At 65.8% G+C, this 54,680-nt stretch carries 58 protein-coding genes and 1 tRNA gene (2 of these 59 running past the window's edge); 28 read left to right on the top strand and 31 right to left on the bottom strand.

From position 1 onward, the window contains the following. The 4 genes from MXB90_RS03710 to MXB90_RS03725 all read left to right on the top strand — a co-directional run. Positions 1-170, top strand: partial view of an exodeoxyribonuclease III gene (locus MXB90_RS03710; RefSeq protein WP_250041231.1) — the final stretch only. The gene continues 619 nt to the left of window position 1, outside the view; 170 of the gene's 789 nt are visible here — the last part of the coding sequence; its start codon lies off the left edge, out of view; its stop codon occupies positions 168-170. Positions 171-233: 63 nt separating this feature from the next. Continuing rightward, positions 234-1,133 (top strand): thioredoxin, encoded by a 900-nt coding sequence (gene trxA, locus MXB90_RS03715; RefSeq protein ID WP_250041232.1) that lies wholly within the window; start codon positions 234-236, stop codon positions 1,131-1,133. 27 nt (positions 1,134-1,160) lie between these two features. Beyond that, entirely contained in the window at positions 1,161-1,799 is a 639-nt protein-coding gene (locus MXB90_RS03720; protein ID WP_250041234.1) for an LON peptidase substrate-binding domain-containing protein, read from the top strand. 29 nt (positions 1,800-1,828) lie between these two features. Further along, positions 1,829-1,981 (top strand): Trm112 family protein, encoded by a 153-nt coding sequence (locus MXB90_RS03725; protein WP_250041525.1) that lies wholly within the window; start codon positions 1,829-1,831, stop codon positions 1,979-1,981. Here MXB90_RS03725 and MXB90_RS03730 read toward each other — a convergent pair. Beyond that, entirely contained in the window at positions 1,978-3,240 is a 1,263-nt protein-coding gene (locus tag MXB90_RS03730) for a UbiH/UbiF/VisC/COQ6 family ubiquinone biosynthesis hydroxylase (protein WP_462982209.1), read from the bottom strand. The two genes, MXB90_RS03725 and MXB90_RS03730, sit on opposite strands and share 4 nt — an antisense overlap. A gap of 43 nt (positions 3,241-3,283) precedes the next feature. Here MXB90_RS03730 and MXB90_RS03735 point away from each other — a divergent pair, with 43 nt between their 5' ends. The 4 genes from MXB90_RS03735 to MXB90_RS03750 all read left to right on the top strand — a co-directional run bounded on the left by MXB90_RS03735 (position 3,284) and on the right by MXB90_RS03750 (position 9,755). Further along, positions 3,284-4,606, top strand: coding sequence for an amidase (locus MXB90_RS03735; RefSeq protein ID WP_250041241.1), 1,323 nt, complete (start codon positions 3,284-3,286; stop codon positions 4,604-4,606). Positions 4,607-4,725: 119 nt separating this feature from the next. After that, positions 4,726-5,904: an aminotransferase class I/II-fold pyridoxal phosphate-dependent enzyme gene (locus tag MXB90_RS03740; RefSeq protein ID WP_250041249.1), complete on the top strand. Its 1,179-nt coding sequence runs from the start codon at positions 4,726-4,728 to the stop codon at positions 5,902-5,904. Positions 5,905-5,916: 12 nt separating this feature from the next. Beyond that, positions 5,917-9,072, top strand: a complete 3,156-nt coding sequence (locus MXB90_RS03745) for a DNA translocase FtsK (RefSeq protein WP_250041250.1) — start codon at positions 5,917-5,919, stop codon at positions 9,070-9,072. A gap of 83 nt (positions 9,073-9,155) precedes the next feature. Further along, positions 9,156-9,755 (top strand): LolA family protein, encoded by a 600-nt coding sequence (locus MXB90_RS03750; protein ID WP_250041251.1) that lies wholly within the window; start codon positions 9,156-9,158, stop codon positions 9,753-9,755. 17 nt (positions 9,756-9,772) lie between these two features. Here the strand turns inward: MXB90_RS03750 and MXB90_RS03755 are convergent, their stop codons facing one another. Beyond that, positions 9,773-10,351, bottom strand: coding sequence for a transglycosylase SLT domain-containing protein (locus tag MXB90_RS03755; protein WP_250041253.1), 579 nt, complete (start codon positions 10,349-10,351; stop codon positions 9,773-9,775). Positions 10,352-10,519: 168 nt separating this feature from the next. Here MXB90_RS03755 and hspQ point away from each other — a divergent pair, with 168 nt between their 5' ends. Next, complete coding sequence (gene hspQ, locus MXB90_RS03760) at positions 10,520-10,846, top strand: heat shock protein HspQ (protein ID WP_250041256.1); 327 nt, start codon at positions 10,520-10,522, stop codon at positions 10,844-10,846. Between the two features lie 3 nt (positions 10,847-10,849). Here hspQ and ppsA read toward each other — a convergent pair whose 3' ends face one another. The 3 genes from ppsA to MXB90_RS03775 all read right to left on the bottom strand — a co-directional run bounded on the left by ppsA (position 10,850) and on the right by MXB90_RS03775 (position 14,156). Next, complete coding sequence (ppsA, locus tag MXB90_RS03765) at positions 10,850-13,234, bottom strand: phosphoenolpyruvate synthase (protein WP_250041258.1); 2,385 nt, start codon at positions 13,232-13,234, stop codon at positions 10,850-10,852. 78 nt (positions 13,235-13,312) lie between these two features. Then, positions 13,313-13,819 (bottom strand): ATP-binding protein, encoded by a 507-nt coding sequence (locus MXB90_RS03770; RefSeq protein WP_250041260.1) that lies wholly within the window; start codon positions 13,817-13,819, stop codon positions 13,313-13,315. Further along, the gene (locus MXB90_RS03775; RefSeq protein WP_250041262.1) at positions 13,809-14,156 is read right to left on the bottom strand and encodes an STAS domain-containing protein; all 348 of its coding nucleotides are present in this window, start codon (positions 14,154-14,156) and stop codon (positions 13,809-13,811) included. The genes MXB90_RS03770 and MXB90_RS03775 overlap by 11 nt, the downstream gene beginning before the upstream one ends. 93 nt (positions 14,157-14,249) lie before the next feature. Here MXB90_RS03775 and MXB90_RS03780 point away from each other — a divergent pair, with 93 nt between their 5' ends. The 4 genes from MXB90_RS03780 (at position 14,250) to MXB90_RS03795 (ending at position 17,341) form a co-directional block, all read left to right on the top strand. Then, positions 14,250-15,428 (top strand): thiolase family protein, encoded by a 1,179-nt coding sequence (locus tag MXB90_RS03780; protein WP_250041265.1) that lies wholly within the window; start codon positions 14,250-14,252, stop codon positions 15,426-15,428. An 80-nt stretch (positions 15,429-15,508) separates the two neighbouring features. Further along, positions 15,509-15,964: a GAF domain-containing protein gene (locus MXB90_RS03785; protein WP_250041267.1), complete on the top strand. Its 456-nt coding sequence runs from the start codon at positions 15,509-15,511 to the stop codon at positions 15,962-15,964. A 68-nt stretch (positions 15,965-16,032) separates the two neighbouring features. Next, a complete protein-coding gene (locus MXB90_RS03790) occupies positions 16,033-16,656 on the top strand; it encodes a LysE family translocator (protein WP_250041269.1) in 624 nt (207 codons plus the stop codon). Positions 16,657-16,687: 31 nt separating this feature from the next. Further along, on the top strand, positions 16,688-17,341 hold the full coding sequence (locus MXB90_RS03795; RefSeq protein WP_250041271.1) for a pseudouridine synthase: 654 nt from the start codon (positions 16,688-16,690) through the stop codon (positions 17,339-17,341). Between the two features lie 6 nt (positions 17,342-17,347). Here the strand turns inward: MXB90_RS03795 and MXB90_RS03800 are convergent, their stop codons facing one another. From MXB90_RS03800 to MXB90_RS03815, 4 genes are all read right to left on the bottom strand, one after another. Beyond that, complete coding sequence (locus MXB90_RS03800) at positions 17,348-18,487, bottom strand: saccharopine dehydrogenase C-terminal domain-containing protein (RefSeq protein WP_250041273.1); 1,140 nt, start codon at positions 18,485-18,487, stop codon at positions 17,348-17,350. Continuing rightward, on the bottom strand, positions 18,484-18,765 hold the full coding sequence (locus MXB90_RS03805; RefSeq protein WP_462982210.1) for a WGR domain-containing protein: 282 nt from the start codon (positions 18,763-18,765) through the stop codon (positions 18,484-18,486). Before MXB90_RS03805 ends, MXB90_RS03800 begins: the two co-directional genes overlap by 4 nt. An 89-nt stretch (positions 18,766-18,854) precedes the next feature. Further along, on the bottom strand, positions 18,855-19,565 hold the full coding sequence (locus MXB90_RS03810) for a response regulator transcription factor (protein WP_250041274.1): 711 nt from the start codon (positions 19,563-19,565) through the stop codon (positions 18,855-18,857). Continuing rightward, on the bottom strand, positions 19,562-21,475 hold the full coding sequence (locus MXB90_RS03815; RefSeq protein ID WP_250041275.1) for a PAS-domain containing protein: 1,914 nt from the start codon (positions 21,473-21,475) through the stop codon (positions 19,562-19,564). The genes MXB90_RS03810 and MXB90_RS03815 overlap by 4 nt, the downstream gene beginning before the upstream one ends. Before the next feature lie 191 nt (positions 21,476-21,666). On the opposite strand from MXB90_RS03815, the gene MXB90_RS03820 reads away from it, so the two are divergent. From MXB90_RS03820 to MXB90_RS03860, 9 genes are all read left to right on the top strand, one after another. Next, complete coding sequence (locus MXB90_RS03820) at positions 21,667-23,634, top strand: long-chain fatty acid--CoA ligase (protein ID WP_284040730.1); 1,968 nt, start codon at positions 21,667-21,669, stop codon at positions 23,632-23,634. Continuing rightward, the gene (locus MXB90_RS03825) at positions 23,631-24,449 is read left to right on the top strand and encodes an ABC transporter ATP-binding protein (RefSeq protein WP_250041276.1); all 819 of its coding nucleotides are present in this window, start codon (positions 23,631-23,633) and stop codon (positions 24,447-24,449) included. The genes MXB90_RS03820 and MXB90_RS03825 overlap by 4 nt, the downstream gene beginning before the upstream one ends. 7 nt (positions 24,450-24,456) lie before the next feature. Next, positions 24,457-25,446, top strand: a complete 990-nt coding sequence (locus tag MXB90_RS03830) for a branched-chain amino acid ABC transporter permease (protein ID WP_462982211.1) — start codon at positions 24,457-24,459, stop codon at positions 25,444-25,446. A 118-nt stretch (positions 25,447-25,564) separates the two neighbouring features. Beyond that, the gene (locus MXB90_RS03835; protein ID WP_250041278.1) at positions 25,565-25,744 is read left to right on the top strand and encodes a hypothetical protein; all 180 of its coding nucleotides are present in this window, start codon (positions 25,565-25,567) and stop codon (positions 25,742-25,744) included. 46 nt (positions 25,745-25,790) lie between these two features. Beyond that, positions 25,791-26,867: a branched-chain amino acid ABC transporter permease gene (locus tag MXB90_RS03840; protein WP_250041279.1), complete on the top strand. Its 1,077-nt coding sequence runs from the start codon at positions 25,791-25,793 to the stop codon at positions 26,865-26,867. Positions 26,868-26,944: 77 nt separating this feature from the next. Beyond that, positions 26,945-28,228, top strand: a complete 1,284-nt coding sequence (locus tag MXB90_RS03845; protein ID WP_250041281.1) for an ABC transporter substrate-binding protein — start codon at positions 26,945-26,947, stop codon at positions 28,226-28,228. Between the two features lie 59 nt (positions 28,229-28,287). After that, on the top strand, positions 28,288-29,112 hold the full coding sequence (locus MXB90_RS03850) for an ABC transporter ATP-binding protein (protein ID WP_250041284.1): 825 nt from the start codon (positions 28,288-28,290) through the stop codon (positions 29,110-29,112). A 77-nt stretch (positions 29,113-29,189) separates the two neighbouring features. Next, complete coding sequence (locus MXB90_RS03855) at positions 29,190-30,410, top strand: phenylacetate--CoA ligase family protein (RefSeq protein ID WP_250041287.1); 1,221 nt, start codon at positions 29,190-29,192, stop codon at positions 30,408-30,410. Positions 30,411-30,462: 52 nt separating this feature from the next. Further along, positions 30,463-32,127, top strand: a complete 1,665-nt coding sequence (locus MXB90_RS03860; protein WP_250041290.1) for a peptidoglycan-binding protein — start codon at positions 30,463-30,465, stop codon at positions 32,125-32,127. Between the two features lie 167 nt (positions 32,128-32,294). Here MXB90_RS03860 and ykgO read toward each other — a convergent pair whose 3' ends face one another. Together ykgO and MXB90_RS03870 are read right to left on the bottom strand one after the other, a co-directional pair. Further along, entirely contained in the window at positions 32,295-32,420 is a 126-nt protein-coding gene (ykgO, locus tag MXB90_RS03865) for a type B 50S ribosomal protein L36 (protein WP_035712875.1), read from the bottom strand. A gap of 71 nt (positions 32,421-32,491) precedes the next feature. Continuing rightward, positions 32,492-32,566, bottom strand: a tRNA-Val gene (locus MXB90_RS03870). 149 nt (positions 32,567-32,715) lie between these two features. On the opposite strand from MXB90_RS03870, the gene MXB90_RS03875 reads away from it, so the two are divergent. Then, positions 32,716-33,576, top strand: coding sequence for an N-formylglutamate amidohydrolase (locus MXB90_RS03875; protein WP_250041292.1), 861 nt, complete (start codon positions 32,716-32,718; stop codon positions 33,574-33,576). Between the two features lie 4 nt (positions 33,577-33,580). On the opposite strand, the gene MXB90_RS03880 is transcribed toward MXB90_RS03875, so the two are convergent. Then, positions 33,581-34,843 carry a DNA polymerase IV gene (locus tag MXB90_RS03880; protein WP_250041294.1) on the bottom strand — a complete coding sequence of 421 codons (1,263 nt, stop codon included), beginning with the start codon at positions 34,841-34,843 and terminating at the stop codon, positions 33,581-33,583. 192 nt (positions 34,844-35,035) lie between these two features. Next, positions 35,036-37,651: an ATP-dependent chaperone ClpB gene (gene clpB / locus MXB90_RS03885; RefSeq protein WP_250041297.1), complete on the bottom strand. Its 2,616-nt coding sequence runs from the start codon at positions 37,649-37,651 to the stop codon at positions 35,036-35,038. Between the two features lie 214 nt (positions 37,652-37,865). On the opposite strand from clpB, the gene MXB90_RS03890 reads away from it, so the two are divergent. Both MXB90_RS03890 and pyrF read left to right on the top strand, forming a co-directional pair. Next, a complete protein-coding gene (locus MXB90_RS03890) occupies positions 37,866-38,078 on the top strand; it encodes a hypothetical protein (protein ID WP_250041299.1) in 213 nt (70 codons plus the stop codon). A 72-nt stretch (positions 38,079-38,150) separates the two neighbouring features. Then, entirely contained in the window at positions 38,151-38,855 is a 705-nt protein-coding gene (gene pyrF / locus MXB90_RS03895) for an orotidine-5'-phosphate decarboxylase (protein ID WP_250041301.1), read from the top strand. Between the two features lie 16 nt (positions 38,856-38,871). Here the strand turns inward: pyrF and MXB90_RS03900 are convergent, their stop codons facing one another. From MXB90_RS03900 to def (MXB90_RS03935), 8 genes are all read right to left on the bottom strand, one after another. Continuing rightward, positions 38,872-39,138 (bottom strand): hypothetical protein, encoded by a 267-nt coding sequence (locus MXB90_RS03900; RefSeq protein WP_250041303.1) that lies wholly within the window; start codon positions 39,136-39,138, stop codon positions 38,872-38,874. Between the two features lie 73 nt (positions 39,139-39,211). Then, positions 39,212-39,484 carry an NfeD family protein gene (locus MXB90_RS03905; RefSeq protein WP_250041305.1) on the bottom strand — a complete coding sequence of 91 codons (273 nt, stop codon included), beginning with the start codon at positions 39,482-39,484 and terminating at the stop codon, positions 39,212-39,214. After that, positions 39,481-40,365, bottom strand: a complete 885-nt coding sequence (locus tag MXB90_RS03910; RefSeq protein ID WP_250041307.1) for an SPFH domain-containing protein — start codon at positions 40,363-40,365, stop codon at positions 39,481-39,483. The genes MXB90_RS03905 and MXB90_RS03910 overlap by 4 nt, the downstream gene beginning before the upstream one ends. Before the next feature lie 58 nt (positions 40,366-40,423). Next, entirely contained in the window at positions 40,424-40,585 is a 162-nt protein-coding gene (locus MXB90_RS03915; protein WP_250041308.1) for a hypothetical protein, read from the bottom strand. A gap of 1 nt (position 40,586) precedes the next feature. Further along, entirely contained in the window at positions 40,587-40,823 is a 237-nt protein-coding gene (locus tag MXB90_RS03920) for a GlsB/YeaQ/YmgE family stress response membrane protein (protein ID WP_250041309.1), read from the bottom strand. Positions 40,824-40,934: 111 nt separating this feature from the next. Further along, positions 40,935-41,831: a methionyl-tRNA formyltransferase gene (fmt, locus tag MXB90_RS03925; RefSeq protein WP_250041310.1), complete on the bottom strand. Its 897-nt coding sequence runs from the start codon at positions 41,829-41,831 to the stop codon at positions 40,935-40,937. Further along, positions 41,828-42,325 (bottom strand): peptide deformylase, encoded by a 498-nt coding sequence (gene def / locus MXB90_RS03930; RefSeq protein WP_250041311.1) that lies wholly within the window; start codon positions 42,323-42,325, stop codon positions 41,828-41,830. The genes fmt and def (MXB90_RS03930) overlap by 4 nt, the downstream gene beginning before the upstream one ends. 17 nt (positions 42,326-42,342) lie before the next feature. Continuing rightward, positions 42,343-42,873: a peptide deformylase gene (gene def / locus MXB90_RS03935; protein ID WP_250041312.1), complete on the bottom strand. Its 531-nt coding sequence runs from the start codon at positions 42,871-42,873 to the stop codon at positions 42,343-42,345. A gap of 184 nt (positions 42,874-43,057) precedes the next feature. Between def (MXB90_RS03935) and MXB90_RS03940 the strand changes: the two genes are divergently transcribed. Next, positions 43,058-44,242 (top strand): MalY/PatB family protein, encoded by a 1,185-nt coding sequence (locus MXB90_RS03940; RefSeq protein WP_250041314.1) that lies wholly within the window; start codon positions 43,058-43,060, stop codon positions 44,240-44,242. 15 nt (positions 44,243-44,257) lie between these two features. On the opposite strand, the gene MXB90_RS03945 is transcribed toward MXB90_RS03940, so the two are convergent. From MXB90_RS03945 to MXB90_RS03990, 10 genes are all read right to left on the bottom strand, one after another. After that, positions 44,258-44,605 carry a hypothetical protein gene (locus MXB90_RS03945; protein ID WP_250041317.1) on the bottom strand — a complete coding sequence of 116 codons (348 nt, stop codon included), beginning with the start codon at positions 44,603-44,605 and terminating at the stop codon, positions 44,258-44,260. 89 nt (positions 44,606-44,694) lie between these two features. Further along, positions 44,695-46,605, bottom strand: coding sequence for a 1-deoxy-D-xylulose-5-phosphate synthase (dxs, locus tag MXB90_RS03950; protein ID WP_250041319.1), 1,911 nt, complete (start codon positions 46,603-46,605; stop codon positions 44,695-44,697). A 17-nt stretch (positions 46,606-46,622) separates the two neighbouring features. Next, complete coding sequence (locus MXB90_RS03955; RefSeq protein ID WP_250041321.1) at positions 46,623-47,489, bottom strand: polyprenyl synthetase family protein; 867 nt, start codon at positions 47,487-47,489, stop codon at positions 46,623-46,625. Continuing rightward, positions 47,490-47,726 (bottom strand): exodeoxyribonuclease VII small subunit, encoded by a 237-nt coding sequence (locus MXB90_RS03960; RefSeq protein WP_250041323.1) that lies wholly within the window; start codon positions 47,724-47,726, stop codon positions 47,490-47,492. It lies immediately after the preceding gene. Between the two features lie 126 nt (positions 47,727-47,852). After that, positions 47,853-48,257, bottom strand: a complete 405-nt coding sequence (locus tag MXB90_RS03965; protein ID WP_250041325.1) for a c-type cytochrome — start codon at positions 48,255-48,257, stop codon at positions 47,853-47,855. A 329-nt stretch (positions 48,258-48,586) separates the two neighbouring features. Further along, entirely contained in the window at positions 48,587-49,207 is a 621-nt protein-coding gene (locus MXB90_RS03970) for a queuosine precursor transporter (RefSeq protein ID WP_250041328.1), read from the bottom strand. 85 nt (positions 49,208-49,292) lie between these two features. Next, positions 49,293-50,192 (bottom strand): esterase-like activity of phytase family protein, encoded by a 900-nt coding sequence (locus MXB90_RS03975; RefSeq protein ID WP_250041330.1) that lies wholly within the window; start codon positions 50,190-50,192, stop codon positions 49,293-49,295. Continuing rightward, positions 50,165-51,061, bottom strand: a complete 897-nt coding sequence (gene mepA / locus MXB90_RS03980; protein WP_250041332.1) for a penicillin-insensitive murein endopeptidase — start codon at positions 51,059-51,061, stop codon at positions 50,165-50,167. Before mepA ends, MXB90_RS03975 begins: the two co-directional genes overlap by 28 nt. After that, complete coding sequence (locus MXB90_RS03985; protein ID WP_250041334.1) at positions 51,048-52,406, bottom strand: MFS transporter; 1,359 nt, start codon at positions 52,404-52,406, stop codon at positions 51,048-51,050. The genes mepA and MXB90_RS03985 overlap by 14 nt, the downstream gene beginning before the upstream one ends. An 83-nt stretch (positions 52,407-52,489) precedes the next feature. Beyond that, positions 52,490-53,020, bottom strand: coding sequence for an acyl-CoA thioesterase (locus tag MXB90_RS03990; protein WP_250041336.1), 531 nt, complete (start codon positions 53,018-53,020; stop codon positions 52,490-52,492). 142 nt (positions 53,021-53,162) lie between these two features. On the opposite strand from MXB90_RS03990, the gene MXB90_RS03995 reads away from it, so the two are divergent. Further along, positions 53,163-53,456: a YggT family protein gene (locus MXB90_RS03995; protein WP_250041338.1), complete on the top strand. Its 294-nt coding sequence runs from the start codon at positions 53,163-53,165 to the stop codon at positions 53,454-53,456. 3 nt (positions 53,457-53,459) lie between these two features. Next, positions 53,460-54,680, top strand: the 5' portion of a protein-coding gene (gene recQ, locus MXB90_RS04000) for a DNA helicase RecQ (protein WP_250041339.1). It continues 831 nt past the right edge of the window; the window shows 1,221 of its 2,052 coding nt (coding positions 1-1,221); its start codon is at positions 53,460-53,462; the stop codon falls past the right edge of the window.

Genomic DNA, 54,680 nt, shown 5'->3' on the forward strand with positions numbered 1-54,680 from the left:
CCTATCGTTCCCCCGATTGGGACGCGGCTGACAAGGGCCGTCGGCTGGACCATATCTGGGCCACGGCCGACATTTCCAACGCGGCGCATGGCTCGCGCGTGTTGCGGGCGGCGCGGGGATGGGACCAGCCGTCCGATCACGCCCCGGTTTTCGCGACTTTTGATCTCTGACCCTTGGCGGCGGCGCGGCGCGCGCGCATATAGGGAACAACCGATTTCCAGAGGAGCCCGAAGATGTTTGGCACCCAAGCACAACCCGCCCATTCCGAACTCGTGAAAGACGTGACCGAAGCCAATTTCATGGCCGAGGTGATCGACAAATCCATGACCGTCCCGGTGATCGTGGATTTCTGGGCGCCGTGGTGCGGCCCCTGCCGCCAGCTTGGCCCCGCGCTTGAGGCGGCGGTGAACGACGCCAAGGGCAAGGTCGTGATGGCCAAGATCAACGTGGATGAAAACCAGATGATCGCGGGCCAGATGCGGGTGCAGTCGATCCCGACGGTCTATGCCTTCTGGCAGGGCCAGCCGGTGGACGGCTTTCAGGGCGCGCTGCCGGGGTCCGAGATCAAGAAGTTCGTGGACAAGTTGACGGCGCTGGCCGGTGACGGTGGTCTGGCCGAGGCCGTCGAGGCCGCCGAGACGATGCTGGCCGAGGGCGCGGCGGTCGATGCCGCCGAAACCTTCGCCGCGATTCTGGGCGAGGATCCGGAAAACGCCGATGCCTTTGGTGGGCTGGTCCGTTCGCATATCGCACTGGGCAATCTGGATCAGGCCGATGCCTTCCTGGCCGGTGTGCCCGCCAAGATCGCCACCGCCGCCCCGGTTGAGGCTGCGCGCGCGCAATTGGCACTGGCCCGTCAAGCCGCCGAGGCTGGTCCGCTGGGCGAGCTGGAGGCCGCGGTCAACGCCGATCCGTCCAACCATCAGGCGCGCTTTGATTATGCCCAGGCGTTGTTTGCCGCGGGGCAGGTCGAACAAGCGGTGGATCAGCTGCTTGACCTGTTCCGCCGCGACCGCGACTGGAACGAAGGGGCGGCCAAGACACAGCTGTTCACCATCTTCGATGCGCTGAAGCCCACCGATCCGATCGTGCAGAAGGGGCGCCGCCGCCTGTCTTCGATGATATTTGCCTAAGGTCGCGTGCGGCCTAGTATCATGGCGATGATAAAGCCCGGCGACCTGCCCGATACCATTGCGTTGTTTCCGCTGACCGGGGCGCTGCTATTGCCGCGCGCCCGGTTGCCCCTGCATATCTTCGAACCGCGCTATCTGCAGATGCTGGAAGATTGCATGAAAACCCCGACCCGGCTGATCGGCATGATCCAGCCGCGCAAGGGCCCGCAGGGCGAGGCGCGGCTGAACGCCATCGGTTGCGCGGGCCGGTTGACCGGGTTTTCGGAAACCGAGGACGGGCGCTACATGATCACCCTCTCGGGCATTTCGCGGTTTCGTCTGCTGCGTGAGGTGGCGGGCTTTACCCCCTATATCCGCGCCGAGGTCGGCTGGTCCGATTTCACCCGCGATCTGGGCCGGGCCGAAACCGACCCCGGCTTTGATCGCGACGGGTTTCTGGACCTGCTGGGTCGCTATTTCGCCGCGCAGGGCCTTGATACCGACTGGGAAGCGTTGCGCGAGGCCGAGGATGAGCTGTTGCTGAATTCGCTGTCGATGATGCTGCCGCTGGAACCGGAGGACAAGCAGGCCCTGCTGGAGGCGCCGACCCTGCAGAACCGGCGCGAAACATTGGTGACGTTGCTGGAATTCGCCCTGCATAGCGGCGGGGAAGAGCGGTTGCAGTGACCGATCCGCGCCAGCCCTATGACCGCCGCATGCTGGAGGCGCTGGTCTGCCCGGTCACCCAGACGACACTACTGTTCGATGCCGACCGGATGGAGCTTGTATCAAAGTCCGCAGGCTTGGCCTATCCGATCCGCGGCGGCATCCCGATCATGCTGGAGGATGAGGCCCGCCGCCTGGATTAAAGCGGCAGGCCCTGCAACAGGCGCGGCGGATCGCCCGACAGGCCCGCGGCCTGCCGCATGAAGCCCCGCCGCAGCGGCCCGATCGCCTGCACGACCCCCATGCCAAGATCGCGGCCCAGGCGCAGCACGGGGTTGTCGTTGGAAAACAGCCGGTTCACCGCATCCATGCCCAAGGCCAGGGTGGTCGCATCGAACCGCCGCCAGCCCTGATAGCGTTCCAGAACGTCGATCGCGCCGATATCCTCACCCCGCCGCATCGCCTCGACCAGAACTTCGGCAAGGGCTGCCACATCGCGCAGGCCCAGGTTCAGCCCCTGCCCGGCGATCGGGTGAACGCCATGCGCCGCATCGCCCACCAACGCCACACGCGGGGCGACATAGGCATTGGCCAGCGTCAGGTTCAACGGATAGCTGAAGCGCGGACCCGCCAGCCGGATCTGGCCCAGAAAATCACCAAAGCGGGGGCGCAGCACCGCCAGGAAATCGTCATCATCCAGCGCGGCAATGGTTGCGGCATTCTCGGCCGTCTCGCTCCAGACGATGGAACAGCGGTTGCCCGGCAGCGGCAGAATCGCCAGCGGTCCGGTGGGCATGAAGAACTGATGCGCGATGCCTTGGTGGGGTTTTTCATGTTCAATCGCCGCGACCAGCGCGACCTGACCGTAATCCCAGCCGCTGCGGGTGATCCCGGCACGTTCGGCCACCCCCGATTTCCGCCCATCCGCCCCCACCAGAATGCGCGCGGACAGGGCGCGCCCGTCCGACAGGGTGACGGTGATACCGCCGGGGGCCACCTCTTGCGCGGTGACGGCGGTGTCATGGATCAGGGTGATCGCGGGCGTTTCCTGCATCGCGGCAAGGAAGGCGCGATACAGGAAGCGGTCTTCCAGCATGTAGCCCACGGGGCCGCTGTCCAGTTCACGGCTGTCGAAATGCAGGAAAAACGGCGCGGGGCCTTCGCCGGCATGGCCGTCGCTGGCCTTCACATCGTTCAGCCGCTGCGCCTGATCGGCCACCGTTGGCCAGATGCCGATCGCGGCCAGAAGTTTCTGCGAGGCGATGGCCAGCGCATAGGCGCGGCCGTCGAATTCATCCCCGGCACGGCGGCGCGCGGGGGCGGCATCGACCACGGTTACCGAAAGCCCGGCCCGGGCCAGCGCCAGCGCCAAGGCCGGGCCGTTCAGCCCGCCGCCTGCAATGATCACGTCGGAATCATGTTTCATGCCCGCCAATATGGCGTGACGGGCGGGATTGTCCATGCGTGGCCTTGTCGCTAGCGTGTCGCAAAACGGAGGGCGCGGGATGGATTGGCACAGGCTGACAGCGGCGGAACAGGGGCGGGCGATTGCCGCGGGCAAGCTGGACCCGGTTGAACAGGTTGACGCCTATCTGGAGGCTGCGGGCCGGCCCGAGGGCGCGCGCATCTATGCCCGCCTGACCCCGGACCGCGCCCGGGCCGAGGCGCTGGCCGCGCGCGCCCGCGCCCGCCAGGGTGTGCGGCGCGGCCCGCTGGATGGCGTGGCGCTGTCGTGGAAGGATCTGTTCGATAGCGCAGGCGTGGCCACCGAGGCAGGCTCGCGCTTGCTGGCAGGGCGCATCCCGCAAACGGATGCGGCGGTGCTGGCCACGGCGACGTTGCAGGGCACGGTTTGCCTGGGCAAGACACATATGACCGAGCTGGCTTTTTCCGGTCTGGGTGTGAACCCGATGACCGCGACGCCCCCCAATGCCCACGATCCGCGGCTGGCGCCGGGGGGGTCATCGTCGGGGGCGGCGGTGTCGGTTGCGTTGGGCATGGCGGCGGCGGCGGTCGGGTCTGATACCGGGGGGTCGGTGCGCCTTCCGGCGGCATGGAACGACCTGGTGGGGCTGAAGACCACGCATGGGCGGCTGTCGCTGCAGGGCGCGGTGCCGCTGTGCGCGCGCTTTGACACGATAGGTCCCATCGCCCGCAGCGTCGAGGATTGCGCGCTGCTGCTGGCCGCGCTGGACGGGGCCCCGGCGCCCGATCTGCGCGGGGCGGATCTGAAATCGGCCCGGTTGCTGGTGCTGGAAGGCTTGCCCTTCGATGCCGCGCGCGAGGCGCCCGTGGCGGGGTTTGAGGCTGCGGTCGACCGTCTGGCCCGCGCTGGCGCCCGGATCGACCGGCGCGCCCTGCCGATGGTCGCCCCGGCGATGGACCTGTCGCCCATCCTGTTCGCGCCCGAAGCCTATGGCCTGTGGAAAGACGTGATCGAGGCCGCCCCCGACAAGATGTATCCGCCGATCCTGGAACGGTTCCGGGGCGGGGCCGGGGTGGCGGCCTGCGATTACGTCGCCGGCTGGGCCGCGCTTGATCGTCACCGCGCCGCCTATCTGGCCGCCACGGCGGGCTATGATGCCGTGCTTGTGCCCACCGCGCCGATCCTGCCCCCCGATGCCGAACGCCTGCTGCAGGACCCCGCCTATTTCGCGGCGGAAAACCTGCTGGCGCTGCGCAATACCCGGATCGGTAACATCCTGGGCCTGTGTGTGCTGACGCTGCCTACCGGGGTGCCCTGCACCGGCATCAGCCTGATGGCGGCCCCCGGTGCCGAACACCGCCTGTTGCGTCTTGGCATCGCCGCCGAGGCGGCACTTGGCTGAAAAGACACATATCCGCCGGACAAGGGGCGGGGTTTCATCGCTTTTTCTGGACGTCACGGCCCGGCTTGGCTAACCTGACCGCCAAACGGGGCGAAATGACCCCGAGGATGAGGCAAGTGATGGCATTTCCCGAGCGGTTTTCGAACCTGCCCGAATACGCATTTCCGCGTTTGCGGAAGCTTCTCGACGTGCATGCGCCGGGGGCGGATCCGATCGCCATGACGATCGGCGAACCGCGCCACCCGATGCCGGGGTTCGTGGCCGAGACGCTGGCCGCCCATGTGGCGGAATTCGCGGTCTACCCGCCCAACGACGGCTCGCCCGAGCTGTTGGCGGCGGTGTCCGGCTGGCTGAAGGGGCGTTATCGCGCCGATGTCGCGCCAGAGCGGATCATGGCGCTGAACGGCACGCGCGAAGGGCTGTTCAACGCCGCCATCGCGCTGTGCCCGGAAACCAAGAACGGCCAGCGCCCCGTGGTGCTGATCCCCAACCCATTCTATCAGGTCTATGCCGTTGCTGCCCTGACCGTCGGCGCCGAGCCGCTGTTCGTGCCCGCGACCGAGGACACCGGCTTTTTGCCCGATTACGCCAGCCTGCCCGCATCGGTGCTGGACCGGGTTGCAATCGCTTATCTGTGCTCGCCGGCCAATCCGCAGGGGGCGGTGGCTTCGCGCGCCTATCTGTCAACCTTGCTGAACCTGGCCGAGAAGCATGATTTCCGCATCTTTGCCGATGAATGCTATTCTGAAATCTGGCGCGACGCGCCCCCGCCTGGTGCCCTTGAGGTGGCTCATGACGAAGGCCATGACCCGGAACGTGTGGTGATCTTTCATTCGCTGTCCAAGCGGTCCAACCTGCCGGGCCTGCGGTCGGGGTTCTGCGCCGGTGGGCCGGAATCCATGCGCCGCATCCGTCAGTTGCGGTCCTATGCCGGGGCGCCGCTGCCGCTGCCGATCCAGCGTGTGTCGGAACGCGCCTGGGGGGATGAATCCCACGTGGTCGAAAACCGCGCGCTGTATAATGAGAAATTCGCCGATGCCGAACGCATCTTTGCGGGCATCAACGGCTATCGCACCCCCGAGGGGGGCTTTTTCCTGTGGCTGCCGGTCGAGGATGGCGAGGCGGCGGCCCTGAAGCTGTGGCGTGAAACGGGGGTGCGGGTTCTGCCCGGCGCCTATCTGTCGCGCGAGGTGGATGGTTTCAATCCCGGCAAGGGATATATCCGGGTGGCCCTGGTCGCCCCAAAAGAAGAAACGCAGCGCGGGCTGATCAAGCTGCGCGACTGCCTTTATGCGTGAGGACGGGCAGAGATGGCATCCTATCAGATAAGGCAGCGCGACCCCCTTCTGGACCAGAATACCCAGGCCGCCCTGGAACGGCGCGGCAAGGAACTGCTGGGCGGGGTTCTGGTGGTTCTTGGGTTGCTGGTCGGCCTGATGCTGGGAAGCTATTCGCCCGACGATCCAAGCTGGATGGCGGCGTCGGACGCGCCGGTGAACAATCTGCTGGGCCGGCTTGGGGCGGGTATCGCTTCGCCGCTTTACATCATCGTGGGTTATGCCTGCTGGCTGCTGCCGCTGGGGCTTGTCGCCTGGGGGCTGCGCTTTGTGCTGCACCGGGGCGAGGAACGCGCGATGGCCCGCGTCGTCTTTCTGCCGATCGCGGTGGTGCTGGCTTCGGCCTATTCCTCGATGCTGGTGCCGGGCGCAGAATGGGGGCAGGTGTTCGGCCTGGGCGGCCATTTCGGCGACATGATCGCGGGGCTGTTCGTGGAACTTTCACCGGTGTCGTCCAGCTTCGGGCTAAAGCTGATGTCGCTGATCTTCGCGCTGGGCATGGTGGCGATGGCCGTGTTCGTTCTGGGTTTCGACCGGGCTGAATTGCAGATGATCCTGCGGTTCCTGATCCTGGGCAGCATCACCAGCTATGCCCTGGTGATGCATGCGCTGGGGCGTGGGGCTGCGGCCTCGGTCCGGGCGGCGCAGATCGCGCAGGAACGTGCCCGCCAGCGCCGGGCCGAGGCGCGGGACCGGGCCGATGATCTGGCAGCCTGGCAGGCCCAGCAGGCCGCCTGGGATGCCAGCCAGACGGGCTTTGCCCCGCAGGTGCAGCCCGAACGCGCGGGCCTGATTTCGCGCATCCGCCGCGCGGTCGAGCCTGAACCCTATGCCAGCCCTGACGACCTTGAACCCGAGCTGATCGAGGTTCATCGTGACTGGCCGTCGACCCCGGCGATGGCCCCCTCGGAAGACCGCATCCGCGCGCGCATCGCACAGGCCGTGCGCACCCGCGCCACCACCCCGCCGCTGCGGGCCGAACCGCAGATGGCGGCGGTTGTCGCCGATCCGATGCAGGGCTTCGCGCCGGTTCAGCCGGCCCCGCGCCCCGCTGATCCGCGCCCGGACGTCGCGGCGATGGAAGCGGCGCCGCCGGTTGCCCCGGTCCCGGCCCCGGCAGCACCGGCGTCGGTTCTGGCCGCGGTGGCCTCACGCCTTGCACGGGCGGGCAAGCCCGCCGCGCCGGTTCTGCGCGCCGAGCCGCCGTTGAAGGCCACGCCCCGCTTCATGCCCGGCAGCGCGCCGCAGCCCGTGGTGCGGCCCGAACCGCGCCCCGAGCCGATGCTGACGGCGCAGCCGGCCCCGATGGCGCGTCTGGCCACCCCCGATCCGGTAGACGTGGCCCCCAACTGGGCACCCGAGCCGCAGGCGCCTTTGGCCGCTCCGCAGCAGGACGACTGGGCGGATGAGGCGGATTTTGACCGCAATGCCTTTGCTTCGCTGGATGACGAAGACGATTTCGCCGATCCGCCGCCACGGGTGGAACTGTCGCGCAAGGTGATCCCCGCAGCCCCTGAGGCGCGTCGCGTGGTGATGCCCGCGAAAAAGCCGCTCGCCCCGTCGCGTCAGGCCATTGCCGAGGCGCAGCCTGCGCTGAAATTCGATGCCGAACCGCAGCATGCCTATGAAGCGCCGCCGCTGTCGCTTTTGACCAACCCCGCCACGGTTCAGCGCCATTCGCTGTCCGATGAGGCGTTGGAAGAAAACGCGCGGATGCTGGAAAACGTGCTGGATGATTATGGCGTCAAGGGCGAGATCGTCAGCGTCCGTCCGGGCCCGGTGGTCACGATGTACGAACTGGAACCCGCGCCGGGCCTGAAGGCCAGCCGGGTGATCGGGCTGGCCGATGATATCGCGCGGTCGATGTCGGCGCTGTCGGCGCGCGTGTCCACCGTGCCCGGGCGTTCCGTGATCGGGATCGAACTGCCCAACGCGCACCGCGAAAAGGTGGTGCTGCGCGAAATCCTGTCGGCGCGCGATTTCGGCGACAGCAACATGCGGCTGCCGCTGGCGCTGGGCAAGGATATTGCGGGCGAACCCGTGGTGGCGAACTTGGCCAAGATGCCCCACCTGCTGATCGCGGGGACCACCGGCTCGGGTAAATCGGTCGCGATCAACACGATGATCCTGTCGCTGCTGTACAAGCTGTCGCCCGAGGAATGCCGGCTGATCATGATCGACCCCAAGATGCTGGAACTGTCGGTCTATGACGGCATCCCGCATCTTCTGTCGCCCGTCGTCACCGACCCGAAAAAGGCCGTCGTCGCGCTGAAATGGGTCGTGGGCGAGATGGAGGAACGCTATCGCAAGATGTCCAAGATGGGCGTTCGCAACATCGAGGGCTATAACGGCCGCGTCCGCGAGGCGCTGTCCAAGGGCGAAACCTTCAAGCGCACCGTGCAGACCGGCTTTGACGAGGAAACCGGCGAACCCGTGTTCGAGACGGATGAATTCCAGCCCCAGCCGATCCCCTACATCGTCGTCATCGTCGACGAGATGGCCGACCTGATGATGGTCGCGGGCAAAGAGATCGAGGCCTGCATCCAGCGTCTGGCGCAGATGGCGCGGGCGTCGGGCATCCACCTGATCATGGCGACGCAGCGGCCCTCGGTCGACGTCATCACCGGCACGATCAAGGCGAACTTCCCCACCCGGATTTCCTTCCAGGTCACGTCCAAGATCGACAGCCGCACGATCCTGGGCGAACAGGGGGCCGAACAGCTGCTGGGCATGGGCGACATGCTGTATATGGCCGGCGGCAGCCGCATCACCCGTATCCACGGCCCCTTCGTCAGCGACGAAGAGGTTGAGGAGATCGTGAACCACCTGAAATCCTTTGGCCCGCCGGAATACATGTCCGGCGTGGTGGAAGGCCCCGATGAGGAAAGTGCATCCGACATCGACGCGGTGCTGGGCCTGGGCGGCAACACCGATGGCGAAGATGCGCTGTATGATCAGGCGGTGGCGATCGTGATCAAGGATCGGAAATGTTCCACCTCGTATATCCAGCGCAAACTGGGCATCGGCTACAACAAGGCCGCGCGGCTGGTGGAACAAATGGAAGATCAGGGCGTTGTCACCGCAGCCAACCATGTGGGCAAACGCGAAATTCTTGTGCCCGAACAATAAGGGCGCGACATCGTGAACAAGGGCCCCGCCAGACGTGATCGGGCGGGGCTTTTCTATGGCCGCCAAGCGGCTAGATAGGGGATATGAAAATGCTTCGCTTCGCCCTTGCACCCGTTCTGTCGCTTGTCCTTGCGGTCCCGGCCTTCGCCGAGAAGATCCCGCTGGGGGAATTGTCGCGCTACCTGAACAGTCTCAAGACCGCCGAGGCGGACTTTACCCAGGTGAATGCCGACGGCACGATTTCGACCGGAAAGCTGTTCATCCAGCGCCCCGGTCGGGTGCGGTTCGAATATGCCGCGCCCGACAAGACGTTGGTGCTGGCCAGCGGCGGGCAGGTGGCAATCTTCGACGCCAAGTCGAACCAGCCGCCGGAACAATACCCGCTGTCGCGCACGCCGCTGAACCTGATCCTGGCGCAGAACGTCGATCTGGGACGGGCGCGGATGGTGGTGGGCCATACCGCCGATGACAAGACGACCTCGGTCATCGCCCAAGACCCCGAGCACCCGGAATACGGCACCATCCGCATGGTCTTTACCGCGGCGCCCACGGAACTGCGCCAATGGGTGATCACCGATAATACCGGCGGGCAGACGACGTTGATCCTGGGCGATCTGCAAAAAGGGCAAACCTATGCGCCCAGCCTGTTCAGCATCACCCTGGAGGCTGACCGGCGCGATTGACCGGCGCGCCTTGGCCCTTAGCGGCGGCAGGACGCAAGCTGTTGTTGATACAGGTTGGCGCGCGCCTGAACGCGGTCGGCCACCGCAACCAGCCAGCCCTTTGCGTTATAGCTGCCGCGGGCATAGCCTGAACGCCCTTCGTGATAGGCAAGGTACTGATTGCGCGCATCATATTTGGAAATGCCCAGCCGCGCCTGGCTTTCATGCATGTACCAGCCCATGAAATCGGTGGCATCCGCGATCCGGTCGCGCTTGGCGCTGCGCTTGCCGGTGGCGCGCTGGTATTCTTCCCAGGTGCCATCCAGCGCCTGGCTATAGCCATAGGCCGAGCTTTGCCGCCCCATCGGGATCACCCCCAGCGCAAACCGAAAGGGGGTGCGCGCATCGCCGATGAATTTGGATTCCTGATGGATCGTGGCCATCTGCACCGCAACCGGCACGCCCCAGCGCTGCTCAGTCCGTTTCATGGCGGTGTAATACTGTGGTCGTTCGCGCGCCAGCGCACAGGCATTGTCCAGATTGCGCGGGGCGGAATAGTTGCCACCGCCGCAGGATGCGACAAGAAGCACGATGGCTACCTTCAGGAACTTGTTCATGACTGCTCTGCCCGATCGGTTCTGTTTTCCCTTCTTTTAAAGGAAAACCCGCCGATGGGAAATCACGAAAGCGGCGGGGCGTTCACAGACTGTTTCCGTCATGCCCTGCCCGGGGCGGTGGACAAAGGGGCGGGCAAGGGATTAGTAACGTGAATCATGGGGTCAACGATGCTGACGACGCGGGCGAAATATCATCTGGGCCAGGTGGTCCGGCACCGGAAGCATCCCTTCCGGGGGGTGATTTTTGACGTCGATGCGATGTTTTCCAACACGCAGGAATGGTACGACGCGATCCCCGAAGACAGCCGCCCGGCCAAGGACCAGCCCTTCTATCACCTGCTGGCCGAGAATGATCACAGCTATTACGTTGCCTATGTGTCCGAACAGAATCTGGAGGCCGACGAATCCGGCGAGCCTGTCGATCACCCGGACCTGCAAGAGCTGTTCGGAGAGTTCGAGGACGGGTTCTACCCGCTGCAGTTTCAGCTGAACTGACGCTCAGCTTGCGTCTTCCGCCGCCGCCACGTTCTGCTTAACGGCCAGAAAACTGTCCGGCGTGACGGAAATGGAATCGATCCCGGCCGCCACCAGAAGCCGCGCGAAATCCGGGTCATTGCTGGGGGCCTGGCCGCACAGGCCGATCTTGCGCCCCGCTGCCCGGGCCCGGGCGATCACCGTTTCGATCATCCACATCACCGCCGGATCGCGTTCACGAAACAGCCCCGCAAGCCGGTCACTGTCGCGGTCGACCCCCAGAACCAGCTGTGTCAGATCGTTCGACCCGATCGAGAAGCCATCAAAACGGGCGGCAAACGCCTCGGCCAGGATTACGTTTGAAGGGATTTCACACATCACATAGACCTGAAGCCCGTTCCGGCCCCGTTCCAGCCCGTTTTCGCGCATCACCGCCAGGACGCGGTCGGCCTCCTCGGGGGATCGGCAGAAGGGGATCATCACGATGACATTGTCGAACCCCATCTGTTCGCGCAGATGCCGGATGGCGCGGCATTCCAGGGCGAAACCGTCGCGATAGGCATCGGAATAGTAGCGTGAGGCGCCGCGGAAGCCGATCATCGGGTTTTCCTCGGCGGGTTCGAACTGGCGACCGCCCAGCAGTTCAGCATATTCGTTCGTCTTGAAATCGCTCATCCGCACGATGACCGGGCGCGGATACCAGGTCGCCGCGATGCGCGATAGGCCGCGGGCAAGTGTTTCGACGAAATAGTCGCACCGATCGGCAAATCCACGGGTCAGGCGGGCGATTTCCTGGCGCGCGGCGCTGTCCTGCAACTGGTCGAACCGGGTCAGCGCCAGCGGATGCACCCGCACCGTGTTCGAGATCACGAATTCCATCCGCGCAAGGCCGACCCCGTCCACCGGCAGCCGCCACCAGCGGGCCGCCGCCGCCGGGTTGGCGATGTTCAGCATCACCTGCGTGCGGGTGGGCGGCACCGCATCAAGGCGCAGATTCTCAACCTCGAATTCCGCCACGCCGTCATATACGAAACCTTCCTCGCCCTCGGCGCAAGAGACGGTGACCGATTGCCCGTCATGCAGGACACGCGTCGCATCGCCGGTGCCGACGATGGCGGGCAGGCCCAGTTCACGGCTGACGATCGCGGCATGGGATGTGCGCCCGCCGTGGTCGGTGATGATGGCGGCGGCGCGCTTCATCACCGGCACCCAGTCGGGGTCGGTGGTGCTTGTCACCAACACCGCGCCATCGACGAAACGGTCGATATCTGCCGCGCTTTCGATCAGGCAGACCTCGCCCGTCGCAACCGCATCGCCCACGCTGAGCCCGCAGAGCAGTCTTCGCCCCTTCGCGGTGATCCGATAGGACCGCAGGGCGCCAATATCCGCACGCGACTGCACCGTTTCGGGCCGGGCCTGGACGATGTAGATCACGCCGGTTTCCCCGTCGCGCGCCCATTCCATATCCATCGGCTGGCCGTAATGCGCCTCGATCACGCAGGCCTGACGGGCCAGATCCAGGATTTCGGTATCCGACAGCACAAAACTTTCCCGTTCCGCCCGCGATGTCGGCAGATTGCGCGTGGCCAGCCCTTCACGCGCATAAACCATCTTGCGTTCCTTGGTGCCGCACCGCTTTTCCAGAATCGGGGTCAGGTCGGGGCGATCGAGGAAGGGCTTGAACACCTGATATTCATCGGGGTTCACGGCGCCTTGCACCACGTTTTCCCCCAGCCCCCAGGCCGCGTTGATCAACACCACGCGGTCAAAGCCCGTTTCCGTGTCGATCGAGAACATGACACCCGCCCCGCCCAGATCGGCGCGCACCATCATCTGCACGCCGATCGACAGGGCGACCTTTTCATGCGCGAAACCTTTCATCGTCCGGTAGCTGATCGCCCGGTCGGTGAACAGCGAGGCAAAACAGCGCCGGCAGGCCTCCAGCAAGGCCGCCTCGCCACGAATGTTCAGAAAGGTTTCCTGCTGGCCCGCGAAACTGGCATCGGGCAGATCCTCGGCCGTGGCGGACGATCGGACCGCAACCGCCGGCTCTGCCTGGCCAACCCGGGTGCCAAGCCTACGATAGGCGCCCAAGATTTCGGTGCGCATCGCCTCGGGCCACTCACCGGCCAGAATCGCCGCGCGGATCGCCTGGCCGCAGGCCTGCAAGGTTCTGCGCCCGGCCTTCAACTCGGCCAGCTCTGCCCGGATTGTCGTTTCCAGATTGTTGGCAGCCAGAAAGCGCCGATAGGCCCCGGCCGTGGTCGCAAACCCATCCGGAATCCGAATGCCCTTGGGCGTCAGCGCCCGCACCATTTCCCCCAAAGAGGCATTCTTGCCGCCAACGATGGCCACATCCGTCCGCGAAACATCTTCGAACCACAGAAGTGTCGCCCCATTGCCAGCCATGTCGTCCCCCGAATCCCCCACTTTGGGGCGATTGTCGGGCCTTGACCCGTTGCGTGGCAAGACCTGCGTTCGCGGGCGCTACGGGGCAGCTGTCGGCAGCGGCGCCACAAGCGGGATGCGGAACGCCAACAAATTGTGGTTGCCTTCGCGATGATAGCCCAGATCCTCGGCCAGATCGCGGATCAGGCACCAGCCAAATCCACCCTCGGGCAGGCTTGCCGGGTCGGGGCGGCTTTGCGCCGGATCGGCAGGGTTCAGCAACGCCGACGCCGGAAGCACCACGCCATCATCGCTGACCGAACAGCTTAGCCCGCGCCGATCGCGCACGATCGACAGGGTGATGGTGCCGGGCAGGCCATCGCCATAGCCATGTTCGACGATATTGTTCAGCACCTCTGCCAGGATCAGTTCCAGAGTTCCGGCCTCATCCTCGCTCAACTGGCGCAGGAACCGGGCCAGCGCGGCGCGCAGTGCCTGGCGCACCGACATGGGATCGGCGACGAAGCTGTGGTGAAAGATCTGTGGGTCATGGCGCGGCCCGGTCCGGCGAAACGCCTCTTTTTCGGCAACGCGGTTAGCCAGCATCGCGCATCCCCACCGCCAGCGCGTCCGACACGGACGCGTGAATGCGAAAGACCGTGTCCATCCGGGTCAGGTGAAAGACCTTCTGCACATTGGGCGTCAGCCCCGCCAGATCCAGTTGCCGTTCGGGTGCCAGCATCTTCATGACGGAAACCACCGCGCCCAGGCCCGAACTGTCCAGAAACCCGATCACGGACATGTCCAGAATGACCCGTTGCGCAGGTTGGGCAATGATGTCGCGCATCTGATCCTTGAAGCGAATCGCATTTGCCGCATCAAGCCGTGCCTCATCCACCTGCACCACAAGGGCGCCGTTTCGGGCTTCGGCGAAAAGGTTCATCTTGGGCCTCCAGCACAGCTTTTCCGCGATCAGGCTAGACGCGAATGCTTACTTTTCGGTATCCGGGTTCAAGGTTTCTTGTGGGAGGCGCGGATGGACAAGGTGGTGATCGTGGGCGCGGCCCGCACGCCGATGGGGGGACTTCAGGGCAGCTTCGCGGATGTTCCCGCGGCAACGCTTGGCGGGGCGGCGATTGCGGCGGCGCTGACGCGCGCCAGCGTGGCGCCCGACCGGGTCGAGGAATTGGTGATGGGCTGCGTCTTGCCGGCGGGGCAGGGGCAGGCCCCGGCCCGGCAGGCGGGCTTTGCCGCTGGCCTGCCGCAGGGCGTGCCGGCGACAACGCTCAACAAGATGTGCGGATCGGGGATGAAGGCGGCGATGGTAGCCTTCGACCAGATCGCCACGGGCGGCACCGGTTTGATGGTCGCGGGCGGTATGGAAAGCATGACCAACGCCCCCTATCTTTTGCCCAGGCTGCGCGGGGGCGCGCGGCTGGGCCATACACAGGCGCTCGATCACATGTTTCTGGATGGCCTGGAAGACGCCTATGACAAGGGCCGCCTGATGGGCACCTTTGCCGAAGATTGCGCCGAGGCTTTCGGCTTCACCCGCGCCGCCCAGGATGATTATGCGCTGGCCTCGCTGACCCGCGCCAGGGCCGCGCAGGCCAGTGGCGGCTTTGCCGCGGAAATCACCCCCGTCACGGTGACCGGGCGCAAAGGCGAACGCACCGTTGCCGAGGATGAACAGCCCGGCCTTGCGCGGCCGGAAAAGATCCCGGCGCTGAAACCCGCATTTCGCGCTGGTGGCACGGTGACGGCGGCGAATTCCTCGTCAATCTCGGATGGGGCGGCGGCCCTGGTGCTGGCCTCGGAACGGATCGCTCAGGCCGAAGGGCTGGCAATCCGCGCCCGCATCCTGGGCCATGCCAGCCACGCCCAGGCCCCCGGCGACTTCCCCACGGCGCCCGTGCCCGCCGCGGAAAAGCTGATGGCGCGCCTGGGCTGGACCCCTGCGGACGTCGATCTGTGGGAGGTGAACGAGGCCTTCGCTGTCGTCCCCATGGCCTTCATGGCGCGCCTTGGCATCGCGCATGAGGTGGTGAACGTGAACGGCGGCGCCTGTGCCCTTGGGCACCCGATCGGCGCCTCGGGCGCACGTATCATCGTCACGCTGTTGCATGCGCTGGAAGCGCGCGGCCTGAAACGTGGCATCGCCGCGATCTGCATCGGCGGCGGCGAGGGCACGGCCATCGCCATCGAACGGCCCTGATCTTCGGATTTGTCCAAATATCCTTGGGGGGGGCGGGGGGCAGACAGCCCCCCGTTCCCGCCCCAAGCCAAAGGCGCCCCATGCGTGCAGATTACCCCAGCCTCGCCCGACAGATCGCGGCCCTGATCCAGGGTGAAACCGACGAAATCGCCCTGATGGCCACCGTCGTGGCCGAGCTTCATCACGCCGATGACCGCTTTGACTGGACCGGCTTCTACCGCGTCACCGAACCCGGCGTTCTGAAGATCGGCCCCTATCAGGGTGGCCATGGCTGCCTTGTGATCCCCTTCAGCCGCGGGGTCTGTGGCGCGGCGGCGCGTACCGGCGCGGTGCAGCTCGTCCCGGATGTCGAGGCGTTTCCCGGTCACATCGCCTGTTCATCCTCGACCCGGTCTGAACTTGTCCTGCCGGTCTTTGGCCGCGGCGGGCGGCTGATCGGCGTTCTGGACATCGACAGCGACCTGCCCGCGGCCTTTGACGAAATCGATGCCGCGGCCCTCGCCGATATCCTGTGCGACGTGTTTGCCCTGATCTGAGGCATATTCCCAAACCGGTCACTTGCGGCTAAATCCGGGGGAAGCGGGGCACATCAGGGGCGGCGATCATGTGGGATGTGTTGATGGCTTTTCCGGCCGAAAGCCTGATCGCCTTCACGATCGGCGGGCTGATCCTGAACGTGGCGCCGGGGCAGGATGTGTTCTTCGCCACGGCCTGCGGGGTTCAGGGCGGCCCACGGGCGGGCGCGATGGCTGGTCTGGGCGTGGGCCTGGGGGTGGTCTGGCATGTCACGCTGGCGGCGCTGGGGTTGTCGGCGCTGATCGCGGCGCATCCCGGCGCGCTGATCGCGATCAAATGGATCGGGGCGGGCTATCTGGTCTGGCTGGCGTGGAAATCCTGGCGCGCGGGCAATGGCGGCGCGGGCGCGCGCGGTATCCATAATCCGCTGCGCGCGATTGCGCGGGGGTTCCTGTCCAACGCGCTGAACCCGAAACCGGTGCTGTTCATCCTGGCCTTCCTGCCACAGTTCACCCGGCCCGACTATGGCCCCATCTGGCAGCAGGTGGTGATCCTTGGCGGCATCTTCGCCGTCACCGGAACGCTGGTCACGATGGGCTATGGCCTTGTGGCGGGCTGGCTGGGCCGGTCGCTTTCCACGCGCCTGGGGATCATGAACAAGATCGCCGCGGTCATGTTCGGCGGTCTTGCGGCACGGCTTGTGATCGCTTGACGCGGGCGCAGCGGCAAGGCAAGCCCCGCCCATGACCGAGTTTCGCTATTCCCCCCCGGCCGACCCGCCGCGCATCCTGCATGCCGATCACGAAATTCTTGTGGTGGACAAGCCCGCGGGGCTGTTGTCGGTGCCCGGCCGGGGCGAAGACCGGGCCGATTGCCTGATCGCGCGCCTGCGTGTCCTGTTCCCCGAGGTATTGCTGGTGCATCGGCTGGATCTGGACACATCGGGCGTGATGGTCTTTGCCTTGACCCCCCATGCGCAACGCGTTCTTGGCCGCCAGTTCGAGGAACGGCAGACGAAAAAGGTCTATCTCGCGCGGTTGTGGGGGCATCTGGAACCCAAGGCAGGCCGGGTCGATCTGCCGCTGATCGTGGATTGGCCGAACCGCCCGCGCCAGCATGTGAACCATGAAATCGGCCGCCCCGCGCAGACCGACTGGCGCGTTATCCGACATGATCTGGATGGCACCACGCGGGTGCGCCTGATGCCGCTGACCGGGCGCAGCCATCAGCTGCGCGTGCACATGATGGAGCTGGGCCATCCGATCCTGGGCGATCCGCTTTATGCCAGCGGTCCCGCGCGGAACTTTCCGCGCCTGATGTTGCATGCCGAATCGCTGCGCCTGCGTCACCCCGACAGCGGCAAGCACATGACCTTCACCGCCCCCTGCCCGTTCTGAGCGGGCTCAGCGCAGGCGATCGGTCTTGGCCAGATGATCGGCCTGCGTTTCCATCGCCTGCAGCCAGCGCCGCACCAGCCGTTCGTCATGGGGCGCGGAATGGACCCCGGCAGGGATTTCGCGCGCCAGGATCGCCTCGACCGCCAGGGCCACCGGCCCCGACACCAGCCGCGCCATCGCCGACCCGCGCGCATCGCCGCGCGCATCCAGCGTCCAGGTCTTGTGCCAGACGGGCCGCCCATCACGCCTGACCGCCATGTCCACGATCAGCACGACGCGGTCCGGCTCATCAGGGTCATAGGCGTTTTCACGGCCCAGCCGGTCGGCCAGGTGGGCCAGTTCGGCCTCGGCCTCGGGGCCGTCGCGGTCCAGTGCGTCAAAGACCGGGCGCCAGGCATCGGCCCAGCCCAGCAAGCGCAGCGTGCTGCGGGCGAAATCCTCGATCCGCCAGGCGGGGTCCAAGCGGTATTCCGCGATGAAGGGGATCGAATCGCGGTTGGGATAGGCCTCGAAGGTTTCGGGCCGGGGCAGGGGGGCGTCATAGCGGCGGATCGCATCCCAGGGCCGGGCGACCGACAGCGTGGTGAAATGCCGGATTGATCGCGACGGCGATCGCAGCGCCTTCAGCACACCCAGGGGCGACCAGCTGAACTTGTAGCGAAAGGCATTGGGCCGGGCGGGAAAGCCGCCGCAGCTTGACTGAAACGAAATCGTGTTGCCCGCTGCCACCATCCCGCTGGCGCGGTAATCGGCCACAAGATCATGCGCCATCAGGTGATCGATGCCGGGATCAAGCCCCACCTCGCCCACCAGCGCCACGCCCGCGCCGCGCGCCGCCCCATCCATGCCGCGCAGGTCCGCCGTCAGGTAGGATGAGGCGACGAAATGCGCCCCCCGACGCAGCGCGATGCGGGCGATCGCCCCATGCATGTCGGCGGGCAGCATCGACACGATCACATCGCCCGGCGCTGCGGCCTGTTCCAGGGCGCTTTGCGAAAACCATTGCAGCGGCGCTTCACGCCCGGCCAGAAGGGCGCGGGCCGCGGCCTCGTCAATGTGCCAGACCGTCACCGGGTGACCGGCATCCAGCAACCGGCGCAGCCCCGGCCCCGATGACAGCCCCGTGCCGCACCAATGGATCGTCATGCCGCGTCCCGCTGGCCGGCAAGGGCGCGTTCGGTCAGGTGATATCCACGTGATCGGGCCCGGCGTTGCCAGCGGTCGGCCGCGGTGACCGCTTCGCGCAGGTTGGAAAACCAGTTCACGACCTGGCGCCCATTGCGCCCGGCAGGCCCCCATTCGCGCAAGACGGTGTATTCGCCGAACAGATTGTCGGCGACCTCGACCCGGTAGAAGGATTCCGGCGGGTTCATTGCACAGGGGCGCACACCGGGGCGGGCGCGGTGCAGGATCAGGGTCAGCATGGCAGTGCCTTCCGGTCTGGTTTCGACCACAGAATCAGATCGCGGCCTTCGGTGCCAGTGGAAAATGCGCCCCGACCGTGGGGGCGGGGTCAGGCCCAGGTGACCTCGCCCAAAAAGATGTAGCCCGCGCCATAGATCGTCTTGATCAGACGGGGGTTCTTCGGGTCCTCGCCCAGCTTGGTGCGCAACCGTGAAATGCGCACATCCATCGCCCGGTCAAAGCTGTCGCCCGCGGTGCCGCCCAAAGATTCCTGCATCTGCGCCCGGGTGATCAGCCGGTTCGGGCTTTCCAGGAACAGCCGCAGCACCTCGCCCTCGGCATGGGAAAAGGGCACTTCGCGACCGGTGCCGTCGATCAGGACATAGCGGTCGAAATGAACGCTCCAGCCGGCGAAGCGGGCGGTTTGCGCGGTGGGCGCGGCGTCGGCCCGGCCCTTGCGCAGCCGCGCGCGGATGCGGGCGACGACCTCGGCGGGATCGAAGGGCTTGATGATGTAGTCATCTGCGCCCAGTTCCAGCCCCGTGACCCGGTCCTGCACCTGCGCCCGCCCTGAGATGATGATGATCGCCGCCCCCGATTCCAGCGCCAGCCTGTGCACAAGCGCCAGCCCGTCGCGATCGGGCAGGCCCAGATCGACCAGGCAGACATCGGGTGAGGACCGCTTCAGCCCCGCTTCGAATTCCGTCGCCCGGGCGTAGCAGGTGGTGCGAAAGCCCGCCTCTTCCAGCGCGTCGGCCAGCATCCGGCGGATTTCGGGTTCATCATCCAGGATCGCGACATGGGCGGGTGCGGTGGTCATGGGCGGGCTCCGGCTGCGGCAAGGAAGGTGGCAAGGTCGGTTTCGGTGAAGGGTTTTTGCAGCACCGGGCAGGGCGCGCGGGCGCGCAACCCGTCGCCGGGCGGCAAAGATGTCATCAGCCCCATCGCAGGCACCCGCCCGGCCAGGGCCCTGGCCAGATCGACGCCGCTGGTGGCCCCTGTCAGGTTGATGTCGGACAGCACCATGCCGATGCCGGGCAAGGTGGCCAGGCTTTCGGCCTCGGCGGCGCTGCTGGTTTCGATCACGTTGTGGCCAAGGGCGCGCAGCATCTCGCGCACCTCGGTGCGGATATCGTCATTATCCTCGACCAGAAGCACCAGCATCGGGCTGGCGGCCTGGCGCGCGGCGCGCAGCGGCAGGCGCAGGGTGACGCGCGCGCCGGTCCGGGTGTTTTCCAGCCGCACCGTGCCCCCGGCCAGCTTGGCCTGATCATAGACCATCGACAGGCCCAGCCCCGACCCTTCGCCCCCCTTGGTGGTGAAGAACGGGTCCAACCCGCGCTGCAGGGCCTCGGGGGAAAAGCCGGGGCCGGTGTCGCAGACCGAGATTTCGGCCCAGGTGTCGCGCACTGCCCGGGCCGCAAGCCGGATGCGACCGCCCTGCGGGGCCATCGCGTCGCGCGCATTCAGGATCAGGTTCAGCAGACTGTCCTGCAGCGGGCCGGGGTCCAGCAGGATCGGCCTGTCCAGCCCGGCGACGGATATGTCCAGCGTTACCGCCGCGCCCAGGGTCGGGCGGGCCATCGCCGCCAGATCGTGCAGGAAGGTGCGCAGGTCTACAGGCTGGGGGCGCAATTCGCGCGGCCCCGAAATCGCGGCGATCCGGTCCAGCAGCGTGCCGCCGCGCCGCGCCGCGGCCAGGGTCGCGCGCACCAGATCGCCCGCCTCGGGCGGCAGGTCGGCCATCCGTTCCAGCCGGCCTTGAAGGCCCAGGATGATCGTCAGCAGGTTGGCGAAATCATGCGCCAGCCCCGATGACAGCTGCGCCGCCAGTTCCCGTTTCGCGGTCTGCGCCAGCGCGGCCCGGGCCTGGGTTTCGCGGGTCACATCGGTGGACAGCACATAGACCCCGTTCACCGCACCATCCGCCCCGCGGTCGGGTGTCAGCGCGATCCGGATGCGCCGACCCGACGGGTCATGGGTGATTTCCAGAACCCGCGGCTCGCCGTCCAGCGCGCGGCGAAAGGCGGGTTCGATTTTGTCGAATGTGTCCTTGCCCAGCGCGTCATAGACATGGCGCCCGACGATATCGGTCTTGGCGCCCGGCATCACCGAAGGCAGCCGCCGGTTCGAGAAGGTATAGGTCAGGTCACGGTCCATATGGGCGATATGGGCGGGCATCATCTCGGTCACCTGCCGGGTGCGCGCCTCGATCGCGGTCAGTTCGCGCTTGGCCTCTTCCAGCGCGGCATTGGTGGCGGCCAGCGAACGGTTCGCCGTCGCCAGCCGTTCGGCATGGTCCAGCACCTGGCCCGAAAGTTCCTCGGACCGGGCGCGCAACAGCGCCTCCTGGCGCTTGATCTCGGTGATGTCGGTATAGACGGTGACCCAGCCCCCCTGCGGCAGCGGCGAGCCTTCGACCGAGATGGTCCGCCCGTTCGTGCGCGTGCGTTCCATGTAATGTGGCACGAAGGCGCGGGCCTGATCGACGCGCAGCTGCACCGCGGCCTCGGGGTCGTCCTGCGGGCCATATTCGCCGCGCTGCACCAGAAAGCGGATCGTATCCTCGAACGAAGTGCCGGGCCGGATCAGCGCATCGGGCAGGTCGAACATGATCTGATACTGCCGGTTGCACACCGCCAGCCGCAGGTTGCTGTCAAAGATCGACAGGGCCTGCTGGATCAGGTTCAGCCCCGCCTGGGTCAGCCTTTCGCGTGAATCCTCGGTCATCGGTCCCCCCTGAACCATCGCTAACACCGCCGGGGCGGGGGGCGAAAGGGGGAAGGTGGGGCAGAAAGAATTCGTAACATTCCCGAAAAAGTCAGGAAAAGTTTGACCACCAACCTTTCCATGTGACGCAATGGGCGCAGTGGAGGCACCCACGGCTGACAGACGCCGGAAAACGGCGCGGGGAGGAAAATTTGGCTGACGCACAAGCGGCAGGGGAAACTGCACAGTCGATTCCGGCGCTATTGGCGCGCAATGTGGCGCGCTACGGCGCCATGCCGGCCTATCGGGAAAAGGAATTCGGGATCTGGCAAAGCTGGACCTGGGCTCAGGCCGCGGAAGAAATCCGCGCAATGGCGCTGGGCTTTCTAAGCCTGGGTGTTGCGCGGGGCGATCACGTCGCCATTATCGGGCGCAACCGCCCGGCGCATTACTGGGCGATGGTGGCGGCGCAGATGTGCGGCGCGGTTCCGGTGCCGCTTTATCAGGACGCGGTCGCCGAAGAGATGGCCTATGTGCTGGAACATTGCGGCGCGCGCTTTGTCGTCTGCGGCGATCAGGAACAGGTCGACAAGGTTGTTGAAATCGGCGACCGGGTGCAGAACCTGCAGCACGTGATCTACACCGACAAGCGCGGGATGCGCAAATACGACCACGCGCGCATGAACGCGCTGGCCGATGTCCAGGCCGAGGGTCGCGCGGGGCATTTCCGCTATGAGGAAGAGCTGAACCAGCGTATCGCCGAGCTGACCTATGACAGCACCTGCGTGATGCTGTATACATCGGGGACGACGGGCAAGCCCAAGGGCGTGGTGCTGTCGAACCGCAACATCATCGAAACCGCTCGGAATTCCGCCGAATTCGACAAGCTGCGCCACACCGATGAGGTGCTGGCCTATCTGCCGATGGCCTGGGTGGGGGATTTCATCTTCTCGATCGGGCAGGCCTACTGGGCCGGCTTTACCGTGAACTGCCCCGAAAGCCCGGCCACCATGATGACCGACCTGCGCGAAATCGGGCCTACCTATTTCTTTGCCCCGCCGCGGGTCTTTGAAGGGCAGCTGACCAATGTGATGATCCGCATGGAAGATGCGGGGCGGTTCAAGAAATGGGTGTTCGATCATTACATGAAGGTCGCCCGCAAGGTCGGCCCCGCGATCCTGGATGGCAAGCCGGTCAGCGCCGCGGATCGGCTGGCCTATGGCCTTGGCAACCTGTTCGTCTATGGCCCGCTGAAAAACACGCTTGGGTTCAGCCGCATTCGCGTCGGCTATACCGCGGGCGAGGCGATCGGGCCCGAGATTTTCGATTTCTATCGCAGTCTGGGCATCAACCTGAAGCAGCTTTATGGCCAGACCGAGGCCAGCGTATTCATCACCCAACAGCCCGACGGTCAGGTGCGGTCCGACACGGTCGGCGTGCCCAGCCCGGGGGTCGAGCTGAAGATCGCCGAGAATGGCGAGGTCTTTTATCGCGGTCCCGGCACCTTCGTGGAATATTACAAAAACCCGGAAAGCACCGCCTCGACCAAGGATGCGGAAGGCTGGGTCGCGACGGGCGATGCGGGCTTTTTCGAACCCGGATCGGGGCATTTGCGCATCATCGACCGCGCCAAGGATGTGGGCAAGATGGCCGATGGCCGCTTGTTCGCGCCGAAATACGTGGAAAACAAGCTGAAATTCTACCCCAACATCCTGGAGGCCGTTGTCTTCGGCAATGGTCGCGACCGCTGCACTGCCTTCATCAACATTGATCTGAACGCGGTGGGCAACTGGGCGGAACGCAACAACATCGCCTATGCGTCCTATCAGGAACTGGCCGGCCATCCGAAGGTCTATGACATGATCGCCGCCCACGTCGCCGAGGTGAACGCCAGCGTCGCCCAGGATCCGATGTTGTCGGGCTGTCAGATCCACCGCTTCCTTATCCTGCACAAGGAACTGGATGCCGACGATGGTGAAATGACCCGCACCCGCAAGGTGCGCCGCAATGTCGTCGAAAGCAAATATGCCGATCTGATCGAGGCGCTCTATGACGGGCGCGACAGCATCTACACCGAAACCGAGGTGACCTATGAAGACGGTCGCAAGGGTGTGATCCGGGCAACGCTGCGCATCGCCGATGCCATTGTCGCCCCCGAACACAGGATGGCCGCCGAATGAACGCCCCCAGCGAAGGTTACATCACCCCCGATGGCCGCAAGATCGGCGGCGTGCTGATGGAAATGAAGAATATCACCCTGCGCTTTGGCGGTGTGGTGGCGATCAAGGACATTTCCTTCGACATCCGTGAAGGCGAGATCCGCGCGATCATCGGCCCGAACGGCGCGGGCAAATCCTCGATGCTGAACGTGATCTCGGGGTTTTACATCCCGACCGAGGGCGAGGTCTGGTTCAAGGGGCGCAAGCGCGGCCCGATGAAACCCTATGAGGTCGCCCGCCTGGGGATCGCCCGCACCTTCCAGAACATCGCGCTGTTCGATGGCATGAGCGTGCTGGACAACATCCTGACCGGGCGCCTGACGCTGATGAAATCGGGTCTGCTAAGCCAGGCCTTCTGGTATGGCGCCGCCGCGAAGGAAGAGGATGAGCACCGCGAGAAGGTCGAAAAGATCATCGACTTCCTGGAAATCCAGAACATCCGCAAGACGCCGGTGGGCCGCCTGCCCTATGGCCTGAAGAAGCGGGTCGAACTGGCCCGCGCGCTTGCGGCCGAACCGCGCATCCTGCTGCTGGATGAACCGATGGCCGGCATGAACGTCGAGGAAAAAGAGGACATGTGCCGCTTTATCCTGGATGTGAACGACGAATTCGGCACCACCATCGCGCTGATCGAACATGACATGGGCGTGGTGATGGACCTGTCCGACCGCGTCGTGGTGATGGATTACGGCCGCAAGATCGGTGACGGCACCCCCGATGAGGTGCGCAACAATCAGGATGTGATCGACGCCTATCTGGGCGTGGCGCACGGTTGAGGGGAAAATGATGCCGGATCAACTGCTTTACGCCCTGGAAGTTACGCTGAACGGTCTGATGGCCGGGGTGATGTATTCGCTGGTGGCCCTGGGCTTCGTGCTGATCTTCAAGGCCAGCGGCATCTTCAATTATGCGCAAGGGGTGCTGGCGCTGTTCGCGGCGCTGACGCTGGTGGGGCTGCAGAACGGGCAGATCCCCTTCGCGCATCTGATCAACGCGGCGCTGGGCACCAATCTGCACCATTTCGGCTGGAAACTGCCCGCGCTGGTGGCCATCGCCCTGACCGCGCTGGTGATGGTGGGACTGGCGATCCTGATCGAGAAGCTGGTGCTGAAGCATCTGGTGAACCAGGCGCCGATCATCCTGTTCATGGCGACGATCGGGCTGGCCTATTTCCTGGAAGGTCTGGGCGATGTGATGTGGGGCGCCGACATCAAGAAGCTGGATGTGGGCCTGCCGCAGGGCATTTCGGAAACCGTCGAAAGCGTGACCGACGCCTGGCTTGGCTATGGCTTCTTCATTGACCGGCTGGACATCGTGGCGACCTTCGTGGCGATCCTGCTGGTAACCGCGCTGACGCTGTTTTCCCAGTATTCCAAGCAAGGCCGGGCATTGCGCGCCGTGGCCGACGACCATCAGGCCGCGCTGTCGGTGGGCATTTCGCTGCGCTTCATCTGGGTTCTGGTCTGGTCGATCGCGGGCTTTGTCGCGCTGGTGGCGGGCATCATGTGGGGGGCGAAATCGGGGGTGCAGTTCTCGTTGTCGCTGATCGCGCTCAAGGCGCTGCCGGTGCTGATGCTGGGTGGCTTCACCTCAATCCCGGGGGCAATCGTCGGCGGGCTGATCATCGGGGTCGGCGAAAAGCTGTTCGAATTCTTCGCAGGTCCGATGATCGGCGGGGCGACGGAAAACTGGTTCGCCTATGTGCTGGCGCTTTTGTTCCTGGTCTTCAGGCCGCAGGGCCTGTTCGGCGAAAAAATCATTGAACGGGTGTAAGCCATGCGTCAATCTGTCACAGATCTGATCGCGAACGGGTTGGGAGGCCCGGGTCAGGGAAAAGGGACGCATGCGCGGCCCGTCATGGCCGCGCTGGAATCAGGGAGAGATTCTGGCCATGAAAACCTGTGCCATGATGTTCACGGTCGGCTGGGCCGCCGCGCTGGCCTTTGGCTGGCTGGCGCTGGCTGCGCCGCAGGGCGAACCCGTCAGCCTGCAGATGACCAACATTCTACTGGCCGCCACCGGCGCGGCAGCCGGGCTTTGGTCCTGGCTGCGGATCCGGCGCGGCTGCTAAGGGGGACGATCAGCCTTCCCCCGACCAACAACGGGGGAAGGGACTGATGTTCTACCGCGAAGCAGGTGATTTCAAGACGTCCTACCGCGAGGACAGTCAGACATTCCCCATCAAGTTCGATCGCTACCGCTATTACGCGGTGCTGGCGGTGGCCTTCGGGATCATCCCGTTCGTCATCAATGACTATTGGGCCAATGCGGTCTTCGTGCCCTTCCTGATCTATTCGATCGCGGCGATCGGGCTGAACATCCTGACGGGCTATGCCGGCCAGGTCAGCCTGGGCACCGGCGGTTTCATGGCGGTGGGCGCCTATGCCTGCTACAAGCTGATGACCGCCTTCCCCGACATCAGCATCTTCATCCATGTGATCCTGGCAGGCGGCATCACCGCGGGGGTGGGCGTTCTGTTCGGCCTGCCCAGCCTGCGGATCAAAGGCTTCTACCTTGCGGTGGCGACGCTGGCGGCACAGTTCTTTCTGGTCTGGCTGTTCAACAAGGTGCCGTGGTTCTACAACTATTCGGCCTCGGGGCAGATCACGGCACCGGACCGCACGGTGCTGGGCTATTTCGTCACCGGCGCCCAGACCACCGCCACGGCGAAATACCTGTTCTGCCTGGTGATGCTGACGCTTGTGGCGGTCGTTGCGCGCAACTTGACGCGCGGCACGGTGGGGCGCAAGTGGATGGCGATCCGCGACATGGACATCGCGGCGGAAATCATCGGGGTCAACCCGCTGACCACCAAGCTGACCGCCTTCATGGTCAGCTCCTTCTTCATCGGCATCGCGGGCGCGCTGTTCTTTGCGGTCTATCTGGGCGCGGCCGAGGTGGGCGAGGCCTTCGGTATCCAGAAGTCCTTCCTGATCCTGTTCATGGTCATCATCGGCGGGCTGGGGTCCATCTTCGGCAGCTTTGCGGGCGCGGCCTTCCTGGTGCTGTTGCCGGTGTTTCTGAAGAACCTGCTGGTGGGTCAGCTGGGTTGGCCCACGGACCTGGCCGCGCATATCGAGCTGATGATCGTGGGCGGGCTGATCGTGGTCTTCCTGATCGCCGAACCGCATGGGCTGGCCCAGCTTTGGCGCCTGGCCAAGGAAAAACTGCGCCTTTGGCCCTTCCCGCATTGATGCGGCGCGGGCCTGACAATCCCAAGAACCGGAAAACCGGCAAGAAACCTGAATACGCTCTGGGAGGAGATCAACGTATGAAGAAGACATTCACCGCAATCGTGGCCGCGGCAATGACCGCCGCCGCCCCGGCGATGGCCGATCTGGTCATCCCCAACCTCAGCTATCGCACGGGGCCCTTTGCCGCGGGCGGGATTCCCTATGCGGACGGGTTTAACGATTACTTCACCCTGCTGAACGAACGCGACGGCGGCATCGGCGGGGAAAAGGTTCAGGTGCCGGAATGCGAAACTGCCTATAACACCGAAAAAGGCGTGGAATGCTATGAGGCGACCAAGGGCAACGGCGCGCTGGTCTATAACCCGCTGTCCACCGGCATCACCTATCAGTTGATCCCCAAGGTCTCGGCCGATGGCATTTCGCTGTATACGCCCGGCTATGGCCGGACCTCGGCGGCGAATGGCAAGGTGTTCGAATGGGTCTTCAACTATCCGGCGAACTACTGGGACGGCGCCAGCGTTGCGATCAAGCATCTGCTGGACCTGAACGGCGGCAGCCTTGAGGGGAAAAAGATCGCCCTGCTGTATCACAACTCGGCCTATGGCAAGGAACCGATCCGCACGTTGCAGGAACTGTCGAAGAAGCACGGCTATGCCCTGACCGAGATCCCCGTTGACAGCCCCGGCCAGGAACAGAAATCGCAGTGGCTGCAGATCCGCCGCGACAAGCCTGATTACGTCCTGTTCTGGGGCTGGGGCGTGATGAACCAGGTCGCCGTGCAAGAGGCCGCCAACATCCGCTTCCCGATGGAGAATTTCATCGGCATCTGGTGGTCGGGTTCGGAAAACGACGTGCTGCCCGCGGGTGATGGCGCGAACGGTTACAAGTCGCTGGCGATGCATGGCACCGGGATGGACTATCCGGTCTATGAGGATCTGAAGAAATACGTGATCGACGCGGGCAAGGCCGCGGGCGCGGGCGATCAAGTCGGATCGGTGCTGTATTCGCGCGGCATGTATGCCGCGATGGTCATCGCCGAGGCCGCGCGCAAGGCGCAGGAACTGGCCGGCACCAGCGCCATCAACGCCGCCCAGATGCGCGACGGCTTTGAAGCGCTGGAAATCACCGAAGAGCGGATGGCCGAACTGGGCCTGCCGAACTTTGGCCAGCCCTTCGCCGCCAGCTGCGAAGATCACGGTGGCCCGGGTGCCGCGCTGATCCAGCAATGGGATGCCAGCGCGAAGAAGTGGAACCTGATCACCGGCTTCATCGCGCCCGATGATGAGGTGCTGACCCCGCTGATCCTGGAAGATTCGCAGGCCTATGCGAAGGAAGCCGGGATTTCCGAGCGCTGCAACTGACGCCATCGCCCCCGGCCTTGCCGGGCCGGGGGCATTCACCGAATTCAGGGGGTCCACCCATGCTTGACGCCGCCCAGACAGATCAGACCCTGCTGGAGGTCAACAATATCGAGGTGATCTACAACCACGTGATCCTCGTGCTGAAAGGGGTCAGCCTTTCGGTGCCCAAGGGCGGGGTGACCGCGCTTCTGGGGGGCAACGGGGCGGGCAAGACCACCACGCTCAAGGCGATCTCGAACCTGCTGAAATCCGAACGCGGCGAGGTGACCAAGGGCACGATCCAGTATCGCGGCGAACGTGTGCAGGACATGTCGCCCGCCGATCTGGTGCGCAAGGGCGTCATCCAGGTGATGGAGGGGCGGCATTGCTTTGAACACCTGACGGTTGAGGAAAACCTGCTGACCGGCGCCTATACCCGCACGGATGGCCGCGCCGAAATCGCCCGCGATCTGGAAATGGTCTACACTTATTTCCCGCGGTTGAAGGAACGGCGCAAAAGCCAGGCGGGCTATACCTCGGGCGGGGAACAGCAGATGGTGGCGATGGGCCGCGCCCTGATGAGCCGGCCCGAAACCATCCTGCTGGACGAACCGTCCATGGGCCTTGCGCCGCAGCTGGTCGAACAGATCTTTGAAATCGTCAAGGCCGTGAACGAGGGCGAAGGCGTGACCTTCCTGCTGGCCGAACAGAACACCAATGTGGCGCTGCGCTATGCCCATTACGGCTATATTCTGGAAAGCGGGCGCGTGGTGATGGATGGCCCCGCGCAGGCCTTGCGGGAAAACCCGGACGTCAAGGAATTCTACCTGGGCATGTCGGATGAAGGGCGCCGATCCTTCCGCGATGTGCGCAGCTATCGCCGCCGCAAACGCTGGCTGGCGTAAGGACAGGCACCGAAACCGGATGAACATCGCCCTGCCCCCGCAGGGCGGCAGGGAGCGGGCACCCCCCGTATATTACGATGACCCAGTATTTTGACGCTTTGGAAACCCGATCTGCCGATGAGCGCGCGGCCGCCCTGGCGCGCGATCTGCCCGCCGCAATCGCCCGCGCGATGACCGCGCCCGGGATGGCCGCGCATCTGCAGGGGGTCGATCCGGCCGGGGTGACGGACCGCGCCGCGCTGGCGCGCCTGCCGGTGCTGCGCAAATCCGAACTGGGTGCGGCGCAAAAGGCCAACGCCCCCTTTGGCGCCATGACCACCCGCCCCGCGCATGGCTTTGCCCACATCTTCCAGTCGCCCGGCCCGATCTATGAACCCGGCGGGCTGGACCATGACTGGTGGCGCATGGGCCGGTTTCTGCATGCCTGCGGTGTGGGCCCGGGCGACATCGTGCAGAACTGCTTTGGCTATCACCTGACCCCCGCAGGCATGATCTTTGAATCGGGCGCGCGGGCCGTTGGCGCCGCCGTGCTGCCCGCCGGCACCGGCCAGACCGAGCTTCAGGTCCGCGCGGCGGTCGATGTGGGGACCACCGTCTACAGCGGCACGCCCGATTTTCTGAAGGTCATCCTGGATAAGGCCGAAGACATGGGCGAACGGCTGGCCATCACCCGCGCCGCAGTGGGGGGCGGGGCGCTTTTCCCCAGCCTGCGCCAGGAATATGCCGACCGCGGCATCGCCACGCTGCAATGCTATGCCACCGCCGATCTGGGCAATATCGCCTACGAATCCCCCGCGATGGAGGGGATGATCGTCGATGAAGGCGTGATCGTGGAAATCGTGCGCCCCGGCACCGGCGATCCCGTCCCCGAGGGCGAGGTCGGCGAGGTCGTCGTGACCACGCTGAACCCCGATTATCCGCTGGTGCGTTTTGCCACCGGCGATCTGTCGGCGGTTCTGGCCGGGCCCTCGCCCTGCGGGCGGACCAATCTGCGCATCAAGGGCTGGATGGGCCGAGCCGACCAGACCACCAAGATCAAGGGCATGTTCGTGCGCCCCGAACAGGTGGCAAGCTTTGTCGCCGCCCACCCCGAGGTGGTGCGTGCCCGTGTCGTGGCCACCCGCACGGGCGAGATGGACGTGATGACCGTGCGGATCGAAACCCCGGCGGATCATGCGGATCGCTATCAGGCGGGCATCGTCTCGGCGTTGAAGATGAAGGGCGTGATCGAACTTGTCCCCGTTGGAAGCCTGCCCAATGACGGCAAGGTGATCGAGGATCTGCGCAAATACGATTAGGGGAACCAGGCAGCCGGGTCTAACGTTTCGTCAGCGGATGACGGAGGAGACCATGCGGAAAGTCCTGATGACAAGCGCGGCGCTGGCCGCCCTGGCCCTGCCTGCCGGTGCCGCCGATCTGGCTATGGTGCTGGCGAATGGTGATTATGAAACCCTGTCCGATCTGCGCGGCGGCACCGCGCCGGCCCAGGCGCGCGCGGCGCTGGAACGCGCGGGCTTTACCGTTCTGGCCGAGGATGACGCCGATGCGGGCGAAATCCGCGCGCGTCTGGCCCGGCTCATCGCCGACGCGCCAAAGGCGGATCGGATCGTCGTGGCGCTGTCGGGCCATTTCCGCCATTCGGACCGGGAAACCTGGTTCCTGCCCGTGGATGCCGAGACCGGCGATTTCAACGAAGCCGTCACCCGTGGCCTGCCGCTTTCGGCGGTGCTGACGGTTCTTGCGCGCCATCCGGGGCAGGCGGTGCTGCTTCTGGGCGCCGATGCGGTGCGCGATGCGCCGCGCGCGGCGGGCGGCTATCTGTTCGAAGGGGTGGGGTCGATTGATATCCCGCAGGGGGTGACGGTTCTGACCGGCGCCCCGGCCGCCGTGGGGGATTATCTTGGCGGTGATCTGCTGCGCCCGGGCACCGCGATCGATACGGCGGCCGCCCGGGCCGATCTGCGCGCGGCGGGTTTTCTGCCTAAGGGCCATGTGCTGATTGCCGCTGGCCCCGCCACCGACACCACATCAGCCGCGCCGCAGGCCCGCCCGGCGGATGATGACCGCGCCTATTGGGATCTGGCGCAGCGTGAAAATACCGTTGCGGCCTATCAGCTATATCTTGAGCGGTTCCCGCGCGGCGAACAGGCCCGCACCGCGCGCGAGCGAATCGCCGCGATCGAGGCGGAACCTGCCCGCGCCGCGAAGGCCGCGGAAGATGGACTTAACCTGACCCGCGACCAGCGCCGGGAAGTGCAGCAGAACCTGACCATCCTTGGCTATGATCCGAAAGGTGTGGACGGCCTCTTCGGCCCCGCCTCTCGCGCGGCCATCGGGCGCTGGCAGGCGGCCGAAGGATTCGACCCATCGGGGTTCCTGTCGCGTGAACAGCTGACCCGCCTGGCCGCGCAGGGCGCGCGCCGCGCCGCCGAACTGGAAGCCGAGGCCGCAGAACGCCGGGCCGAACAAGAGCGGCAGGACCGGATGTATTGGGACGAAACCGGCGCGGCCGGGGATGAGGCGGGGCTGCGCGCCTATCTGAAGAAATATCCCGATGGTCTGTTCGCCGAACTGGCAACCGAACGCCTGGGCGTGTTCGAGTCCCAGCGACGGGATGCGGCCGCAGCCGAAGATCGTGCCGCCTGGGACCGCGCGGCGCGCGCCGATACGGTGGCAGCCTACCGCGACTATCTGGCCGGCCGTGCGGACCCGGCCTTCCGCGAAGAGGCCGAGACCCGAATCGCCGCGCTTCAAAACGAAGCCGATGGCGCGGCCGATCTGGAACGCGCCCGCGCGGCCGAAGATGCCCTGAACCTGCCGGGCCTGATGCGCACGCTGGTCGAAACCCGGCTGGCGCAGCTGGACCTGAAGCCGGGCCGGGCGGATGGTGTCTTTGATGACGATACGCGCCGCGCGATCCGACGCTATCAGCAGGCGAGGAACCTGCCGGTCACAGGCTATCTGGATCAGGCGACGGTTGCGCAGCTTCTGGCCGGGGGCATTGGCCTGCGGTGAGTCAGGAAAGACCAAGGGGGCAGGGGGGCGCTGCCCCCCTCGCGCGTGCCGCGCTCACCCCCCGGGATATTTGGGCAAAGCCGAAAGACAGGCGAAGCCGAGAGGAAACGAAAAAGGCCGCGGCGGAAACCCGACGCGGCCTTTTTCTTGGTGCCTGCTTTACGCTATCAGCCCTGACGGGCCTTGTAGCGACGCTGCGTCTTGTTGATCACGTAGACGCGGCCCTTGCGGCGCACGATCTGGCAATCGCGGTGACGCTGCTTGAGCGAGCGGAGCGAGTTACGGACCTTCATCGGTCTTCTCCTATTCGCGGCGCGCGTGCGCCTTGAAACCTGAATGCCCCCGGAACGGGAAGCGGCGAAAATGGTGGGCGGTACTGGGATCGAACCAGTGACCACTACGATGTCAACGTAGTGCTCTACCGCTGAGCTAACCGCCCACACCCGTCTGGCCCGCCGCATCCAAAAGAAAGAACGCGGGCGGAACCGCGTCGGTCTGGGGGTCTATAAAAGGAGTCGCGGGACCTTTCAAGGGGGTTTTGGCGGGAAATCAATCCAGTGTAGATTGAACCCCAGCCGAGGAGTTGCCATGGCCCAAAATGCCGCGTCGCCATTCCGTCTTTACCCGCCCGACCGGATCACGTCGGCGGTGGTCTTTGCGTCGCCGCACAGCGGGCGCGATTACCCGGCCGAACTGTTGCGGCGCACGGTTTTGGATGAGCGCAGGCTTCGGTCCTCGGAAGATGCCTTTGTCGACCGGCTGCTTGAAGCTGCCCCCGATCATGGTGCGACGGTGCTTGCCGCACAGGCCCCGCGGGCCTGGGTTGATCTGAACCGTGCAGCCGATGAACTGGACCCCGCCCTGATCGACGGGCTGCGTCCTGCCCCGCGCAGCCCCCGTGTCATGGCCGGTCTGGGGGTGATTCCACGCGTGGTGGCGGGGGGGCGGCAGATCTATTCCGGCAAGATCACCCTGGCCGAGGCGCAGGCGCGGCTGGATACGGTCTGGACCCCTTATCACCGACACCTGTCAACGCTTCTGGATGGGGTCGCCGCGCGGTTCGGTCAGGCGATTCTGATCGACGTGCATTCCATGCCCGGCGAAGCGCTGGACGGGTTTGGTGCCGCGCGCCCGCATATCGTGCTGGGCGACCGATTCGGTGCGGCGGCGGCGGCCTGGGTCATGGATGGGGTCGAAGCCGCCTTTCGGGCTGAGGGCTTTCGGGTGCGGCGCAATTCGCCCTTCGCCGGGGCCTATATCACGCAGGCCTATGGGCGCCCTGCCCGCAACCGCCACGTGATTCAGGTCGAAATCGACCGCGCGCTTTATATGGATGAGGCGCAGATCCGCCCTGCCCCCACATTCGCGGCCTTTGCGCGGGGGTTTGAACGCGTCATCGGCCGAATCGCGCGCCTTGCCGGCGGGCAGAGCCGGTTGGCGGCCGAATGACCGTTCAGTCACCCGCATCCCATCCGCGCCCTTTGGCGATGGAATCGCGGCCAAAGCGCGCCCGGATCCGGTCGATGGCGCGCTCGGCCCCGGCGCGGGCACGGGCGCCGGGGTCCAGCAAGTCGCCCACCGGGTCACTGTCGGCCGCTGAGCAAAGGTCGGAATAGCCGATTCCGATCAGCCGGCAGGGGCCGGGATCAAGGGCCGCCAGAAGGGCCGACCCCGTGGTGAACAAGGTGTCGGCCAGTTGCGCGGGTTCGGTCAACGCGCGCTGCCGGGTCTGGGCGGAAAAATCCTTGCGCCGCAGCTTCAGCGTGACCACGCGCCCCGCAAAGCCCTTGGCCTTCATCCGCGCCGATACCTTTTCGCACAGATGCCACAGCTGATCGCGCAGGGCCTCGGGGTCGGCAATGTCGGTCGCAAAAGTGGTTTCTGCCGACACCGATTTCATCGGCGCATCGGGGGAAACGCGGCGCTCATCCTGCCCATGTGCCAGGCGCCAGATCCGGTCGCCCTGCGTCCCGAACCGGCGCGCCATCGCGGCGCGGTCCTGACGGCGGATGTCGGCAAGGCTGCGGATACCGGCCTGCGCCAGCGCCGCCTGCGTCGCGGCCCCCACCCCCCACAGCAGGCTGGTTGGCTTGTCGCGCAGGAAATCCTGGGTATCGCCCCGCCCGATCACGGCAAAGCCGCGCGGCTTGTCCAGATCCGAGGCGATCTTGGCAAGAAACTTGTTGTGCGACAGGCCGATCGAAACGCTGACCCCGATTTCGGCTTCGATCTGCTGCGCCAGCCGGGCAAGGCTTAGCGCAGGTGGGGCGTGATGCAGCCGCGCGGTGCCGGTCAGGTCCAGAAACGCCTCATCCAGCGACAGGGGCTCGATCAGCGGGGTCAGCGCCGCCATCCGCGCGCGGATCTGGCGGGACACATCGGCATAATGCGCCATCCGGGGGCGGATCACCACGGCATCGGGGCAAATCTGACGGGCCTTGAACATCGGCATCGCCGAGCGAACCCCGGATATGCGCGCGACATAGCAGCAGGTGGACACCACCCCCCGCGTGCCGCCCCCGACGATTACGGGCCGCGCCGCCAGCGACGGATCATCGCGCTTCTCGATCGAGGCGTAGAAGGCATCACAATCCAGATGCGCGATCGACAGATCGAACAATTCGGGATGCGAAACGATGCGCGGCCCCCGGCACTGCGGGCAGCGCGGAGGAGGGGTTTCGTAAACAGCAAGGCAGTCGCGGCACAGGGCGGGCATGACGGTCACCGGGTTCGCGCTATAGATTATCCCCCCGCCCGCCGCATGACGAGTCGGCAAGTGCCTTTTGCCGTGCCCCTTCGGCTTTGCGGAAATATCCCGGGGGAAGGCCGCAGGCCGTGGGGGCAGCGCCCCCACCCTCGACCGCAAAGTTGAAGACCGGGAAGGGCGCCCCCCTCCCGGCCCGTGTCATCAATGCAGCGCGGCGCCGTAGGGGGCGTCTTGCGGCGCAACTGCAAGATGGTCCCCGACAATCAGCCCGTCAGGCCCCGCCGTCACCGTCACGCTGTCGCCATCGCGCACCTTGCCGGCAAGGATCATCTCGGCCAGCGGGTCTTGCAGATACCGCTGGATCACCCGCTTCAGCGGGCGGGCACCGAAGACCGGGTCATAGCCCTGATCCGCCAGCCATTTGCGCGCCGCATCGTCCAGATCCAGCGCGATCTTGCGCGCCGCCAGCCGTTTCTCCAGCCGCCGCAACTGGATCGTCACGATGCCGTCCATGTTGTCGCGCGTCAGACGGTCGAAGATGATCGTCTCATCCAGTCGGTTCAGGAATTCGGGGCGGAAATGCGCTCGCACCGCCTCCATCACCTGCGCCCGGGCAGCACCGCTGTCACTGCCCTCGGGCAGCTGGCTCAGCGCCTGCGACCCAAGGTTTGAGGTCAGCACGATCAGCGTCTGCTTGAAATCGACCGTGCGGCCCTGACCATCGGTCAGCACGCCATCGTCCAGCACCTGCAACAGCACGTTGAACACGTCGGGATGGGCCTTTTCCACCTCATCGAACAGCACGACCTGATAGGGCCGGCGCCGCACGGCTTCGGTCAGCACGCCACCCTCATCATAACCGACATAGCCCGGAGGCGCGCCGATCAGCCGGGCAACGGCGTGTTTTTCCATGAATTCCGACATGTCGATGCGGACCATCGCGGTGTCGTCGTCGAACAGATATTCGGCGACCGCCTTGGTCAGTTCGGTCTTGCCCACGCCCGTCGGCCCCAAGAACAGGAACGACCCCAGCGGACGGTTTTCATCGTTCAGCCCGGCGCGCGCGCGGCGCACGGCGTTTGACACGGCGACCACGGCCTGACGCTGGCCGATGACCCGCTTGCCAAGCTCTTCCTCCATCTTCAGCAGCTTTTCGAGCTCGCCCTCCAGCATTTTTGAGGTCGGGATGCCGGTCCAGCGTTCCACCACCTCGGCGATCTGTTCGGGGCGCACGGCTTCTTCGACCATCAGCGCGTCTTCCTGCGCCTCGGCCGCCGCCAGTTGCTTTTCCAGCCCCGGGATCACGCCATAGGACAGCTCGCCCGCGCGGGCCAGATTGCCTTCGCGCTTGGCCTGGTCCAGCTCGGCCCGGGCGCGGTCCAGCTGTTCTTTCAGGCCGCGGGCCGATTCCAGCTTGTCGCGCTCGGCCTGCCACTTCGCCGTCATCTCGGCGCTGCGTTGCTGCAGGTCGGACAGCTCCTTTTCCAGCTTCTCCAGCCGGTCCTTCGAGGCCGCGTCATCCTCTTTCTTCAGCGCCTCGGCTTCGATCTGCAACTGCAGGATCTGGCGGTCCAGCTGGTCCAGTTCCTCGGGCTTGCTGTCGACCTCCATCCGCAGGCGGCTTGCGGCCTCATCCACAAGGTCGATCGCCTTGTCGGGCAGGAAGCGGTCGGTGATGTAGCGATGGCTCAGCGTCGCCGCCGCCACCAGCGCGCTGTCAGAGATTCGCACGCCGTGGTGCAGTTCGTATTTCTCCTTGATGCCGCGCAGGATGGAAATCGTATCCTCGACCGTCGGTTCCTCGACCATCACCGGCTGGAACCGCCGGGCCAGGGCCGCGTCCTTTTCGACGTATTTGCGGTATTCATCCAGCGTGGTCGCGCCGACGCAGTGCAATTCGCCGCGCGCCAGCGCGGGCTTGATCAGGTTGGCCGCATCCATCGCGCCATCGGTTTTGCCTGCGCCCACAAGGGTGTGCATTTCATCAATGAACAGGATGATTTCACCGGCCGCGGCCTCGATCTCCTTCAGGATCGCTTTCAGCCGTTCCTCGAACTCGCCCCGGTATTTCGCGCCCGCGATCAGCGCGCCCATGTCCAGCGCCATCAGACGCTTGTTGCGCAGGGATTCGGGCACGTCGCCATCAATGATGCGCAGGGCAAGGCCCTCGGCGATGGCGGTCTTGCCGACGCCGGGTTCGCCGATCAGCACCGGGTTGTTCTTGGTGCGGCGGCTCAGCACCTGCATGGTGCGGCGGATTTCCTCATCCCGGCCGATGATCGGGTCGATCTTGCCATTCTCGGCGGCCTCGGTCAGGTCGCGGGCATATTTCTTCAGCGCGTCATAGCCTTCCTCGGCGCTGGCGCTGTCGGCGGTGCGGCCCTTGCGGATGTCGTTGATCGCGGTGTTGAGCTTTTGCGCGGTGACGGCGCCTGTATCCAGCGCGTCCTTGGCGCGGGTGTTGACCACCGCCAGCGCCATCAGGATGCGTTCGACCGGCACGAAACTGTCGCCGGCCTTCTTGGCGATCTTTTCGGCCTCGTCCAGCACGCGGACCAGGGATTGTTCAACGTAAACCTGCCCGTCCCCGCCCGACACTTTCGGCAGTTTCGACACCGCCAGATCCACCGCCTCGATCACGCGGGCGGGTTCGCCCCCGGCGCGGCGGATCAGGTTGGCCGACAGCCCCTGATCATCATCCATCAACGCTTTCAGCAGATGTTCGGGGACCACGCGCTGATGCCCTTCGCGCAGTGCGATGGTCTGGGCGGCCTGCAGGAACCCACGCGACCGTTCCGTGAACTTTTCCATGTTCATCGGGTTCTCCTTCCATGAAGCCCCCGGCTTGGGCCGCCCGTCATGGCACGGCCCGTCCCGGGTCTTAATCCAAAGTTGGGCGCGCCTTTCCCGCGGTTCAAGGGGTGTGTCGCGCCGCCAGCGGGGAAAATTCGTGTGTTGGCGCGCGGCTTTGGAAACCCTATCGCAACCTTTGGCGTTTCATCTTGGGATCAAGCCAAGGAAGGATTCGCACATGACCCCGCGCCAGACGGCTATCCGCATCGCGACCCTGTTCTACGACGCCGCCCGACGCCGGTTTGAGGCGGTGGTGGAATTCTTCGCCCCCGGCCTGCCCGTGCCGTTGCGCGTGCCCGTCACGCTGGCGGCACCGCCGGGGATGTCGCATGCCCAGCTGGCCCGCGCGCTGACGCGCGAGGCGGCGCGGCGCGGGATTGGCGGGCTGTAACCGGCACGGGCTTGACCTGCGGGGCGCTTGCGCGCAAGACGACGCCGTCCCTTGCAACGCCGGAGGCTTCCGATGACCCTGCCCGCCGATGACCGCCTGATCGTCGCCCTTGATGTGCCGAACGCCCTGGCCGGGCTGGAACTGGCCAAGACGCTGGGGGATGCCGTTTCCTTCTACAAGATCGGCCTGGGCATGTTGACCGGGGGCGGCCTTGCGCTGGCCAATGAGCTGAAGGCCGAACATGGCAAGCGTATCTTTCTGGACATGAAGCTGTTCGACATCGGCGCCACGGTTGAGGCGGCGGTGCGCGGGCTGGCGCAATATGACCTTGATTTCCTGACCGTGCATGGCGACCCCTATGTGGTTCAGGCCGCCAAACAGGGCGCCGCCGGCAAGGATCTGAAGATCCTGGCGGTGACCATCCTGACCTCACTGGATCGGGGCGATCTGGATGGCGCGCTGATCAAGCCCGGCGCGGTTGCCGATCTGGTGGTGGAACGCGCGGGCCGCGCCTTTGCGGCCGGGGCGGATGGGGCGATCGCCTCGCCGCAAGAGGCCGCCTTGATCCGGGCGCTGCCGGAAGCCGCGGGCAAGCTGATCGTTACCCCCGGGGTGCGCCCGACCGGGGCGGCGCTTGGCGATCAGAAGCGCGTCGAAACGCCCGCCGCCGCGATTGCGGCGGGGGCTGATCATATCGTCGTCGGCAGGCCGGTGTGGCAGGCCGCCGACCCGAAGGCGGCGGCGCTGGCGATCGTGCGGGATCTGGCCGGGGCCTGATCCCGTCTTGAGGGCGTCACTCGGCCGGTGCTGCGGGGGCCTCGGGTGCGGCGGGCTCTGCCGGTTCCGGGCTTGGGGTTACGACAACGCCGGTGTCGGGCGCTTCATTGGTGATGGTCACCGAAGCAGGCGCCTCGGGCGCGGTGGCCTCGGGGGTGCCGGTGGGGGCGGGGCTGTCCATCACCAGCCAGATAACGACGACCAGCGCCACGACGATGGCGCCCAGAACGAAATAGATGCCGCCGGACGAAGACCCTTGCGGACGCGGGGGTTGGGGGTTCATGGCCGTCTCCTGTGATGTGAACTTTCGTGTCCAACGCGGCGCGCGCGCGAAAGTTCCATCCGGGGGCGGGGCCTTAGTCCTCGTTGATGTCGGTGTGCCACAGCTTGCTTTGGCCCCGGCGCACGCCCGCCGCGCGGCGTAGCCCAAGCCATGCGCCAAGCGCGGTCAGCGCCAGGACAAAGATCATCGCGGGCAACGAGGCGCCCAGCCAGCCCAGCCAGACCAGCGCGCCGACCAGAACCGCGCCGATGGCAAAGCCCAGCAGGAAGAACCCGGGCACCAGCATTTCCAGCGCGCCCAGCACCACCCCGCCTGCGACCCATACCCAGGCCTGCTGCCAGATCATTGCGCCTTGCCCTTCAAAAGCCCGAAGGCATTTCCAAAGGCCTCCAGCGCGGCGGCGGGCAGGATCACGGTCTGCTTGCCCTGCCCCTGTGCCACTGCCGCGATGGCCTCGACCTGCTTCAGGGCCACCTGGTATTGTGCCGCTTCAAGCCCGGCCTCCTTGATTGTTTCGGCGATGACGCCCGTGGCATAGGCCTCGGCCTCGGCCAGGACGCGCTTGGCTTTGGCCTCTTGTTCGGCGGCATAAAGCTCGCCATCGGCTTGGAGTTCAACCGCGCGCTTGCGGCCCTCGGCCTCGGTGACCAGCGCGCGGCGCGCGCGTTCAGCGTTCAGCTGTTGCAGCATCGCGGCACGGGTCGCCTCATCCAGGTTCACATCCAGGATCTCGGCGCGCGTCACCTCGATCCCCCAGTCATCGACGACATTGGCCAGGTTGTCGCGGATCGTGCCGATCAGCCCGGCGCGGTTGGATTGCACCGTGTCCAGTTCCATCCGGCCGATTTCGGACCGGACGATCCCGGCCACCGTGGTGGCGATGGCGGCGTCGATGTCGCGGATGCGGTAGACGGTCTTTTCCGGTTCAATGATCCGGTAGAAGACCGAGGTGTCGACCTGCAGCAGAACGTTGTCGGCGGTGATGGCATCCTGCCGGTTGGTGGGCAGCTGGCGTTCCAGCACCGAAATGCGGTGCGCGACCCGGTCCAGAAAGGGAACGATGAAGTTGATCCCGGGCCCCAGCACCGCCCGCAGCCGGCCAAAGCGTTCGACCACATGCTTTTCCGATTGCGGCACGATGCGAACGCCCAGAAAGACCGCAAGGACCAGAAAGGCCGCAAGCGCCAGGAAAACGGCGTTTCCGCCCAGAAGATCGGTGGAATTCATCACTGCCCCCATGAACTGCTGACGCAACTATGCGTGCATTCGGGGGGCGGGAAAAGGGTCAAGGTGTAGGCGCGGGCAGCAGTTTTACGCCCACCAGCAGCGCGACCGCCAGCACCGCCCAGCCCCCCGGTCGCGTCAGCAGCCACAGCCCCAGCGCGCCACCCCAAAGCGCAAGGCGCAGCCCGGCCATGCCGGCGAAGGCAAAAAGCGTTCCAATCATTTTAGCGCGGTCCGTAGCGGCGCCAGAGCCAGATCAGCGCCATTGCCCCAAGCACCGCCCCGACGAACCCGGCCATCCAGCCGGTGATCGTCAGCAGCACCCGCAGGATCAACCCGCCGATCAGCGCGCCGATGACACCGATCGCGATGGTGGTGGGGATGTCGGTTTCCAGCCGCATCGCGCGGGTGGCGATGAAGCCGGCTGCGGCCCCGATGATGATGAGCGCGACGATCTGCATGGGCGCCTCCTGTCGGTCAATATGGGGCTTGGGGGCGGCGTTGCAAAGGGCGGTGAGGCCGGGGGTTTCACACCCCCGGACCCCCGTGGAGTATTTTCGCCAAGAAGAAGATCAGGTCAGGGTGTCGGGCAGGGTCAGGCCGCGCAGAAGTTCGCTGGCTGGCATCGGGCGCTTGCCTTCGCGCTGCGCCTCAAGCACGGCGATGGCGCCAGTGCCGCAGGCGATGGTGAAGCCACCCATAACCTGGCCGGGGCGGCCGCGGCCTGCGGCGGCGCTGGCCCGCAGCAGCTTGATCCGTTCGCCCGCGATTTCGGTGAAGGCGCCGGGGAAGGGGGACAGGCCGTTGATCTGGCGCAGGACCTGGTCGGCGGGGCGGGACCAGTCGATGCGCGCCTCGGCTTTGTCGATCTTGGCGGCATAGGTCACGCCGGTTTCGGCCTGCGGTTCGGCGTGCAGGTCGGGCAGGCGGGCCAGCGCGTCCAGGATCAGCCGAGCGCCCATCGTGCTGAGGCGGTCGTGCAGCTCGCCGGTCGTTTCGGGCTGCCCGATCGGGGTGGTTTCGCGCATCAGCACCGGGCCGGTGTCGAGGCCTGCGTCCATCTGCATGATGCAGATGCCGGTTTCCGAATCGCCCGCCATGATCGCACGGTGGATCGGTGCGGCCCCGCGCCAGCGCGGCAAAAGCGAGGCGTGGATGTTCAGGCAGCCGTGCCGTGGGGCGTCCAGCACCGCCTGCGGCAGGATCAGACCATAGGCCACGACCACGGCGACATCGGCGCCAAGGGCGGCGAAGTCTTGTTGTTCGGCGGCGCCCTTCAGGCTGCGCGGGTGGCGCACCGGGATGCCAAGCGCCTCGGCCCGGGCCTGAACGGGGGAGGGGCGTTCCTTTTTGCCGCGGCCCGCGGGGCGGGGGGGCTGGCAATAGACGGCGATCACCTGATGATCGCGGGCCAGCGCGTCCAGCACCGGGACCGAGAAGTCCGGCGTGCCCATGAAGACCACCTTCATCGCGTGCCCTTTTTCGATTTCTGCACCAGCATCTTGCGCCGCAGGGGCGAGAGGTGATCCAGATAGGTCTTGCCGTTCAGGTGGTCGATCTGATGTTGGACCGATGTCGCCCAGAGGCCGACGAAATCGCGGTCTTCGATCTCTCCGGCCTCGTTCAGGAAGCGCACGGTGACGGCGCGGGGGCGTTCGATCAGCGCCGAGACGCCCGGCAGGTTCGGGCTGGCCTCTTCATGCTTGCGCGACTGGATCGAGGCGTGCAGCACTTCGGGGTTGGCCATTCGGATCGCCTGGCCCCGCTTGTCCGAAGCATCGACCACCGCAAGGCGCAGCATTATGCCGATCTGCGGCGCGGCCAGGCCCACGCCGGGCATCGCCTCCATCGTGTCGATCATGTCGTCCCAGATCATGCGGACGGTTTCGGTCACCGCCGCGACGGGGGCCGCCGGGCTGTGCAGGCGGCGGTCTTCGTAGGGCAGGAAAGGGCGCACGGCCATGGGCGTTCCTTTGCGGATCAGGCCTGCGCGGTGCGGGCGCGTTCGCGTTTTAGCTTTTCCATCTTGCGGGTGATCATCTGGCGCTTCAGCGGGCCCAGGTAATCGATGAACAGCTTGCCGTTCAGGTGGTCCAGTTCGTGCTGGGCGCAGGTGGCCCAGAGGCCGTCGAACTGTTCTTCGTGCATCTGGCCGTCAAGGCCCAGCCAGCGCATCCGCACCTCGGCGGGGCGGGTGACCTCGGCATATTGTTCGGGGATCGACAGGCAGCCTTCCTCGTAGGTATTCAAATCCTCCGAGGTCCAGGTGATCTCGGGGTTGATCAGCACCATCGGGGCGGGGGCGGCGTCCTTTTCCTTGACGCAATCCATCACGAACACCCGCCGCATCACGCCCACCTGCGGCGCAGCAAGGCCCACGCCGGGCGCATCATACATGGTGGCCAGCATGTCATCGGCCAGTCGCCGGATGTCCGCATCGACGGTGGCAACGGGCTCGCAAAGTTTCTTGAGCCGCGGGTCGGGATGGATCAGGATCGGGCGAATGGTCATGGCGATGATTTAGGCGATGGGGCGCGTTGGCGCAATGGCGGGCGAAAGGCTGGAAGGTTGTTCTATATTTGCGATATATTTTGGGATAACTTACCAAAGTTGTGATATTTACAGGAATAATTTGCTGTAATACTGCTTTAATTTGGAACATAAACAGTCCCCAAATCCCACAGGATGCTGCGCCATGCCCCAGACCCCCGACTTTGATGAAGTGATCGACCGCCGCGGCACCCATTCGGTGAAATGGGACGGTATGGCCCAGGCCTATGGCGTCAGCCCGCAGGATGGCATCGCCATGTGGGTGGCGGACATGGATTTTCGCCCCCCCACCTGCGTGCAGCGCGCGGTTGAGGCGCTGGCCGGGCATGGGGTCTATGGCTATTGGGGCGATGACGCGCCCTATCTGGAGGCGATCCGCTGGTGGATGCAGGCCCGGCATGGCTGGGCGGTCGAGCGGAACTGGATCTTCACAACACATGGGCTGGTGAACGGAACCGCGATGTGCGTCGATGCCTTTACCCAGCCGGGCGATGGCGTGGTGTTGATGACGCCGGTGTATCACGCCTTTGCGCGTGTCATCAACGCGGCGGGCCGGCAGGTGGTAGAATGCCCGCTTAAGCTGGTCGATGGCCGGTATGAGATGGACTTTGCCGCCTGGGATGCGCAGATGACCGGGGCGGAACGGATGCTGATCCTGTGTTCCCCGCACAACCCCGGCGGCCGGGTCTGGACCGCGGCCGAGCTGCGCGCCACAGCCGATTTCTGCAAGCGGCACGGGCTGATCCTGGTGTCGGATGAAATCCACCACGATCTGGTGATGCCGGGTCATGCCCATCATGTGATGGCGCGCGCCTGCCCGGATGTGGCGGACCGTCTGGTGATGATGACGGCCACCACCAAGACCTTCAACATCGCGGGCGCACATACCGGCAATGTCATCATCCCCGATCCGGACTTGCGTGCGCGCTTTGCCGGGCGCATGGCGGCCATGGGCATTTCGCCCAACAGTTTCGGGCTGGCGATGGCGACAGCGGCCTATTCGCCCGAAGGGGCCGACTGGCTGGATGCGCTGATTGGCTATCTGGACGGGAACCGGCGTCTGTTCGATGCCGGGATCGACGCGATCCCCGGCCTGCGGTCGATGGGATTGGAGGCGACCTATCTCGCCTGGGTCGATTTCGCGGGCACCGGAATGGCGCCGGGGGAATTTACCGCGCGGGTCGAAAAAGGCGCGCGGATCGCGGCGAACCACGGCGCGAGCTTTGGTCTGGGGGGCGAAAGCTTTTTGCGGTTCAACCTTGCCACGCCCCGCGCCCGGGTGGCCGAGGCTGTGGCCCGGCTGCAGGCGGCCTTTGCCGATCTGCAATAACGCCTGTGCCGGGGGTTAAAGCCGGGGCAGCAGGGCCCGGGGGACGTGATCGTCGCGCGCGAAATCCAGCGCCGCCCCGTCGCGGACGGCGGTTTCGCGCTTGGTCGTGCAGATCAGCTCATCCCCCTCGACCGCCGAGGCGATGATCAGGCAGGTCGACAGGTGGCGCGCGCCATCATACAGGTCCACCAGACCGCGCAGCTGCGACACCTGCGTCGCATCCAGCGCGAAACCGCCGCGCCAGCGCCGCACAACCGGCAGAACCTGATCGCCCGCCTGGACCCGCAGCCGCGACCGGCGCCGCGCCTCTGCCCGGCGGGCATCGTTCAGTGCGGCCAGAATCTGTTGTGGCAGGATTTCCATCATCGCCTCCCTGCGGCTGTGGGCATGCCTTGATCAAGCATGCGCAGGGGGATGTAAAAATCAAGTGAAGCTTGCCGAAATCAACCGCGTCAGGCGCGCCGGGCCACCGCGACGCCCAGAACCTCCAGCACCTTGGCCTCGATCTGCGGCGCGTTCATGCCGGCTGCGGCATACATATCCTCGGCCGAGGCGTGGTCAATGAAGGTGTCGGGTAGCACCATCGAGCGGAACTTGAAGCCCCGGTCAAAGACGCCTTCGTCCGCCAGAAGCTGCGCGACATGGCTGCCGAACCCGCCGACCGCGCCTTCCTCGACGCAGATCAGCGCCTCGTGGTGGCGCACCAGTTGCAGGATCAGGTCGCGGTCCAGCGGCTTGGCAAAGCGCGCATCGGCCACGGTGGGCGCAAGGCCGCGCGCGGCCAGCGCCTCGCGTGCCTTCAAAACCTCGGCCAGGCGAGTGCCAAAGGACAGGATCGCCACGCGCCCGCCCTCGGCCACGATGCGGCCGCGACCGATTTCCAGCGGTGCGCCGCGTTCGGGCATCTCTACGCCCATGCCATCGCCGCGCGGATAGCGGAAGGCCGAGGGGCGGTCATCCAGCGCGGCGGCGGTGGCGACCATGTGGACCAACTCGGCCTCATCCGCGGCGGCCATCACGACAATGCCGGGCAGGTTGGCCAGAAAGGCGATGTCATAGGCCCCGGCATGGGTCGCCCCATCGGCGCCCACCAGCCCCGCGCGGTCGATCGCAAAGCGCACCGGCAGGCGCTGGATCGCAACGTCATGCACGACCTGATCGTAGCCGCGTTGCAGGAAGGTGGAATACAGCGCGCAGAACGGCTTCAGCCCACCCGCCGCAAGCCCCGCCGCGAACGTCACCGCATGCTGTTCGGCGATGCCCACATCGAAACAGCGGCGGGGGAAGCGTTCGGCAAACAGGTTCAGCCCGGTGCCATCGGGCATCGCTGCGGTGACGGCGACGATCTTGTCGTCCCGCTCGGCCTCGCGCACCAGGCTTTCGGCAAAGACCTTGGTGTAGGACGGCGCGTTTGACGGCGTCTTGACCTGCGCGCCGGTCACCACGTCGAATTTCGCGGTGGCGTGGCCCCGGTCGGGGCGCATTTCCGCCGGGGCATAGCCCTTGCCCTTTTTCGTCACGGCATGGATCAGCATCGGCCCGGTCGCCCGCGCCTTCAGCGTGCGCAACAGCGGCAGAAGCTGGTCCAGGTCATGCCCGTCGACGGGGCCGACATAGGTGAAGCCCAGTTCTTCGAACAAGGTGCCGCCGATTGCCATGCCTTTCAGCATTTCCTTGGCCCGGCGCGCGCCTTCCTGCAAAGGTTCCGGCAACAGGCTGACCGCGCCCTTGGCCGCGGCGCGCAGATCCTGAAACGGGCTGCCGGAATAAAGCCGGGTCAGATAGCTGGACAGCGCGCCCACCGGCGGGGCGATCGACATTTCATTGTCGTTCAGCACCACGAACAGCCGCTTGCCCAGATGGCCCGCGTTGTTCAGCGCCTCAAAGGCCATGCCCGCGCTCATGGCGCCGTCGCCGATCACCGCGATCGCATCGCCGGGATCGCCGCCCAGTTCGCGCGCCATGGCAAATCCAAGTGCGGCGGAAATCGAGGTCGAGCTGTGCCCCGCGCCGAACGGGTCATAGGGGCTTTCGGATCGCTTGGTAAAGCCCGACAGCCCGTCCTTCATGCGCAGGGTGCGGATGCGGTCGCGCCGCCCGGTCAGGATTTTATGCGGATAGCACTGGTGGCCGACGTCCCAGATGATCTTGTCGCGCGGGGTGTCGAACACCGCATGCAGCGCGACGGTCAGCTCCACCACGCCCAGACCCGCGCCCAGATGCCCGCCCGTGACCGACACGGCCGAGATCGTCTCGGCCCGCAGTTCGTCGGCGAGCCGTTTCAGATCACGGTCGCTTAGCGCCTTCATGTCCGAAGGCAGCTTCACGCGGTCCAGCACGGGGGTGTTTGGCTTGTCGCTCATCAGCCCTCCAAGGGCGTTTACATTTGCCGGGCAATAACGAACTGCGCCGCGTCCCGCAAGTTCCGCGCCGCCGCGCCATAGGGGGCCAGCGCAGCCTCGGCCTCGGCCACAAGGGCGCAGGCGCGGATGCGCGCGCCCTCCAGCCCTAGCAGGGACACGAAGGTCGCCTTGCCCGCATCGGCATCCTTGCCCAGACGTTTGCCCGCCGCGGCCTCGGACCCTTCGACATCCAAAATGTCGTCGGCGATCTGGAAGGCAAGGCCAAGGGCGCCGGCATAGGCCGCCAGGGGACGCGGATCGGCGCCCGCCAAAATCGCGCCGGCCTGCGCGGCAAAGCCGATCAACGCGCCGGTCTTGCCCGCCTGAAGCGCGGTGATCTGGTCCAGCGTCAGCGGCTGGGCAGCAGTTTCGGCGGCGATGTCCAACGCCTGGCCATAAACCATGCCCTCGGCGCCCGAGGCCCGCGCCAGCGCCGCCACCAGCGCCACGCGCCGGTCCGCCGGGCCGAGGACCGGGTCACAGCACAGTTCGAACGCCAGCGTCTGCAGCGCATCGCCCGCCAGAACAGCCGTCGCCTGATCCCATTTCACATGCACCGTGGGCTGGCCACGGCGCAGATCGTCATCATCCATGCAGGGCATGTCGTCGTGGACAAGGCTGTAGGCGTGCAGCGCCTCGACCGCCGCCGCCGCCGGCATTGCCTGCGCGTCGGGCAGCCCGTGCAGGGCCGCGCTTTCCAGCACCAGAAACGCCCGCAGCCGCTTGCCGCCCTGCACGGCATAGCGCATCGCCTGCGTCAGCGGGATGTCGGGGCGTTGCGCCAGCGCGCCATCCAGCGCGGCCTGCACATCGCGTTGCACCTGCGTCAGACGGTCGGGGAACATTTACAGCCCTTCGACCGGGGTGCTGCCCGTGGGCTGGCCATTTTCGCCCAGCGTGATCTTTTCCACCCGTTCCTCGGCATCGCGCAGCAACCTGGCACAATGCGCCTTCAGTGCCGCGCCGCGTTCATAAAGCGCGATCGAGCGATCCAGCGGCACTTCGCCGCGTTCCAGCTGGCCAACCACGGCCTCCAGCTCTTTCATCGCGTCTTCGAAGGTCATCGCTGCTATGTCGGTCATGCGTCCCGCTCCATCTGGGTGAACCCTGGCGCGGTGATACCCCGCCCCCGGTCGCAAGACCATATCCCCGATTGCCCGCCTGGGCCACCGGGTCGTGCCCGGCCCGGCCGGGTGCCGCGCAAAGCGCTATTGCTGCAAGGTTTCCAGATACATCGCAAGCGACAGAACGCGGCCGCGGGTTTCGATCACATCGCCATAGGTGCGATCGGCCTCGGGGTGCTGGTTCATGAAGCTTTGGCCGAAAACCGGCATTTCGCCGCCATGGGCGCGCAGGCCGGTGCGCCCGTCGATGATATGGATCACCTTCAGCATCGGGAAGGCACCGTCATTGGCGGCGGCTAGGCCCGTCAGATCGGGGGCCTTCACGGTCAGCAGTTCGGCCATCGGGCCATCGCCCTGGCCCCCCGCGCCATGGCAACTGGCGCAATACTGGGCGTAAAGCCCCGCGCCGATATCGGGGCCCTGGGCCAGGCCGGCCGTAGCCGACAGGCCGATGGTGAAGGTGATCGCAAAGCGTGCGGCGCGGACCATGAAACTCTCCCTTCCGTGTTGGAAGGGCCAGTCTTGCAGGGTGCCGGGGTCTGTCATTGACGGCGATCAACGGGCCGTGGCCCCAGGCGAAAAACGGGAAAGGCCGCCCTTGCGAGCGGCCCCCGAGATCTACGGAGATGGTCCGGTTAGGGTCTGGTCGATCCACCGTCCCAGCCAGGGTTCTGAACCCCGGGGTTTGCCCTCAGGCCACGGCCCCCCTGACTGTCCCGACACCTCTCTCCAATATCACTCTAGACACTGGACCACCTCCTTTCATTGCGTTGCCGTTATCGACAGGCTGCCACATATTTTGTGTTTGTCAAAACTTTTCACGCAACCTTTGGCGATAGTTTCGTGACAATCGCCCGAAAAGGCAGCAGCGCGAGGATCGAAAGCCCAAGCTTTACCATCCAGTCGGCCAGCGCCAGCGACATCCACAGCGGGGCGGCGGGGCCGAGGCCCAGAATGGGCAGGATCTCATTCGCCCAGGCGACGTCATTGGCGGGCTCAATCCAGGCCAGGCCCGCGGCGAAGGCGACCGAAAAGAACACGATCGTATCCAGCGAAGACCCGACCAGCGTGGACACCAGCGGCGCGCGCCACCAGCGGCCGGCGCGCAGCCGGTCAAAGATGGCCACATCGGTCAGTTGCGCCAGCAGGAAGGCCAGCCCCGACCCAATCGCGATGCGCAGCGTCACCAGCGGGCCGAATTCGCCCGTGATCTGCGTTCCGATCAGCGAACAGACGACGCCGGTGACAAACCCCGCCAGCACCACGCGCCGGGCGGCGGCGGGGCCATAGACGCGGTTCATCACGTCGGTCACAAGAAAGGCCAGCGGATAGGTGAAGGCGCCCCAGGTCAGCCATTGGCCGAACAGGAATTGCACCAGAATATTCGAGGCCACGACAACAGCGGCCATGGCAAGGATGCCGGGAAGGAATCGGGTCATGTGGTGATCCGTTTTTACAAGGTAGCGGAGACTTGGTCCGCGACCGTCGCGGACGCGCCGCAGATAGGCGCGCCATGCGCGAAAGTCAATCATTCAGCCGGTATTCGACGAATTCGGTGCGCTGGAACAGGCGGAAATTGTCGTCCGAGATCATGGTCAGCCGCAGCGCCCCATCGCCATCGCGCCAGACGGACAGGCTTTCCAGATTGTCATGCCGGCCCGCGCGCGTCTGAATCAGAACCTCGCCGCCCACAAACCCCTCAGGCGTCAGGTCAAAGACCCGGACCCGTGTCAGAAAGCCCAGAAGGCCCCAGAAATCGCGCTCCAGCAGGTAGAACCGGCCATCGGGGCCGAAATCCGCGCCCACCGGCAGCCAACTGGCATCGCGCGGGATCGAAAAGGGCTGATCCCAGGCGCCATTGCGATAGCGAAACACCGGAAAGGGGCGGCTGACCCCGCCGGACCGTTCGGGCATCGTGTAAAGCGTGCCATCGGGGGCAATCGCCAGCGCCTCAAGCGAGGAATTGCGTTGTAGCGTCGTGAAGGCCTCGGGGCGGGGCAGCCGCTCGGCCGGGCCGGCCGGGTCGGTGTAGCGCGCCACCCGGTGCAGCCCCTCAAAGGAAATATAAAGCGCCCCATCGGCCCCCCGGGCCAGCCCCTCGGGGTCGGCGGCCTCACCGCGCAGCCCCTTGCCGCGGCTGTCAAGCAACGGGATCGGCCCGGCGCTGACATCGACCCCGACGATCATCCCCGCGTCATCGCGCCGGATCTGCCCGGCCCAGACCGTCGCGCGGTCGGATACGGTCACGAAATCCTGTCCGTCCGCATCCAGCACCAGCCCCGAAAACCCGCCAAAGGACGGGTCATCCAGATCCCAGCGATAGCTGCCCAGGTAATCGGCCCGCCGCGCCGGTTCGGCGCCCAGATGCAGCGCCGCCAGCCCCAGCGCCGCCGCGATCAGCGCGAGGCGAGAACGTTGCGACATTGGCCGGGCAGGTCTGCCAGGGTGTAGGTCTTCGCGGTCTTCGGCGGCGGGCCTTTGGGCTTTTCGCGCCGGGGCGGGTTGCGCAGTTCTTCCAGATAGGTCGTCACCCACCAGTTCAGCGTCGCATCACAGCCGTCCCCGCCGTTGGACAGTTCGGCCACCGTCGGGCGCTGGGTTTCGCAAAATCCGTCGCCCGCCGGGCATTTCAGTCGCACGTGGAAATGCGTGTTGTGCCCCTGGATCGGGCGGATCTTCTGCAACCAGGCGCGGTCGTTCCGGGGTGTGGAATTGCACATGTCGATCTTGACCGCCGCCGCGACAAAGATCCGGTCCACCCGCGGGTCAAGCGCCGCCAAACGCAGCAGCGCCTTGTGGCTTTCGGTCCAGTTGCCGTTGATGCGGGTCTGATCCTCGGTCCTGACCGAGATGGATGAGATCTTTTCGCGTTCTGCCCGGCTCAGGTTCAGCCGCGTGGGCGGAAGCATCCAGATATCGGCATCCAGCCCGATCTGGTGGCTGGCATGGCCCCCGGTCATCGGCCCGCCGCGCGGCTGGCTGATGTCGCCGATATATAGCCCCTTCCAGCCGACGCGCGTGGCCTGCGCCGACAGATCGCGCAGGAAGTCGATCATCATCGGATGACCCCAGTTGCGGTTGCGCGACAGTCGCATCGCCTGCCAGGTGGGCCCTGTCTCGGGCAGCGCGACAAGGCCCGCCGCACAGCCCCGCGCATAGGTGCCGATCGCTGCCGACTGCTGGCGCGAAGGCACGGCATGGGCGCCAAACAGGTGCCGCGCCAGCGGTTCGGCCTGCGCCGGCAGGGCGATCAGCGCGGCAAGGGCCAGGGCGGCGACTTTAGGCAAAAACATCGTTGGGCTTGTCCTTCTGCGGTCGGCCGTTCGGATCGACCCAGTGTAGCAACGCCAGCCCCAGAAGGAAAAGCACGATAAGCGGCGTTATGCCGATGGCCTGATTGCCGCTTACTTGCGTGGCCCAGCCGATGGTTAGCGGCGCCACGAAGGACGTGGCCTTGCCGGTCAGGGCGTAAAGGCCAAAGCTTTCGGTGATCTTGTCGGGATCGGACTGGCGCACCATCATCGTCCGGCTGGCCGATTGCAGCGCCCCCCCGCCCGCGCCGATCAGCCCGCCGATCACGAAAAAGGCGATGTCGGGCAGGCGGCTTTCGGGGCCGACGGCAAGGCCAAAGACAGCGTCGCGCGACACAAAGACCACCGCGATCACCACCAGCGTCAGAAGAATGACGTTGAAGATGATCACGCGCTTGGGGCCAAAGCGGTCATCGGCCTTGCCCCCGATCCAGGCGAATGTGGCGCCGGTGATCGTGCCCAGAATGCCGAAAATCCCCACCTGCACGATCGACCAGCCCAGCACCCCGGCGGCATAAAGCCCGCCAAAGACATAGATCCCGTTCAGCGCATCGCGGTAGCACATCGACGACATCAGATAGGCCAGAAGGCTGCGGTTGTGGGGCAGCTGTGCCATCGTCGCGCGCAGTTCCGGCCAGGCGCCGCGCACCGCGGCACGGACGGGCAGCGCCTCGGGGCGACGGATTTCGCGCACCCACAGGAAGAACGGCACCATGAACACCGCATACCAGATCGCCACCAGCGGGCCCACCGATCGCGTCCCCTCGCGCATCTCGGGGTCAAGGCCCAGGATCGGGGCGATACCGATCAGCGTGACCCCGCTGGCGTTTTCCGCCAGCAGCGTCAGCATCACGATCAGCGCCACCATGCCGCCCAGATAGCCAAAGGCCCAACCAGACCCCGACACCCGGCCCATCCGGTCGCGCCCCGCAAGATCGGGCAGCATGGCATTGGTGAAGATGGTGGCGAATTCCATGCCGATCAGGCCGATGGCAAAGCATAGCATCACGAAGATCAGGCTGAAATCGCCCGGCGCGGCATACCATAGCCCCCCGGCACCCAGCACATACATCACCGAAAAGACCCAGATGAAGCCGATGCGCCCGCCCGCCTTGTCGGCGATGGCGCCCAGGAAAGGCGCCAGAACCGCGATCACCAGCCCCGTCAGCCCGATGCCATAGCCCCAGACCGTCTGCGCCGCGGTGCCCGAGCCCAGAAGCTCTTTCATGTAGGGGGCGAAGATGAAGGTCAGCAGCAGCGTGTTGTAGGGCTGGCTGGCCCAGTCAAAGAAATACCAGCCCCAGATCCGTTTGCGCGCGTCGACCATGCTGCCCCCTTGCGGCCGGTTCCGGCCTTTGGCGGATCAAGCCCGAATTCGCGGGGGCGTGCAAGCGCGGGTTGAACGCTGCGTCAAACCTGGGGCGGCCACGGTCTCTGGCCATCCGCCGCGATCCAGGCCTGCACCCAGTCGGGCAGCGCCGGGCTTTCGGGCGGTTTGCCCAGACGGTCCATCACCTGCGCGGGCGGCACGATCCCCGCATCCGAGGTGAACGCGGCCCGGATCAGGATCTGGCTGCAACATTCCCCTTGCCGCCACATGCTTTGATCCATGTAAAAGAAGCGCGCATCCCAGCCGATGCAGCGCGAATGCATCGTGATGCGATGAAAGGCCTTGATGCGGCGGCGATAGCGGGTCGAATTGCCCGCCACCGCGATGCCCCAGCCGGTGTCCTTCAATACCTGCCGCAGGCCGGTGCGCGCCAACAGCGGGATGCGGCCCAGATCGAACAGCGTCAGCGTGCGGCCGTTGTTCAGCTCCATCCAGGGGTCAAGATCCCAGGGCCAGCAGATGTGATGCGACACATGCGTGCCCAAGACCGGCAACGCCGGGGCGTTGCGAAACTTCAGCCGTTCCTTGGCCAGACGGATAAACGGATACATCGGCACCTCCTGTCGTCGTCCGCCTGCCGCGCCGGGCCGGCAAGGTCAACCGCAAACGTTGCGGCACATCTGGCGCGGCTTGCGGTTGCAAGCGGGGCCGGTCTGACATACTTCCTTGCCAACCGCAGCCCGGAGGTTTCGTATGATCACGCTGTTTCAGGCGCTGAACCTGATCCTGGATATCGTCTGGTTCATCATGATCGCCCATATCATCCTGAGCTGGCTGATCAATTTCCAGGTGCTGAACATCCGCCAGCCGCTGGTGGCGCAGATCTGGTATGGCCTCAATAACCTGCTGGAACCGATTTACGCCCCGATCCGCCGGTTCCTGCCCAATACCGCAGGCCTTGATCTGGCGCCGCTGGTGGCCTTCATCATCCTGATCATCGCCCAACGCGCGCTGATCAACAATGCAGGCTTCTTCTACGGTTATTAAGTCATGAGCGCGCCTTCGCCCGAGGCGCTTCTGGCGCAGGTTTTCGGATTCCAGTCCTTCCGCCCCGGTCAGGAAGAAATCGTCCGTGCCGTGATCGCCGGGCGCAACACGCTGGCGATCATGCCGACCGGCGGGGGCAAGTCGCTGTGCTATCAGCTGCCCGCGCTGTGCCGCGACGGGGTGACGGTGGTGCTCTCGCCGCTGATCGCGCTGATGCGCGACCAGGTCCGCGCCCTGCGTGCCGCCGGGGTCGAGGCGGGGGCGCTGACATCCGGCAATACCGATGCGGAAACCGAAGAGGTCTTTGCCGCCATTGATGACGGGCGGCTGAAGCTGTTGTATATGGCGCCGGAACGGCTGGCCTCGGGCGGGGCGGTGGCGCTGTTGCGCCGCGCAGGCGTGTCGCTGATCGCCGTGGATGAGGCGCATTGCGTCAGCCAGTGGGGCCACGATTTCCGCCCCGATTACCTTCGCATCGGCGAATTACGCCGCACACTGGGCGTGCCGCTGGCCGCCTTCACCGCCACCGCGGATGAGGAAACCCGCGCCGAGATCATCACCCGGCTGTTCGATGGCACGGCGCCCGAAACCTTTTTGCGTGGCTTTGACCGGCCCAACATTCATCTGGCGTTCGAACCCAAGGACCAGCCCCGCCGCCAGATCCTGGATTTTGCCGCCGCCCGGCGTGGCCAGTCCGGCATCGTCTATTGCGCGACGCGGGCGAAAACCGAAACCATCGCGGCGGCGCTGCGCGAGGCGGGCCATACCGCCTGCCATTATCACGGCGGCATGGACGCCGATGACCGGCGTGAGGTCGAGGCGCGGTTTCAGCGGGACGACGGGCTGATCGTCGTGGCCACCATCGCCTTTGGCATGGGCATCGACAAACCCGACATCCGCTGGGTCGCCCATGCCGATCTGCCCAAGTCGATCGAGGGCTATTATCAGGAAATCGGTCGCGCGGGCCGTGATGGCGCGCCCGCCGAAACGCTGACCCTTTATGGCCCCGACGACATCCGCCTGCGCCGCGCCCAGATTGATGAGGGGCTGGCGCCCCCGGACCGCAAGGCTGCCGATCACGCCCGCCTGAACGCGCTGCTGGGCCTGGCCGAGGCGACCGGCTGTCGGCGTCAGCGCCTTCTGGCCTATTTCGGCGAAGAGTCCGGGCCTTGCGGCAATTGCGACCTGTGCGACACGCCGCCCGATCTGTTCGACGCGACCGAG

It is taken from the genome of Phaeovulum molybdatiresistens, from assembly GCF_023544865.1.
In the GTDB taxonomy this organism is placed as follows: domain Bacteria; phylum Pseudomonadota; class Alphaproteobacteria; order Rhodobacterales; family Rhodobacteraceae; genus Pontitalea.

What these genes read in the sequence shown, in the direction of transcription:
- trxA (WP_250041232.1), top strand. Translation starts at nt 234, where the DNA reads ATGTTTGGCACCCAAGCACAACCCGCCCATTCCGAACTCGTGAAAGAC.
- MXB90_RS03720 (WP_250041234.1), top strand. Translation starts at nt 1,161, where the DNA reads ATGATAAAGCCCGGCGACCTGCCCGATACCATTGCGTTGTTTCCGCTG.
- MXB90_RS03725 (WP_250041525.1), top strand. Translation starts at nt 1,829, where the DNA reads ATGCTGGAGGCGCTGGTCTGCCCGGTCACCCAGACGACACTACTGTTC.
- MXB90_RS03730 (WP_462982209.1), bottom strand. Translation starts at nt 3,240, where the DNA reads ATGGACAATCCCGCCCGTCACGCCATATTGGCGGGCATGAAACATGAT.
- MXB90_RS03735 (WP_250041241.1), top strand. Translation starts at nt 3,284, where the DNA reads ATGGATTGGCACAGGCTGACAGCGGCGGAACAGGGGCGGGCGATTGCC.
- MXB90_RS03740 (WP_250041249.1), top strand. Translation starts at nt 4,726, where the DNA reads ATGGCATTTCCCGAGCGGTTTTCGAACCTGCCCGAATACGCATTTCCG.
- MXB90_RS03745 (WP_250041250.1), top strand. Translation starts at nt 5,917, where the DNA reads ATGGCATCCTATCAGATAAGGCAGCGCGACCCCCTTCTGGACCAGAAT.
- MXB90_RS03750 (WP_250041251.1), top strand. Translation starts at nt 9,156, where the DNA reads ATGAAAATGCTTCGCTTCGCCCTTGCACCCGTTCTGTCGCTTGTCCTT.
- MXB90_RS03755 (WP_250041253.1), bottom strand. Translation starts at nt 10,351, where the DNA reads ATGAACAAGTTCCTGAAGGTAGCCATCGTGCTTCTTGTCGCATCCTGC.
- hspQ (WP_250041256.1), top strand. Translation starts at nt 10,520, where the DNA reads ATGCTGACGACGCGGGCGAAATATCATCTGGGCCAGGTGGTCCGGCAC.
- ppsA (WP_250041258.1), bottom strand. Translation starts at nt 13,234, where the DNA reads ATGGCTGGCAATGGGGCGACACTTCTGTGGTTCGAAGATGTTTCGCGG.
- MXB90_RS03770 (WP_250041260.1), bottom strand. Translation starts at nt 13,819, where the DNA reads ATGCTGGCTAACCGCGTTGCCGAAAAAGAGGCGTTTCGCCGGACCGGG.
- MXB90_RS03775 (WP_250041262.1), bottom strand. Translation starts at nt 14,156, where the DNA reads ATGAACCTTTTCGCCGAAGCCCGAAACGGCGCCCTTGTGGTGCAGGTG.
- MXB90_RS03780 (WP_250041265.1), top strand. Translation starts at nt 14,250, where the DNA reads ATGGACAAGGTGGTGATCGTGGGCGCGGCCCGCACGCCGATGGGGGGA.
- MXB90_RS03785 (WP_250041267.1), top strand. Translation starts at nt 15,509, where the DNA reads ATGCGTGCAGATTACCCCAGCCTCGCCCGACAGATCGCGGCCCTGATC.
- MXB90_RS03790 (WP_250041269.1), top strand. Translation starts at nt 16,033, where the DNA reads ATGTGGGATGTGTTGATGGCTTTTCCGGCCGAAAGCCTGATCGCCTTC.
- MXB90_RS03795 (WP_250041271.1), top strand. Translation starts at nt 16,688, where the DNA reads ATGACCGAGTTTCGCTATTCCCCCCCGGCCGACCCGCCGCGCATCCTG.
- MXB90_RS03800 (WP_250041273.1), bottom strand. Translation starts at nt 18,487, where the DNA reads ATGACGATCCATTGGTGCGGCACGGGGCTGTCATCGGGGCCGGGGCTG.
- MXB90_RS03805 (WP_462982210.1), bottom strand. Translation starts at nt 18,765, where the DNA reads ATGCTGACCCTGATCCTGCACCGCGCCCGCCCCGGTGTGCGCCCCTGT.
- MXB90_RS03810 (WP_250041274.1), bottom strand. Translation starts at nt 19,565, where the DNA reads ATGACCACCGCACCCGCCCATGTCGCGATCCTGGATGATGAACCCGAA.
- MXB90_RS03815 (WP_250041275.1), bottom strand. Translation starts at nt 21,475, where the DNA reads ATGACCGAGGATTCACGCGAAAGGCTGACCCAGGCGGGGCTGAACCTG.
- MXB90_RS03825 (WP_250041276.1), top strand. Translation starts at nt 23,631, where the DNA reads ATGAACGCCCCCAGCGAAGGTTACATCACCCCCGATGGCCGCAAGATC.
- MXB90_RS03830 (WP_462982211.1), top strand. Translation starts at nt 24,457, where the DNA reads ATGATGCCGGATCAACTGCTTTACGCCCTGGAAGTTACGCTGAACGGT.
- MXB90_RS03835 (WP_250041278.1), top strand. Translation starts at nt 25,565, where the DNA reads ATGAAAACCTGTGCCATGATGTTCACGGTCGGCTGGGCCGCCGCGCTG.
- MXB90_RS03840 (WP_250041279.1), top strand. Translation starts at nt 25,791, where the DNA reads ATGTTCTACCGCGAAGCAGGTGATTTCAAGACGTCCTACCGCGAGGAC.
- MXB90_RS03845 (WP_250041281.1), top strand. Translation starts at nt 26,945, where the DNA reads ATGAAGAAGACATTCACCGCAATCGTGGCCGCGGCAATGACCGCCGCC.
- MXB90_RS03850 (WP_250041284.1), top strand. Translation starts at nt 28,288, where the DNA reads ATGCTTGACGCCGCCCAGACAGATCAGACCCTGCTGGAGGTCAACAAT.
- MXB90_RS03855 (WP_250041287.1), top strand. Translation starts at nt 29,190, where the DNA reads ATGACCCAGTATTTTGACGCTTTGGAAACCCGATCTGCCGATGAGCGC.
- MXB90_RS03860 (WP_250041290.1), top strand. Translation starts at nt 30,463, where the DNA reads ATGCGGAAAGTCCTGATGACAAGCGCGGCGCTGGCCGCCCTGGCCCTG.
- ykgO (WP_035712875.1), bottom strand. Translation starts at nt 32,420, where the DNA reads ATGAAGGTCCGTAACTCGCTCCGCTCGCTCAAGCAGCGTCACCGCGAT.
- MXB90_RS03875 (WP_250041292.1), top strand. Translation starts at nt 32,716, where the DNA reads ATGGCCCAAAATGCCGCGTCGCCATTCCGTCTTTACCCGCCCGACCGG.
- MXB90_RS03880 (WP_250041294.1), bottom strand. Translation starts at nt 34,843, where the DNA reads ATGCCCGCCCTGTGCCGCGACTGCCTTGCTGTTTACGAAACCCCTCCT.
- clpB (WP_250041297.1), bottom strand. Translation starts at nt 37,651, where the DNA reads ATGAACATGGAAAAGTTCACGGAACGGTCGCGTGGGTTCCTGCAGGCC.
- MXB90_RS03890 (WP_250041299.1), top strand. Translation starts at nt 37,866, where the DNA reads ATGACCCCGCGCCAGACGGCTATCCGCATCGCGACCCTGTTCTACGAC.
- pyrF (WP_250041301.1), top strand. Translation starts at nt 38,151, where the DNA reads ATGACCCTGCCCGCCGATGACCGCCTGATCGTCGCCCTTGATGTGCCG.
- MXB90_RS03900 (WP_250041303.1), bottom strand. Translation starts at nt 39,138, where the DNA reads ATGAACCCCCAACCCCCGCGTCCGCAAGGGTCTTCGTCCGGCGGCATC.
- MXB90_RS03905 (WP_250041305.1), bottom strand. Translation starts at nt 39,484, where the DNA reads ATGATCTGGCAGCAGGCCTGGGTATGGGTCGCAGGCGGGGTGGTGCTG.
- MXB90_RS03910 (WP_250041307.1), bottom strand. Translation starts at nt 40,365, where the DNA reads ATGAATTCCACCGATCTTCTGGGCGGAAACGCCGTTTTCCTGGCGCTT.
- MXB90_RS03915 (WP_250041308.1), bottom strand. Translation starts at nt 40,585, where the DNA reads ATGATTGGAACGCTTTTTGCCTTCGCCGGCATGGCCGGGCTGCGCCTT.
- MXB90_RS03920 (WP_250041309.1), bottom strand. Translation starts at nt 40,823, where the DNA reads ATGCAGATCGTCGCGCTCATCATCATCGGGGCCGCAGCCGGCTTCATC.
- fmt (WP_250041310.1), bottom strand. Translation starts at nt 41,831, where the DNA reads ATGAAGGTGGTCTTCATGGGCACGCCGGACTTCTCGGTCCCGGTGCTG.
- def (WP_250041311.1), bottom strand. Translation starts at nt 42,325, where the DNA reads ATGGCCGTGCGCCCTTTCCTGCCCTACGAAGACCGCCGCCTGCACAGC.
- def (WP_250041312.1), bottom strand. Translation starts at nt 42,873, where the DNA reads ATGACCATTCGCCCGATCCTGATCCATCCCGACCCGCGGCTCAAGAAA.
- MXB90_RS03940 (WP_250041314.1), top strand. Translation starts at nt 43,058, where the DNA reads ATGCCCCAGACCCCCGACTTTGATGAAGTGATCGACCGCCGCGGCACC.
- MXB90_RS03945 (WP_250041317.1), bottom strand. Translation starts at nt 44,605, where the DNA reads ATGGAAATCCTGCCACAACAGATTCTGGCCGCACTGAACGATGCCCGC.
- dxs (WP_250041319.1), bottom strand. Translation starts at nt 46,605, where the DNA reads ATGAGCGACAAGCCAAACACCCCCGTGCTGGACCGCGTGAAGCTGCCT.
- MXB90_RS03955 (WP_250041321.1), bottom strand. Translation starts at nt 47,489, where the DNA reads ATGTTCCCCGACCGTCTGACGCAGGTGCAACGCGATGTGCAGGCCGCG.
- MXB90_RS03960 (WP_250041323.1), bottom strand. Translation starts at nt 47,726, where the DNA reads ATGACCGACATAGCAGCGATGACCTTCGAAGACGCGATGAAAGAGCTG.
- MXB90_RS03965 (WP_250041325.1), bottom strand. Translation starts at nt 48,257, where the DNA reads ATGGTCCGCGCCGCACGCTTTGCGATCACCTTCACCATCGGCCTGTCG.
- MXB90_RS03970 (WP_250041328.1), bottom strand. Translation starts at nt 49,207, where the DNA reads ATGACCCGATTCCTTCCCGGCATCCTTGCCATGGCCGCTGTTGTCGTG.
- MXB90_RS03975 (WP_250041330.1), bottom strand. Translation starts at nt 50,192, where the DNA reads ATGTCGCAACGTTCTCGCCTCGCGCTGATCGCGGCGGCGCTGGGGCTG.
- mepA (WP_250041332.1), bottom strand. Translation starts at nt 51,061, where the DNA reads ATGTTTTTGCCTAAAGTCGCCGCCCTGGCCCTTGCCGCGCTGATCGCC.
- MXB90_RS03985 (WP_250041334.1), bottom strand. Translation starts at nt 52,406, where the DNA reads ATGGTCGACGCGCGCAAACGGATCTGGGGCTGGTATTTCTTTGACTGG.
- MXB90_RS03990 (WP_250041336.1), bottom strand. Translation starts at nt 53,020, where the DNA reads ATGTATCCGTTTATCCGTCTGGCCAAGGAACGGCTGAAGTTTCGCAAC.
- MXB90_RS03995 (WP_250041338.1), top strand. Translation starts at nt 53,163, where the DNA reads ATGATCACGCTGTTTCAGGCGCTGAACCTGATCCTGGATATCGTCTGG.